General features: G+C 60.4%; 40 protein-coding genes (1 of these 40 running past the window's edge). 20 read left to right on the plus strand and 20 right to left on the minus strand.

The window, feature by feature from the left end; translation table 11 throughout:
* Nucleotides 1–348: 348 nt before the first annotated feature.
* The gene (locus FYJ85_RS06400; RefSeq protein ID WP_154417375.1) at nucleotides 349–1,062 is read left to right on the plus strand and encodes a DUF1559 family PulG-like putative transporter; all 714 of its coding nucleotides are present in this window, start codon (nucleotides 349–351) and stop codon (nucleotides 1,060–1,062) included.
* Between the two features lie 70 nt (nucleotides 1,063–1,132).
* On the plus strand, nucleotides 1,133–3,433 hold the full coding sequence (locus FYJ85_RS24270; RefSeq protein WP_206213000.1) for a right-handed parallel beta-helix repeat-containing protein: 2,301 nt from the start codon (nucleotides 1,133–1,135) through the stop codon (nucleotides 3,431–3,433).
* Here FYJ85_RS24270 and FYJ85_RS06410 read toward each other — a convergent pair.
* On the minus strand, nucleotides 3,423–3,707 hold the full coding sequence (locus tag FYJ85_RS06410; protein ID WP_154417379.1) for a hypothetical protein: 285 nt from the start codon (nucleotides 3,705–3,707) through the stop codon (nucleotides 3,423–3,425). The genes FYJ85_RS24270 and FYJ85_RS06410 overlap by 11 nt on opposite strands.
* A gap of 467 nt (nucleotides 3,708–4,174) precedes the next feature.
* On the opposite strand from FYJ85_RS06410, the gene FYJ85_RS22985 reads away from it, so the two are divergent.
* The 3 genes from FYJ85_RS22985 to FYJ85_RS06425 are packed head-to-tail and all read left to right on the plus strand — an operon-like array spanning nucleotide 4,175 to nucleotide 9,457.
* A complete protein-coding gene (locus tag FYJ85_RS22985) occupies nucleotides 4,175–4,972 on the plus strand; it encodes a type II secretion system protein (RefSeq protein WP_268878725.1) in 798 nt (265 codons plus the stop codon).
* Nucleotides 4,973–4,987: 15 nt separating this feature from the next.
* Nucleotides 4,988–6,160, plus strand: coding sequence for a LacI family DNA-binding transcriptional regulator (locus FYJ85_RS06420; RefSeq protein ID WP_154417381.1), 1,173 nt, complete (start codon nucleotides 4,988–4,990; stop codon nucleotides 6,158–6,160).
* A 45-nt stretch (nucleotides 6,161–6,205) separates the two neighbouring features.
* Nucleotides 6,206–9,457 (plus strand): glycoside hydrolase family 5 protein, encoded by a 3,252-nt coding sequence (locus tag FYJ85_RS06425; RefSeq protein ID WP_154417383.1) that lies wholly within the window; start codon nucleotides 6,206–6,208, stop codon nucleotides 9,455–9,457.
* 49 nt (nucleotides 9,458–9,506) lie between these two features.
* Here FYJ85_RS06425 and FYJ85_RS06430 read toward each other — a convergent pair whose 3' ends face one another.
* The 4 genes from FYJ85_RS06430 to FYJ85_RS06450 all read right to left on the minus strand — a co-directional run bounded on the left by FYJ85_RS06430 (nucleotide 9,507) and on the right by FYJ85_RS06450 (nucleotide 15,646).
* Nucleotides 9,507–12,947, minus strand: a complete 3,441-nt coding sequence (locus FYJ85_RS06430) for a sugar-binding protein (protein ID WP_177995187.1) — start codon at nucleotides 12,945–12,947, stop codon at nucleotides 9,507–9,509.
* A 10-nt stretch (nucleotides 12,948–12,957) separates the two neighbouring features.
* Nucleotides 12,958–13,620: a prepilin-type N-terminal cleavage/methylation domain-containing protein gene (locus FYJ85_RS06435; protein WP_154417387.1), complete on the minus strand. Its 663-nt coding sequence runs from the start codon at nucleotides 13,618–13,620 to the stop codon at nucleotides 12,958–12,960.
* Nucleotides 13,617–14,477, minus strand: coding sequence for a substrate-binding domain-containing protein (locus tag FYJ85_RS06440; RefSeq protein WP_154417389.1), 861 nt, complete (start codon nucleotides 14,475–14,477; stop codon nucleotides 13,617–13,619). Before FYJ85_RS06440 ends, FYJ85_RS06435 begins: the two co-directional genes overlap by 4 nt.
* A 335-nt stretch (nucleotides 14,478–14,812) precedes the next feature.
* Complete coding sequence (locus tag FYJ85_RS06450; protein ID WP_106052592.1) at nucleotides 14,813–15,646, minus strand: helix-turn-helix transcriptional regulator; 834 nt, start codon at nucleotides 15,644–15,646, stop codon at nucleotides 14,813–14,815.
* Between the two features lie 177 nt (nucleotides 15,647–15,823).
* Here FYJ85_RS06450 and FYJ85_RS22990 point away from each other — a divergent pair, with 177 nt between their 5' ends.
* The gene (locus FYJ85_RS22990; RefSeq protein WP_177995185.1) at nucleotides 15,824–16,528 is read left to right on the plus strand and encodes a type II secretion system protein; all 705 of its coding nucleotides are present in this window, start codon (nucleotides 15,824–15,826) and stop codon (nucleotides 16,526–16,528) included.
* Nucleotides 16,529–16,542: 14 nt separating this feature from the next.
* Nucleotides 16,543–18,936, plus strand: a complete 2,394-nt coding sequence (locus FYJ85_RS06460) for a beta-galactosidase (protein ID WP_154417391.1) — start codon at nucleotides 16,543–16,545, stop codon at nucleotides 18,934–18,936.
* On the opposite strand, the gene FYJ85_RS06465 is transcribed toward FYJ85_RS06460, so the two are convergent.
* Complete coding sequence (locus FYJ85_RS06465) at nucleotides 18,930–19,487, minus strand: helix-turn-helix domain-containing protein (protein WP_106052589.1); 558 nt, start codon at nucleotides 19,485–19,487, stop codon at nucleotides 18,930–18,932. The genes FYJ85_RS06460 and FYJ85_RS06465 overlap by 7 nt on opposite strands.
* 157 nt (nucleotides 19,488–19,644) lie before the next feature.
* Between FYJ85_RS06465 and FYJ85_RS06470 the strand changes: the two genes are divergently transcribed.
* Nucleotides 19,645–20,934: a 3-isopropylmalate dehydratase large subunit gene (locus FYJ85_RS06470; protein WP_154417393.1), complete on the plus strand. Its 1,290-nt coding sequence runs from the start codon at nucleotides 19,645–19,647 to the stop codon at nucleotides 20,932–20,934.
* Nucleotides 20,935–20,950: 16 nt separating this feature from the next.
* Nucleotides 20,951–21,475, plus strand: coding sequence for a 3-isopropylmalate dehydratase small subunit (locus tag FYJ85_RS06475; protein WP_106052587.1), 525 nt, complete (start codon nucleotides 20,951–20,953; stop codon nucleotides 21,473–21,475).
* A 141-nt stretch (nucleotides 21,476–21,616) separates the two neighbouring features.
* On the opposite strand, the gene FYJ85_RS06480 is transcribed toward FYJ85_RS06475, so the two are convergent.
* From FYJ85_RS06480 to FYJ85_RS06495, 4 genes are all read right to left on the minus strand, one after another.
* The gene (locus tag FYJ85_RS06480; protein ID WP_154417395.1) at nucleotides 21,617–22,327 is read right to left on the minus strand and encodes a DUF1559 family PulG-like putative transporter; all 711 of its coding nucleotides are present in this window, start codon (nucleotides 22,325–22,327) and stop codon (nucleotides 21,617–21,619) included.
* A 21-nt stretch (nucleotides 22,328–22,348) separates the two neighbouring features.
* Nucleotides 22,349–25,345 carry a DOMON domain-containing protein gene (locus tag FYJ85_RS06485; protein ID WP_154417397.1) on the minus strand — a complete coding sequence of 999 codons (2,997 nt, stop codon included), beginning with the start codon at nucleotides 25,343–25,345 and terminating at the stop codon, nucleotides 22,349–22,351.
* Complete coding sequence (locus tag FYJ85_RS06490) at nucleotides 25,342–26,349, minus strand: LacI family DNA-binding transcriptional regulator (protein WP_154417399.1); 1,008 nt, start codon at nucleotides 26,347–26,349, stop codon at nucleotides 25,342–25,344. The genes FYJ85_RS06485 and FYJ85_RS06490 overlap by 4 nt, the downstream gene beginning before the upstream one ends.
* Before the next feature lie 689 nt (nucleotides 26,350–27,038).
* Nucleotides 27,039–27,920: a helix-turn-helix domain-containing protein gene (locus FYJ85_RS06495; RefSeq protein ID WP_106052586.1), complete on the minus strand. Its 882-nt coding sequence runs from the start codon at nucleotides 27,918–27,920 to the stop codon at nucleotides 27,039–27,041.
* Nucleotides 27,921–28,233: 313 nt separating this feature from the next.
* On the opposite strand from FYJ85_RS06495, the gene FYJ85_RS06500 reads away from it, so the two are divergent.
* The 3 genes from FYJ85_RS06500 (at nucleotide 28,234) to FYJ85_RS06510 (ending at nucleotide 33,293) form a co-directional block, all read left to right on the plus strand.
* Entirely contained in the window at nucleotides 28,234–28,920 is a 687-nt protein-coding gene (locus FYJ85_RS06500) for a prepilin-type N-terminal cleavage/methylation domain-containing protein (RefSeq protein ID WP_154417401.1), read from the plus strand.
* Between the two features lie 32 nt (nucleotides 28,921–28,952).
* Nucleotides 28,953–31,166, plus strand: a complete 2,214-nt coding sequence (locus FYJ85_RS06505; RefSeq protein ID WP_154417403.1) for a DUF6259 domain-containing protein — start codon at nucleotides 28,953–28,955, stop codon at nucleotides 31,164–31,166.
* Between the two features lie 90 nt (nucleotides 31,167–31,256).
* Nucleotides 31,257–33,293, plus strand: a complete 2,037-nt coding sequence (locus FYJ85_RS06510) for a sodium:solute symporter family protein (RefSeq protein ID WP_154417405.1) — start codon at nucleotides 31,257–31,259, stop codon at nucleotides 33,291–33,293.
* 212 nt (nucleotides 33,294–33,505) lie between these two features.
* Here FYJ85_RS06510 and FYJ85_RS06515 read toward each other — a convergent pair whose 3' ends face one another.
* The 4 genes from FYJ85_RS06515 to FYJ85_RS06530 form a co-directional block, all read right to left on the minus strand.
* Nucleotides 33,506–34,270, minus strand: a complete 765-nt coding sequence (locus tag FYJ85_RS06515; RefSeq protein ID WP_154417407.1) for a type II secretion system protein — start codon at nucleotides 34,268–34,270, stop codon at nucleotides 33,506–33,508.
* Between the two features lie 50 nt (nucleotides 34,271–34,320).
* A complete protein-coding gene (locus tag FYJ85_RS06520; protein WP_154417409.1) occupies nucleotides 34,321–36,471 on the minus strand; it encodes a cellulase family glycosylhydrolase in 2,151 nt (716 codons plus the stop codon).
* 267 nt (nucleotides 36,472–36,738) lie between these two features.
* Entirely contained in the window at nucleotides 36,739–37,725 is a 987-nt protein-coding gene (locus tag FYJ85_RS06525; RefSeq protein ID WP_154417411.1) for a formylglycine-generating enzyme family protein, read from the minus strand.
* A 415-nt stretch (nucleotides 37,726–38,140) separates the two neighbouring features.
* Nucleotides 38,141–39,028, minus strand: coding sequence for a DMT family transporter (locus FYJ85_RS06530; RefSeq protein WP_420856454.1), 888 nt, complete (start codon nucleotides 39,026–39,028; stop codon nucleotides 38,141–38,143).
* Between the two features lie 298 nt (nucleotides 39,029–39,326).
* On the opposite strand from FYJ85_RS06530, the gene FYJ85_RS06535 reads away from it, so the two are divergent.
* From FYJ85_RS06535 to FYJ85_RS06565, 7 genes are all read left to right on the plus strand, one after another.
* Nucleotides 39,327–39,740 carry a hypothetical protein gene (locus FYJ85_RS06535; protein ID WP_106052578.1) on the plus strand — a complete coding sequence of 138 codons (414 nt, stop codon included), beginning with the start codon at nucleotides 39,327–39,329 and terminating at the stop codon, nucleotides 39,738–39,740.
* Nucleotides 39,741–39,952: 212 nt separating this feature from the next.
* The gene (locus FYJ85_RS06540; RefSeq protein WP_154417413.1) at nucleotides 39,953–41,773 is read left to right on the plus strand and encodes a biotin/lipoyl-containing protein; all 1,821 of its coding nucleotides are present in this window, start codon (nucleotides 39,953–39,955) and stop codon (nucleotides 41,771–41,773) included.
* A 13-nt stretch (nucleotides 41,774–41,786) separates the two neighbouring features.
* Complete coding sequence (locus FYJ85_RS06545) at nucleotides 41,787–43,028, plus strand: sodium ion-translocating decarboxylase subunit beta (protein WP_106052576.1); 1,242 nt, start codon at nucleotides 41,787–41,789, stop codon at nucleotides 43,026–43,028.
* Between the two features lie 13 nt (nucleotides 43,029–43,041).
* The gene (locus FYJ85_RS06550) at nucleotides 43,042–43,281 is read left to right on the plus strand and encodes a hypothetical protein (RefSeq protein WP_154417415.1); all 240 of its coding nucleotides are present in this window, start codon (nucleotides 43,042–43,044) and stop codon (nucleotides 43,279–43,281) included.
* A 5-nt stretch (nucleotides 43,282–43,286) separates the two neighbouring features.
* Nucleotides 43,287–45,821 carry a protein translocase subunit SecD gene (secD, locus tag FYJ85_RS06555; RefSeq protein ID WP_154417417.1) on the plus strand — a complete coding sequence of 845 codons (2,535 nt, stop codon included), beginning with the start codon at nucleotides 43,287–43,289 and terminating at the stop codon, nucleotides 45,819–45,821.
* The gene (locus FYJ85_RS06560; RefSeq protein ID WP_154417419.1) at nucleotides 45,818–48,229 is read left to right on the plus strand and encodes a Na/Pi symporter; all 2,412 of its coding nucleotides are present in this window, start codon (nucleotides 45,818–45,820) and stop codon (nucleotides 48,227–48,229) included. The genes secD and FYJ85_RS06560 overlap by 4 nt, the downstream gene beginning before the upstream one ends.
* A 192-nt stretch (nucleotides 48,230–48,421) precedes the next feature.
* Nucleotides 48,422–50,428 (plus strand): sialate O-acetylesterase, encoded by a 2,007-nt coding sequence (locus tag FYJ85_RS06565; protein ID WP_206213002.1) that lies wholly within the window; start codon nucleotides 48,422–48,424, stop codon nucleotides 50,426–50,428.
* A gap of 121 nt (nucleotides 50,429–50,549) precedes the next feature.
* Here FYJ85_RS06565 and FYJ85_RS06570 read toward each other — a convergent pair whose 3' ends face one another.
* The 6 genes from FYJ85_RS06570 to FYJ85_RS06595 all read right to left on the minus strand — a co-directional run bounded on the left by FYJ85_RS06570 (nucleotide 50,550) and on the right by FYJ85_RS06595 (nucleotide 56,285).
* A complete protein-coding gene (locus tag FYJ85_RS06570; protein ID WP_106055674.1) occupies nucleotides 50,550–51,146 on the minus strand; it encodes a sugar O-acetyltransferase in 597 nt (198 codons plus the stop codon).
* 278 nt (nucleotides 51,147–51,424) lie between these two features.
* The gene (locus FYJ85_RS06575; RefSeq protein WP_106052571.1) at nucleotides 51,425–52,843 is read right to left on the minus strand and encodes an MATE family efflux transporter; all 1,419 of its coding nucleotides are present in this window, start codon (nucleotides 52,841–52,843) and stop codon (nucleotides 51,425–51,427) included.
* Nucleotides 52,844–52,865: 22 nt separating this feature from the next.
* On the minus strand, nucleotides 52,866–53,162 hold the full coding sequence (locus FYJ85_RS06580) for a glycogen-binding domain-containing protein (RefSeq protein WP_106052570.1): 297 nt from the start codon (nucleotides 53,160–53,162) through the stop codon (nucleotides 52,866–52,868).
* 253 nt (nucleotides 53,163–53,415) lie between these two features.
* Nucleotides 53,416–54,951 (minus strand): hydroxylamine reductase, encoded by a 1,536-nt coding sequence (hcp, locus tag FYJ85_RS06585; protein WP_106055673.1) that lies wholly within the window; start codon nucleotides 54,949–54,951, stop codon nucleotides 53,416–53,418.
* A 92-nt stretch (nucleotides 54,952–55,043) separates the two neighbouring features.
* On the minus strand, nucleotides 55,044–55,334 hold the full coding sequence (locus FYJ85_RS06590; protein ID WP_154417424.1) for a hypothetical protein: 291 nt from the start codon (nucleotides 55,332–55,334) through the stop codon (nucleotides 55,044–55,046).
* Nucleotides 55,335–55,847: 513 nt separating this feature from the next.
* Nucleotides 55,848–56,285 (minus strand): RrF2 family transcriptional regulator, encoded by a 438-nt coding sequence (locus FYJ85_RS06595; protein ID WP_158703804.1) that lies wholly within the window; start codon nucleotides 56,283–56,285, stop codon nucleotides 55,848–55,850.
* Nucleotides 56,286–56,940: 655 nt separating this feature from the next.
* Between FYJ85_RS06595 and FYJ85_RS06600 the strand changes: the two genes are divergently transcribed.
* On the plus strand, nucleotides 56,941–57,671 hold the start of the coding sequence (locus tag FYJ85_RS06600) for a hypothetical protein (protein WP_154417426.1). It continues 1,489 nt past the right edge of the window; 731 of the gene's 2,220 nt are visible here — the first part of the coding sequence; its start codon is at nucleotides 56,941–56,943; its stop codon lies beyond the right edge, outside the window.

Genomic DNA, 57,671 nt, shown 5'->3' on the forward strand with positions numbered 1-57,671 from the left:
GCATTTGACTGTTCGGATTAGCAGGAAATTGTTGGCACATTCCATCAATTGCTGTATCAATCAGAAATATGGGAATCCGCTTCTACAATTTGAACGGATTTTTTGTTAAAAAACTTGCACACGGCGTGAAATAGAAACAATGGACGAACACGACATGCAGTGTCGGGCACGATCTCTCAGAGAGCGGAGCGGGGGGCTCCGAAAAGTACCCGAAGTTTTACCCCGGAAGGCCCGAGATTCGTGGCCGGAGATAAAGCAACTTTTCAGGGAACATGGGAGGGCGCGGTAGATTTTATCGAATTTATGGATTCAGTGCAGATTTTCAACAATAGGAAGAGGTTGATCATTATGAAAAAACGGGGTTTCACACTTATAGAGCTTCTGGTCGTCATCGCGATCATCGCGATTCTTGCCGCCATGTTGTTGCCGGCGCTTCAAAAGGCGCGCTCTTCTGCAACGAAGACTGCCTGCGTCAATAATTTAAAACAGATCGGCGCCGCGCTTGCCATGTATGCGGGTGACCAGCAAAATTTCCCGCCTGGCGATCAGCAGGAGATGGAGGCGTATAACCTGCAGCGCTGGTATCACCGCATTCGTCCCTATCTCGGCAGCAGCGAGGTGGTGACCGATTGGGTGCGGGCGACCGAAACGGGCAGGGAGGGAGCGCTTTTCTGCAAGGCTACCGAAGTGGTTTTCGGCAATGACGGGCTTTCCAATACAGTCTCTTACGCGATGAACTCTTTTTCCACGCTTTCGCGAGATTTCGGCTTCCGTCCGTCGCGGCTCGCGTACGATCCTTCGCAATGGTGGGAGAATTACATGGTGCGGCCTGAATCCCGTTCGCCGCGCATTGCAAACAGCAAAATCATCTTTGTCAGCGAACTCGGCCATCTGAGCGACGGTTATACGCATCCGTCGATCCGCACCCGGGACAACTATTTCGGGCTCGACGGCAGCACCTCGGCCGATCTGCGTCACGGCGGCAAGAATGCACTGATGTTCGACCTGCATGTCGAATTCGTCACTCCGCCGAAAGTGGCGGAGGGGCTTTATCTGTACTGATCGTGAAAGTAGTTTCGTCATGCATTTGATTTCTCCTGCTCTGAAGGTTCTCCTGTATGGGAAACGGGCCGTGGCCGGACAGATCGTCACCGCCCTGATCGCCGGTTCCGCGCTGTTCGCAGCCGCCGGCGAACCGGTCGTCCTGAAGAATTTCACCGACTCCGCGCGCTGCACGCTGAAGAAGCCGTTCGCTTCCCTGTCGGCGGACGGCGTGACGCTGCGGATCGACACGACGGCAAGCGAAAACGAGTGGAATCCGGTTTTCCTGACCAATCCCGGCGTGCTGAAACCGTCCACCGCCTACGTCGCGACCTTCCGCTGCCGGGTGGAAGAGCCCGATATGAATGCGAAGTGCCTGTGTTTTCTCTGCCGTCCTGTTTCCGCCGAGGGTTCTGCGCTTGATACGATGTGGGAACAAGGCGGCGGCAGCGCCTCTTTCCGGCCGGTCAGGATCAAATTTCGCACCGGGAACGCCGCGGACTATGCGTTCCAGATCCATACCCACCGGAAGCTGAAGGGGGAAATCACCGATTTCCGGCTGGTCGAAGGGCTCGGCGAAGATTACTACCCTGCGACGCCGGACGCCGCCCCCTGCACGGATTCGCCGGGACCGCTGCCGACCGGGGCGAAGGAGTTTTCGGTCCATCCGCCGTCGAATCCGGGCGGCGCCGTCGTCGAAGCGGCCGCCTTCGGCCTCTCCGCCGACGCGGCCGACAACGTCGATGCGCTGAACCGCGCTCTCGAACACTGCCGGGAAACCGGGGCGGCGAAACTGGCCGTCGCTCCCGGAACTTACCGGATGACCGCCGACCGGCCGGTCAGGCTCGAACGGATGCGGGATTTCATCTTCGATGGCGGCGGCGCGACATTCGTCTGGCACAAGAAACGCGAAGCGAATTTCCGGCTCGACGGCTGCGAGCGGGTCGTCATGCGCAATTTCAAAATGGACTGGGAGTGGGAGAAGGACCCGCTGGCCAGCCTGGTCGAAGTCGTCGACGCCTCCGACAGTCGCGTCGACTTCCGCTTCTGCGAATATGAGACGTTTCCGCGCCGCGATGTGCGGGTCATCGTCGTTTCCAGCTACGACCCGGCCACGAAATCGGTCGGAATCGAAGGAGGCTTCGACTGCTTTGCAGAACAGAAAGGTGTCGAAACGGAGTGGCTTTCGGAGAATGTGCTTCGGATGCACGGTAAAAACTTGCCGCTTTTCCGCAAGGGGCAACTTTTCCGCATGCAGCACTACTACTACGACATGGACGGTTTCGTCATGAGCGACAACCGCCACCTGACGCTTGAAGATATCGATGTTTACTCCTGCGCCGGAAGTGCTTTTGTGATCAGCGGCCTCCAGCAGTACTGGGAATTCCGGAGAGTCAACATCGCCGCGCCGGCCGGAGTGCCGCGCCGGCTCATCACCTGTGCGGGCGATCACTGTCACATCAGGCGTTCGCGCGGATTCTTCAAGATGGAGGATTGCGAATTCAGCCTCGGCGCGGACGACTGCCTGAATGCGCACGATACCTCCGGTTACGCCGAAAAATCCGGCACGCACTCGGTTACGACGCGGAACGTCACATCCATCGACACCTTCCGCCCCGGCGCGCCGGTTGAACTCCGTCACGGCGACTACTCCCCGACCGGCTTCCGTTCCGCGGTCAAATCGGTCCGCCCCGTCGATGCGGAAAAGGGGATGCACGAGATCACCTTCGAAGACCCGGTTCCGGAGCCGGTCGATTGCGGCTTCATCCTGTTCAACTGGACCTACGACACACGGAACATCATCGTGCGGAACTGCTTCTTCCACGACAACCGTGCGCGCGGCATCCTGCTGCTCGGACGCGACATCACGCTCGAAAACAACCATTTCCGGCACAACGACATGGGAGCGGTCAAAATCGAAACCGGTTATACCTTCAATCTGTGGAGCGAAGGGTACGGCGCGGACAACATCGTCGTGCGGAACAACCGCTTCGACAGCGTGAATCCGCGCGGCGCCGGCAGCGGCGGCAAGGCGCGCGACATCTACATGGGCGTCTACATGGAAACCGATCCGTCGATGCGGCGGACCGACTACCCGATCCTGTCGAACATCCTGTTCGAAAATAACACGTTCAAGGACAGCTACGGGCTCGTCGCCTTCATCAGTTCGGCCGGGAACGTGACCTTCCGGAACAACACCTTCACGAATCCGACCCCGCGCCGGGACCCGCTGCCCTACCGCGCCGCGTTTTACGTGACCAACGCAACCGGAGTCAGGATCGTGAACAACCGCTACATCGCTTCGCCGAACGTGCCGAATCCCGGCGTCTACGCCGACCCCGATTCCGTAAAGGGACTCGTCGCCGCCGGAAACACGGTCGTCAGCGAATAGTCCGGGCATTGTCCGCCGCCGGGACCTCCGGCCGCAGCAGCGGCCGGAACGTCCCGAGGCCGCTTTGCACGAGAAGCGCGATCACGGCGTCGACATTGCCGGAGTCGACCGGCAGCAGCGGTGCGATCTCCTCTCCCCGGCGGTTCTCCCCGTCGTCCCCCACCCTTTTCAGCTCTTCCGGCAGCAGGGAGGCGAGATCGAGGTGCGGCAGCTTCAGCGCCTCGATTCCGGCGCCGGCGAGGCGGCCGTCGCGGAGCGAATACAAGCGGCTCATCACCGCGCGGTCGCCGGGCTGTCGCTGCGGCTGCCCGGCGATTACCGGATCTATGCGCTCCGGCCGGACGGCAGCCGCGGCGCCGAATTGAAACCGGAACGCTCCGGCGGAGAGCTCCGGCTTTCGCTCGACAACTTCAGGGACGGGAATGCGCTTGCGTATGAACTGGTCCGGAACAGGTGAAATGCGGCGGATCCCGTCGGAAATCCGCTCTTTTTTGTATTGATTTTATATGAAATAATAAAAAAACTGTATTTCCCTGTTGACATTGGTTTCGACTTCGATCATAATATTAACACTGGAGGACATTGACAGATCATCCGGGCAGGCGGGCCGCGTTCCGGGGCAGGCATGGAGAATCAGGCGCGAAACGGGTGGAAGGAGATCAGTCTTATAATCACAATTATGTTTATCATCCTCAAGGATAAAGTCGCTTATTCGCAACAGAGCAACAACGGAGGCAGATCATGAAGAGCAGTCTATTTCATCAAATTGATAAACATAATTGTGATTATAGGTATATTAAGGATGCGGGAAGGGGCCGCTTTACTTTGATCGAACTTCTGGTCGTCATCGCCATCATCGCGATTCTGGCCTCTATGCTGCTGCCGGCGCTGAACCAGGCGCGGTCGCGGGCGAAGGATATTCAGTGTACCGGCAATCAGAAGCAGCTCGGCAGCTATCTGATGATGTATATCGACCAGAATCGCGGCATCGTTCCGGCGGTCAACGGCAATTACGGCGGGACCAGCGGCAAGTGGCTCGATGTCTGCGTTGTGCTGGCGACCGGCCGGGCTCCCGGAGATAACCTGCACCTGACGAAAAAGGGCACGCTGTATTACGCCAACGGTGTTTTCGGCTGCCCTTCGATGCCGGGCATCTCCGGAGGCGTGAATTATGCGTACAGCCGCCATTACGGCATCAACAACTGGTTCGCCTCCGACGGCGGCGGCGACAATAACAACGTCGGCTGGAAGCGGCAGCGCAACTACCGGATCATCCGGACTCCTTCGCGCCGGGCCGCGTTCTTCGACATCGACCGCTGCAGCGACGGCAGCTGGATCAATCCGTTTGCCTCGGACCGCAATCAGATGGTCCAGAAGCCCGCGACCGGCGGCGCCTGGCGTCATTACGGCGGCAAGGGGGCGAATGTATCTTTTGCCGACGGCCATGTCGAAGCGCGCCGCGTGGATGAGATCCCGCAGACGCAGACGGTTGACGGCGGCTATTTCTGGAAAGGCACCGGCGGCGAGGCCGAATACTGAGTGAAGGACAAGAATATGATCTGGAATAAATTCAAACTTGATACGGCGAAGAATCTGCCGCTCTACCGGCTGCTGGCGGACCGCCTCCGGCAGATGATCGTCGTCGGCAGCCTCGCCCCGGGCGAAAAGCTCCCGAGTTCGCGGGAACTGCAGAAGCTGCTCTGCGTCAGTGCGATCACCATAGAAAGCGGACTCAACGCGCTGGTGGAGGAAGGCTTTCTCTGCCGCCGTCCGCGCTGCGGCACGTTCGTCGCCGAGACGCTGCCGGGAGCCGGCGTGAAAATCGATCCGCCGAAGTGCATCTATGCGATTTTTTCGAATATGAGCGTGGTTTCCGGCTACTGGTTTCTCGTTCTCGGCGAGCTTGAGCGGCAGTTCCGGGCGGCCGGTTATCAGGTGTGCTTCCGTCAACAGGAGGCGGGAGCTCCGGTTCCGGTGGAGATTTCGCTGTACCGCGACTGCGCCGGGATTGTGCTCTGCGGCTACAATTCGCTGGCTTATACCTGCGAAATTCAGAAGCGGAACATGCCGGTGGTGCTGATCGGCAGCCTCGATACCGAGAGCGACAGCGAGGAAAACCTCGATATGGTGGTTCACAACGACCGCGAGCGCGCGATGATTTCGACCGCGCATCTGCTCGATCTCGGTCACCGGCGGATCGCCTGCGTGACCGGCCCGGCCCACAGCAAATTCGCCGCGAAGCAGAAAGCCGGATTCCTGGATGCGATGCGCGATTACGACCTCGTTCCGGACGCGGCGGACTATTTCGACATTCCGGACCTCGAGTACGAAGACGGCGTGAAGGTCGGTTACGAGATCTTCTGCCGCCGCAACCGCCCCACCGCGATTTTCGCCGGAAACGACCGGGTGGCGATCGGAATCATCGCCACGGCCGAGAAGCTCGGATTCCCGGTTCCCGAGGAGTTTTCGATCATCGGCTGCGGCGGCCTGATACTCGGCGGAGTTCCGCACACGCCGGCGCTGACCACGACGGTCAGTCTGCCGGAGGAGAGTGCCCGGATTGCCGCCGAAAAGCTGTTCCGGCAGATCCGCGATCCGGAAGCGCCGCGCGGAACGACGGTCGTCCGCGTCAGCACAATCAGTTTCGGTGAGACCACCATGGTCTGCAGGAGCGGAATTCCGGGCGGCATCGTGCCGGCGGAACCGGTCCGCCTTGCTTCGGTCTGACCGATCTCATTCAACACGGAACAAACGGAGAACAGGAAGATGTCCATGTCTGCACGCAGCGTATTGATTCTTGCGGCGGCTGCCGCGCTGCCGCTTACGGCGGCGGAACTGCCGCAGGGCGTCAGATTCGACCGGAACGGGTCGTTCCGGGTCGGCGACGCCGAGTTTTACATCCAGAACTACTCGCCGAGCTGGACTCCGGCCGCCAACGGCAGCTGGAAGGAGCTCAAAACGAAACTCGACAAAAGCGGCCTGTCGCTCTCCGCCGTCATGCGGGTCGGCACCCAATCGGCCGCCGTGACCGAGGCGGTCACGCCGACCGGGGAGAACGCGTTCCGGCTCAAGTTCGACGCGAAGTTCGCCGAGAAGGCGACCGTGAACGCGCTGCACGGCGTGTTCGTGATTCCGGCAGGCGAAATGACCGTCACGGTCGACGGAAAACCGGTCGTGCTTCCGGCCGAATACAGAGAGATGACCGTTTACGGCAACAGCAAGGCGAAGGAACTGCGTTTCACGGCCGCCGGCGGCGCCGGAATCACGGTCTCCGGCGACCCGCTGAAGCTGACCATTCAGGACAATCGCAAGTTCGGCAACGAAACCTTCGCGCTCCGATTCGGCGCCACGCCGAACGCGGGGCAGATGACCGAGGCGTCGTTGACGCTCGATTTCAAAATCGATCCGGTCAGGACCCGGAAGGTCGATCTCGCGCCGGCGGCCAACGCCGGTTTTGCCGACGAGGTCGTGTATGACGGCAAAGGCGGCTGGACCGACCAGGGGCCGGACAACGACCTGCGGATGATCCGGCCCGGTACGGTCGAGGTCGACAGCCTCGCGTTCGATATCATCGACCCTGCGAAGAACGGGGGCCGGGGCGCTCTTGTGCTGAGCGGGAAGAACCGTAAATTCACCGGTTCCGCCGCTTCGCTCGCGCTGCCGGAGAACGAGGCCGGAGCGGTCAATCTGCTGCATGCCTCGGCCTGGACGCCGAAGGCCGGGGAACCGCTCGGTTCGATTGTCGCGGAGTATGCGGACGGCTCCTCCGAACGGATTCCGGTTCGCGCCCGGACCGACTGCGGCAACTGGTGGAATCCGTCGGCGGGCGGGAATGCCGTGGTCGGCTGGAGCGCCGAGAACCCGGAGTCGCTGGTCGGGCTTTACGCTTCGAGCTTCGCTCTGAAAAAAACGGGGCCGGTTTCGCTCCGTTTCGAGGCCGCATCTCCGGATGCGGTCTGGATGATCGCCGCGGTGACGCTCTCCGACCGCCCGGTCCGTTTTCTCGCCGTCAGCGACAAGCCATTGGAGATCAAAGCGAATTATCAGTGGAAGCCGTTGAACTACAAGCGGGTGATCCGCAAAGGCAGTGCGCTTGACTTTTCATTCCTCGCCGATGCGCCGGCCGGGAAATACGGCTTCATCCGGCCGACGGCGGCCGGCACGCTGACCTTCGAGAAGGCTCCCGGCAAGCGCATCCGCCTCTACGGGCCGAACCTCTGCTTCACGGCGAGCTATCTGACGAAGGAGGCGGTCGATCAGCTGGCCGACTATTTCGTCTACTGCGGCTACAACACGGTGCGGATTCATCACCACGATACGCTGCTGCTGGACCCGAAGGCCCCGGATACGCTGACCTTGAGCGCCGAACAGCTCGACAAACTCGACTACCTGTTCTTCCGGATGAAGGAGAAGGGGCTCTACATCACGACCGACCTCTATACGAACCGCACCTTCAAGCCCGGCGACAACATTCCGGAGTGCGATTTCTACGACCAGCGCCAGATGAAGATGCTGATCCCGGTCAGCCGTGCCGCAATGGCGAGCTGGAAGGAGTTTGCGAAACGCTGGATGACCCACCGGAATCCGTACACCGGGCTCACCTGGGCCGAGGACCCGGCGCTCTACTGCATCAACCTGATCAACGAAGAGACGCTGACCAATAACTGGAGCCGTACGCCGTCGAGCGTGAAACTTTACGAAGAGGCATTCAGAAAGTATTGCGCGGAGAAGAAGCTGCCCGGGAGCAGCGCGTCGAACGGCAACCCGGTTTTCCGCCGTTTCCTGCATGAGCTTCAGGAGGCGGTCCTTGCCGAGCAGATCCGGTTCGTGAAGGACGAACTCAAGATGAAGTCGCTGGTCACGAGTTTGAATTACATCAGCGATATTCCGCTGACGCTGCTGCGCAGGCGTTTCGACGTGGTCGACAATCACTCGTATTTCGATCATCCCGGATTCCCCGAGAAGCAGTGGAGTCTGCCTTACAGCTACGGACAGGCGTCGGCGATCAGCCGCATGGCGGTCGTGCCGCGCGGCATGATGGCGAGCCGTCTGCCCGGCAAGCCGTTTCTGGTGACTGAGTTCAACTATTGCAACCCGAATATCTACCGCGCCGAGGGCGGCCCGCTGATCGGCGGATACGCCGCGCTCCAGGACTGGGATGCGCTCTACCGTTTCGCGTGGAGCCACGGTTCGGGCAGCATTTACAAGGTCGGCGGAGCTTACGGCTTCGACGCGGCGAACGACCCGATGGCGCAGCTTTCGGACCGCATTGCGATCGCGATGTTCCGGCGCGGCGACGTCGAAGCGGCGAAGGTCACCTACGCCTACACGGTTCCGCAAGACTGCTTCGAGCAGAATCTCACCGCCGACTTTCCGAATCTTTTCACGAATCTCGGGCTGATTGCCGCGATCGGCTCGGTGCCGCAGGGCGACCGGGAAATTCCGCCCGGTGTGATCGAGCTCTCTCCCGCCGATTCGACGAAACCGGCGCTGCTGAAGGATGCGAAGACCGCCGCGCTCTGGGAGCAGGCGAACAAGGAGAAGCTCGCCGTGAGCGCGACCGGCCAGCTCCGGCTCGACGGCAGGGCGAACAGCTTCACGGTCACCACGCCGCGGACTGAATCGGTCACGCTGAAGTCCGGCAGCCTCGCCGCCGGGACGCTGAGAATCCGGAATGCGAGCTGCTTCCAGACCGTCGCCGCGATCTCGCTCGACGGCAAGGCGCTGGCGGAGAGCGATTCGGTTTTGGTCGTCCAGCTCACGAACCTGTCGAATACCGGAATCCTGTTCGGGAATGAGTCGAAGCGGCTGGTGAAGAAAACCGGAGCGCTGCCGCTGCTGATTCTCAAGGGGAGCGCCACGGTCGAGCTCGCCTCCGCGAAGCCGTACAGAGTGACCGCGCTCGACTGCGACGGAACTCCCTACGGCACGGTGGAGGGAAGCTTCTCGAACGGCGTTTACAGTTTCAAGGCCGACACCACGCTCTTCCCCGGCGGCGTCATGGCCTATCACCTGACCCGCTGATTCCGGCGGGAGAACAGGCCCGGCATTTTGCGATGCCGGGCTTTTTGCGTCATTCCGTCAGGCGGATGCGGCGGAATAGCGACGGATTCTTGAAGGGAGAGAGTCCCGGCGACAGGGCCGCAAAGTAGTTCGCCACACCGTCGTCGCGGTCGTGAAAGACCGCGTTGAACCCGGCGATTCCGCCGGGACGCGGTCCGAGCGGCGCAAGCTCGCTCCACGGAATCCGGACCCGGTAAAGGATTTTCCCGTCCTCGCGGGTCACGGCCGTTTCGAGCCGTCCGGCCACGTCGCCGCTTTCGAGTCCGGCGACGGCCTGCCAGCACCACGGGGAGCGGCCGAAGGCGGCGCCGAATTCGCAGTCGTTGCCGTCGTAACCGCTGCGCGGACGCGCGTCGTTGCCGCAGTCGAAAGCGAACTGCATCGAATCTCCGCGCCAGATTTCGGCGCCGGAGAACGGCTGTTCGAATTGGTCGTCTTTCACTTCGGCCAGCAGATAGAGCCCGTTCCGGTCCCAGGCGAGGAACAGCCGGGCGGAGAGGTCCTCCGGTCCCCGCCAGCTGATGAACGGGTCGGGAGGCTGGATCTGGTTGCGTTCGTCGAGGACGATTTGCGGCGAAAGCCGGTCGAACGGAACGGTTTTCCAGTCCAGCCCGCCGAGCGGCCTGATGTCCAGCATCGGCGGCGCCGTGATCCGGGTCCGGGTTTCGCTTCCGGCAGAGGGACGGAATACGAGTTCGAGCTCCCGCCCGGCAGCCGGCAGGGGAGCCGCGAGCGGCAGCTTCAGCTCGCGCAGCTCGCGCGGCCTGAGGGTCAGCTGCACGGTCGGGCCGCCGTCCGCCTGGAGTGTGCCGGTCCAGTTTTCGGCAAGGTTGTTGCGGATCGACAGCGCCAGCGTCCGGTCGTCGGCCGGGTGGCCCTGGACAGTGAGCGGCTTTTGCCGGGCAAGCTGCCGCAGGATCTCCTGCCGCTGTTCCGGCGAGGTGATCTCAAGATAATACGGCGCTTCGCCGGGGACGAAGCCGCCCTTATGGCGGCTGCCGTACAGATTGCGGACCCCGGCTCCGCGCGGATCGACCGGCTGCGCATCCGGTTCCGGCTCCGGCGACCAGACGGCGAGGTATTCGCGGCTGCCGTTTTTCCAGCCGGCCGCCTTGATTTCACCGTCGAGCAGAAGCTCGCTTTTTTCCGCGCCGTCGAGGATCGAACCGAGCGCCGCGAAGGCGGCGACGGCCGGGAGGGGGCGCAGGCCGTTGTCGTTCCGCCAGATGCCGTATTCGTAGCGTCCGCCTTCGAGACAGCCCGCTCCGGTGAACCAGATGATGTGCCGGAGCTCCGGCAGCGTGCGGCAGAGCAGAAAGCTCCGCGCCAGATATGCGGCCTGCCGTTCGGCCCAGACGGAATCCGGTTCTGCCGTGTAATCGAGCCCCCAGCCGAGTTCGCCTACCCAGAGTTCGCGGCACCCGCCGTATTGCCGGAGCAGTTCGGCCGCCTCCTCAAGCTGGCCGAGCACCTTGCCGTCTTCGGGGCCGGAGCAGTAACCGGCCTGCGGGCCGAGGTAGCGCGGAAACGTGTAAGGGTGGGAAGCCAGCCCGTCGATCGAGTCTGCGGCGAGGCGGAACATTTCGCGGGCGAAGCCGATTCCTTCGCCGGAGACGTTCAGCAGCAGCGGTTTGCCGGTCCGGGCGATTTCCGGATGGAACACCCTGTAGAGCGCGGCCAGGTTCGCGGCCGCTTCCCCGCGGCTGACGCCGGAGGGCTTCAGCATGGTCAGGTCCGGTTCGTTCTGCAGCTCGAAAGCGCCGGCGCGCGGCCCGTAGTGCTCCGCCGTCCAGCGCGCGAAGGCGCGGGCGGATTCGGGATCGGCGGCGAGGCCGTTCTTCTTCTCCACCCACCCCGGCAGCCGGACCATGTCGGTGATGGTGAAGAGCTGGTTCAGCCGGGAGCGGGAGCGGTTGTCGGAGGCGGCAAGTTCGCCGCGGCGCGGCTCGGCGGAGAGCCACGAAGCGGAGTTGCCGCGCGCCCAGGTCGAGCCGGCCCGCCGCATTGCGTCCTGCGGAACATAGTTGATCGCAATACCGAAAAGCCCGTCCTTTTTTCCGGGCTCGACCGGCGGGACCACCGCAAACGGCGCATGCTGTCGGGCGAGCTGTCTGCCGCGGTCGTCGCGGACCGTGATGCGAACCGGATAATAGCCGGGCTCGCGGGCAAATTCGCACGGTACGGCCACCGTTGCGGTCTTCTCCGGGACAAGGACGGTTTCGCGCAGCAGCGGGGCGTGCCCGCCGCCGGGGTCGAGCGTGATTCCGGCGCGGATTTCGCGGGCGGTGGTGTTCCGCAGCCGGATTTCGAGCACGGGCGTCGTTCCGGCGGTGACGACTTCTCCGCTGTGGCCGGTGGTTGCGTAAAGTTCCACATCGGAGCCGGCCCGGTAAGGGCCCGGCTCCGTGCCGCGTTCGAGCTGGATCGCATCGATGCGGACGTTGCCGCCCGCATTGCGCGGAACTTCAAAGGAGAGGAAGGTTTTCCGGTTTTCCCGGACCGCCGGAATTTTCAGATCGTGGCGCTTCCACTCCGGAGTCAGTTGGAATTCTTTCGAGGCCAGATTGTTCCAGTTGAGGTCGATGAGGCGCGCCGTGAGCTTCCGGCCCGGAGCTGCTTTGGCGTAAAAGCTGAGCGTGTAGTCGTTTCCGGCCCGGATCGCGTCATGCATCAGGTAGTTGCTGACCCAGGAGACGGCTTTATCCCCGCCCTTGATTTCAAGGCAGTTCGTGCCGAATGCCGCATCGGTGCGGCAGACGTCGAGCTGTTCTGGCGCATAGTAGCAGATCCAGCCGCCGATTCCGGTTTCGAAGCTTGTGTCGCCCGGAATCAGATTGACTCCGGCAGGCTGTTCCGGACGGGGGGCGGCCTGCCGGAGTTCAGCCGCGCTCCAGCGCAGGTCGTCGAGCCGGAACACGCCGCGCGGCTGACGGTAGCCGATCAGGATCAGGTCGAAGGTTTTCGTCCGGTCCGGCCGCAGATTTTTCTCCGTCCGCGCCGGACCGCCCTTGGTGTAGGCATAGGTGAATTTTTCCAGCGGAATCGTGACCTTGCGCCAGCTTCCGGCGGCGGGCGCGGGGAGAGTGCTCCGGAAGACGTCGCGCGGCTCCCCGGCCGGGGCGGCGGTCTCCAGCAGCAGCGTGCCGGGCATGGCGCCGTCGACGAGCTTGACCCGGAACTCAAGCGCCGTTGCGCCGGGAGGGATCGTGATCCGGTTCCGGGTCACGCCGCCATGGGTGACGGAACCGGGGAACGTGAATTCGAGCGAACGTTTTCCCGCCGCCGCATCCTCGCTCAGCCGGAAGGCGGGCGCTTCGGATTGCGCGTCGCACCATCCGCCCCAGCCTCGCACGCCGGTTTCGAAATCGTCGATCACCGCTGCCGCGGAGAGGAGTCCGCAGGAAAGCAGGGCCGAAAGCAGGAGCTGCCGCTTCATGTTCCTCATTTTCATTCGCGGCTCCTTACTCTTCCCAGTACCAGATGATGCGGTCCGGAACCCGCAGCAGCCCGAAGGTTTCGACATGTCCGTCGAGCATCAGGAAGTTCGCGCGGTTGTCGTGGCCGTAGCGGAGACGGGAGGTCGGATTGTCGCTGCCCTCGTTGGCCGTGTTGATTCCGAAGAAGGCGACGCCGCTGTTGGTCGTGTCGGCCAGCAGCGCGAGCGTGGTGTGGCGCCGGGTGAAGCCGCTTTTGCGGAATTTCCGGAAGGTTTCGCCGTTCATTCCGTAATGGGTCTGTGCGCCGTCCCAGTCGTTTTTGGCCGGGGCTCCCTCGGGACAGCGCCACATGCCGGCCGGAACCGTGCCCTTGCGCGCCATGGTCGGCGCGGGCTGCGTGTTGTTGAGCCCGATGCCGGTGGTGACCAGCCCGGCCCGCAGCAGCGCGACCGGCCAGCGCGGAAAGGCCGGGTCCTCCGGCCAGGAGTCCGAGACCGGATAATAGCCGTTGTAAGCGTCGGTGTAGAGCGCGAAGACCGAACCGGCCTGCTTCAGGTTGCTGACGCAGCTTGTGCTGCGCGCTTTGGCGCGCGCCTTGTTGAGCGCCGGCAGCAGCATCGACGCCAGAATCGCAATGATTGCGATCACGACCAGAAGTTCGATGAGGGTGAACAGATTGCGTCTCATATCGTTTCTCCTTTGTCTGAGGGGTTGACCAGGGTCATCGGAATCCGGATGTGGTGGGGCGGGTCGTCGGGGTCGTCGAGGATTTCAAGCATGCGGCGGGCGGCCTTGCGCCCGAGGGTGCGCGGGTCCTGAAGCAGAGCCGGGATTTCATCCTGCGAAGTGGAGTGCGAATAGGTGAAAAGCAGGATGTCCTCCGGCACCCGGATGCCGCTGAAGGCGAGGATCGAGCGGACCGCCGCCGCCGCGTCGTAGAAATCCACGATCAAAGCCGGCGGCCGCCGGCCGGAGCGGATCAGCCGGTGGGTCGCGTCGATGAAGTGGGCGATGTCGGTCGACGGAACGATGTGGATGTCCTCCTCCGGAATCGGCGGAAGGCTGCGCCGCCGGAGCTCCTGCTGATAACCGTCGATCCGGTAGGCGTTGTGGACGGAGATCATCACGCCGAAGCCGGGGCGTCGGGCCAGCAGGTATTCGCAGCCGATCCGGCAGGTTTCCGCCTCGTCCGGCCCGACCGTGTCGCAGACGATGCCGCCCGGAATGCCGGCCCCGGTGTTGACGACGAACGGGATCTTCTTCTCTTTGAGTGAATTCAGCAGTCCGACCGACGGCGCATTCAGCAAGATCACGCCGGAGAGTTCCTGCAGCCTGGACGGCGTCAGCCCGAGCGAAGCAGCTCCGGCTGCGAGGTTGATGACCGTGCTTTCGGCCTCGGCCTCCTGCAGACAGGCCTCCTGAGCCGCGATCTGGTTGCCGAAGAATTCGAGCGCCATCATATTCTTCTGTTCCGGCAGCGGGCAGATGACGATGCCGACCCGGCGTTTGACGTTCCGGTTCGCGTAATAGCCGAGTTCGCGCATGGCCGAGTTCGCGCATGGCCGCGAGCACCGATTCGCGCTTGACGCGGTTGATGCCGCGATAGTTGTTGATGACGCGCGAAACCGTGCTCTGCGACACCCCGGCCCATTTGGCGATGCTGGTGGTTGTGACGTTTTTCGCCATGAAATCCTCCCATTGATTCAACAGCTTCCGCTATCAATTATGGGCCGGATTTCATGAATATGCAATACTTTATTCAAAAAAAGTGAATATTAACTTGAATAAATTCTTTTATTTTATTCAAGCGGCGGGGCTGCGGCGGCAAAGCGGATGAAAGAGCGGTTTCGCAATAGGGCTTTCGCGACGCGCCGGCGTTTTACCGGCAGTTGCGGAATGCTCCGGGCGTACTGCCGTAGCGGGCACGGAACAGGCGGATGAAATAGGCCGGGTACGAAAAACCGCATCGGCGCGATATTTCTTCGACCGGCAGTTCGTCCCGCAGCAGTTTCGCCGCGTAGTCGAGCCGGATCGAATTCAGGTATTCGCGGACGCTCATCCCGGTCCGCGCCCGCATCAGCCGCGAGAGCTTGGCCGGGTGGATTCGCAGCGCCGCCGCGATGTCGTCGCGCGCGATATCATGGTAGAACCTCAGCTGGAGCCATTCGTCGAGGCGGCTCCAGATTCGGTCGTCTTCGGTGAACAACCGGTCGTCCTCCTCCGCGAGAAAGTCGACGCAAAGCGTCAGCAGCGCGCGGAAGGCGCATCCGGCCGCCCGTGCGCCCGGCGCCATGTGAGACATCGCGGCGACCGCCCCGAGAATCGCGGCGGAAGGCGGACGCAGCGTGTGGAAATAGACGTCCGGTCCGTTGCGCGGCGAGTCGTCGAGCTGCTCGATATACAGATAGCGGATGAACTTTTCGTAGAAGACGACCGAAATCATGCGGTGGTGCAGCTCGAAATGTTCGTCGATCCACGCGCCGGGGCGGCCGAACACAGCGTCTCCGGGTTCCAGCACGGCTTCGACCTCCCGCCCCTGCGAGCCGAAGGTGATTTTCTTGCGGCTTTCGAGCGGGATGATGAAGCGGGCGAACGGATGCAGAAACGTTCCCGATTTCGGCAGCGGCCGCGGGTCCGCGATATGGACGCTCCCGGTCAGCAGCTCCTCCGCCCGGCGCATATGGCCGGTGATTTCGGCACAGCTGGAATACATTGGCGCTCCTCCTTGTTTCCATAGTGTACTGCGGTTTTCGGATTTTTCAATGCGGGTGTTAAAAAACTATTATTGTTTTTCGTTTTTTGTCATTGCTTCTGCAGGGGCGGTTTGGTATAATTATGATAACGAAGGAAATCAAATCATGCCGGAAACGGCGCCGACGGAGGAAATCCCATGGGTAAAAAAATGTTCACACTGATCGAACTTCTGGTCGTGATCGCAATCATCGCGATCCTCGCTTCGATGCTGCTGCCCGCCTTGAACCAGGCCCGCGAACGCGCGAAGCAGGGGAGCTGCACGAACAATCTGAAGCAGATCGGCCTGGCCATGGCCATGTATGCGGCCGATTATCAGGATTACACACCGCCGGTGACCGCATTCGGAGGCGTCGGCGGGAACGGCATCCACTGGTACGCGGCCGAGGCGGACCACCCGACCTGGAGCTACATTTATCTGTCGCAGGCCCGCGGCAAAGATGCGAACGACAGCCGGGCCAAGGTGCTGCTCTGCCCGTCGGCCGGTCCGGTCCGCACCGGTACGGCGCTCCACTTCAACCACAATTACTGTTACTCCTACGAGGTCGGCGGACGCGACGACGGCGGGAACAATTATACGCGCCGCAAAGCGGTGACTGTGCCGTCTCCTTCGACCGCCTACTGCTTTTTCGACACCGCGATCGAACCGTTTACGGATGAACGCCGCTTTGCGACCTCCGAGTTCTATGCGCGCGATCTCGGCCGCACGAATCTCGACTACCGTCACGCCGGGAAGGTGAATACGCTTCTGCTCGACGGACATGTCCGGGCCAACCGTCCGCATGAGGTCAAATATTCGACCACCACGTCTCTGTGGCGGAACTACTGGCCGCGCCAGTTCTGAACGGAGGTTTCCCGATGAAATACGTTCTCCTTCCGGTACTCTGCCTGTTTGTGAACCTGCTTCCGGCCGCGACGCTCGAGATGACCGGCGAAAGCTTCGCCCCGATGATCTACGCGCACCGCAACGGCAGAGGCAGGGTGCTTGAGATGTCCGACAGTTCCGAAATCCTGAGCCGGGAACGGCGGTCGGCCGGATTCGCGCTGCTCGCTTCGGACCGCGAAGGCGACCGGGAGGTCGGCCTGACGCTGAAGCTCGTCTGGCCGGACGGCTCGGAGAGCGCCGTCGGAGAATTTCCGCCTCTCCGGCTGCGGAAGGACCGGATGCTGGTCCGGCAGTTCCGCCTGACGCTCGACGACGCCGATCTTGAAAAGCTCGCATCCTGCGATGGAACGTACAATCTTCTGCTCCTCCGGCTTGAAGCGGAATTTGCCGGCCCGGACGGGAAACCTCTTCCGGCCCTGAACGGCACGGCCGCCGTCGGATTCGACCGCGGAATGCGCCCCGGCTTTCCGAAGGCGGAAGTCGTGCGGCGCAACGGGGTTCCGACGCTGTCGGTCAACGGCGTGTTCCATCCCGGCATCTTCGGCTATGTCGGCTGGAACTGGCTCACGGCCCGGCAGAGCATCCGCGACTTCGGCAAAGCCGGTTTCCATCTGTACGAGATCGTATTCCAGCCGTGGTCGCTCTGGAAGAACGGCAAACTTGACGTCGGCGAGCTCGAACGCAAGCTGAACAGCCAGATCGTCTCGGTCGCGGCGCAGGACCCCGAGGCGATGTTTTTCCTCCGCTACTGGCTCTATGTGCCGCGCGACTGGTCGAAATTTCATCCCGGCGAGGTCATCCGCTACGACGACGGTTCGAGTGAAATTCCGCTGCTCGGCGGCCCGTGGGCGCATGCGTCCTATGCGTCGGTGCTCTGGCGCGAGGAGTACAAACGGGTGCTTCGGGAGCTGATCGCACGTCTGGAAAAGGGACCGTATGCCGATCGGGTTTTCATGGTGCGGGCCGGATACGGCAACTGCGGCGAGTGGAACGGCTTCGGCTACCACCAGAATAAATTTCCGGATTATTCGCCGCAGATGCAGGCCGCCTACCGTATGTGGCTCAAGCGGCGTTACGGCACGCTCGACGAGCTGAACCGGAGCTGGAAGAGTTCGTTCGCGGATTGGAGCCTCATCGATATCCCGTCCCGCGCCGAACGGCTGGCGGGGGAGGGGACGCTTCTGCGGACCTCGTCCGGCTCCGGCAACTGCGGCGACTACTACCGGTTTTTCAGCGATTACACCGTCGAACTGATCGGCGACTTCGGGCGGACGGTCAAGGAGGCGTCGGGCGGGAAACTGCTTTTCGGCGTCTTTTACGGCTACTTCCTGCATCATCTGACCGGAGTTCCGTACCATTCGCTTGATTCCGGCCACTATGCGATGGGGAAGCTTCTGCGTCTTCCGGAAGTCGATACCGTCTGCAGCCCGTACAATTATCACCGCCGCGAGCGGGCGATTTCGATCGGCATGCCGCTTGAGTCGATCAAGCATCACGGCAAGCTGTTCCTGGCGGAAATGGATCTGCCGACCCACCTGGCTGACGCGGAAAAGTACCACGGCACGGCGGGCGAAAGCTTTTCCTGCGACAGGGCCGAGGCGGACACCATGACGCTCTACCGTCGTGACTTCGGGCGGGTTCTGACCTGGGGCGCCGGCGGTTACTGGTACGATTTCGCGCACGGCTGGTACGAGTTCGACGCATTCCGGAAATTCATCACCGATGCGGCGCGGATCGGCCGGGCGGCGGTGAACGGCGATATGCGTTCAATAGCGGAGGTTGCGGTCATCCTCGATGAGGAGAGCGTCTTTTCCATTTCACTCCACTCCGGCGAATGGGCGAAGCAGCTGCGCGAAACGCTCGGCTGTACGCTTGAGAGCGCCGGTGCTCCGGTTGATTTCTGGCTGGCGTCGGATCTCGGCGCGGCCGTGAAGCGGGGCTACCGGCTGCTCGTCTTTGCGAACCGCTTCCGGGCGGACCCGGAGACGGACCGGATTCTGGCCGGTTTCCGGGGGACGCTTCTGCTGCTCGGCCCGGAAGAGGCGCTGCCGGAACATGCGTGTCCGCCGGGCCGCTGCCTGCACGCTCCGGCCGGGCTTTCCGCCGGCGCGGTGCGCGGCGTGCTGGACAAAGCGGGGGTTCACCGTTACGGCGGCGCGGAGAATTTCTTCGTCTACGCGAATGCATCGTACCTCGGCATCTGGCAGCCGGAGGGGAGCCGGGAGGCATGCGTCGTCACGCTGCCGGCTCCGGCGCGGCTGACCGACGCCGGGAGCGGCGAAGCGGTTTCCTTGAACGGCAGGAGTTTCCGGCTGCCTCCGTCGGAACGGCCCTGTTTCCGGCTGTACCGCGTGGAGAATCAGTAGTTGCTGCGGCTCTTGATGAAGAGCACGCGGACGAGTTTCCCGCTCCGGTTGCGCAGCTTGTGCTTGCGCGACGGCAGGATGCGCACCGCGTCGCCGGGCTCGAGGCGGAACTCCTCCTCCTCGAAAACGAGGTCCGCCTCTCCTTCGAGCAGGAATGCGATCTCCTCCTCGAAGTGCTGCGAAAAGCCGTGGTTGGTCTCCCGGTTCGGGCCGAGCACCATCATCAGCAGTTCCACGTTGGATTTCAGCGGTCCCGGCGTCAGGTTGAAGTAGACCGCGTTTTTTTCGTTCGGGTTGTGGATTCTTTCGTGCTCGGCCCGGCGGCGGATCAGCGAAGCGTTGTCGATTTCCTCGATGAACAGCGCCGAAAGCGGAATTCCGAGTGTCTTGCAGATTAATTTTAATACCGACAAACTCGGGTTGCCGATGCCGCGCTCGAGTTGGCTGACCAGCGCCGTGCTGATTCCGGAAAGCTCTGCGAACTCCCTGATGGTCAGCGAGTTTTCCTTGCGGTAATGGTGAATCCTCCTGCCGATCCGGTTTTCGATCATGCCGTGCCTCCTGCTCTTTGCTTTCCGATACTATAGCACCATTTCTGTTAAATATAATTAAATTTTGCAAAAATATTGAATTTTTCTCGGCGGGATGGTATTTTATACGGTGAAGCGGAAAGCTATAACCCCAAACGGAACTCAAAGGAGCTGTAAAATGGGAAAGACATTGGCACAGAAGATTTTCGACGCCCATACCGTCGATACGCCCGCCCCCGGCGTCCGGGTGCTGTCGCTCGACCGGGTGTTCTGCCATGAGATCACGACGCCGATCGCGATCAACGACCTTGTGGCGATCGGCAAGGACCGCGTGTTCGACCCGACGAAGATCAAGGCGGTCATCGACCACGTGACCCCGGCGAAGGATTCGAAGACCGCCGAGCAGGGCAAGACGATGCGCGAGTGGGCGAAGCGTCAGGGGATCAAAGACTTCTTCGATATCGGAGAAAACGGCGTCTGCCATGCGATTTTCCCGGAGAAGGGCTTTGTCCGCCCCGGTTTCACGGTCATCATGGGCGATTCGCACACCTGCACGCACGGCGCGTTCGGCGCATTCGCGGCCGGCGTCGGCACGACCGACCTCGAGGTCGGCATCCTGAAGGGCGTCTGCACGATGCGCGAACCGGCCACGATCAAGGTCGTGCTGAACGGCAAGCTGCGTTCCGGCGTGTTTGCGAAGGATGTGATTCTCGCGGTCATCAGGCTCCTGACCGTGAACGGCGCGACCGACAAGGTCATCGAATTCACCGGTCCCGCCGTCGATGCGATGGGGATGGATTCCCGCATGACGCTCTGCAATATGGCGATCGAGGCCGGCGGCACCTGCGGCGTCTGCTACCCCGACATGGTCACGGTCGATTTTCTCTGGCCGTTCATCAAGGACGACTTTGCGAGCAAAGAAGCGGCGCTGGCCGAGTATTCGAAATGGCTGCCGGATGCCGATGCCGTCTACGACAAGGTTGTCACCATGGACGTTTCGGAGCTCGAGCCGATGGTCACTTTCGGCTACAAGCCCGACCAGGTCAAGACCGTCCGCGAGATGGAGGGAACTCCGGTCAATCAGATCTATATCGGCAGCTGCACGAACGGCCGTCTCGAGGACCTGCGCATTGCGGCCGGAATCCTGAAAGGGAAGAAGATCAGTGAAAACGTCCGCGCGATCGTCTCTCCGGCCACGCCGAAGATCTATCGCGAGGCGTTGAAGGAAGGGCTCATCGAGATTTTCATGGAGGCCGGCTTCTGCGTGACGAATCCGACCTGCGGCGCCTGCCTCGGCATGAGCAACGGCGTGCTGGCCAACGGGGAGTCCTGCGCTTCGACCACGAACCGCAATTTCAACGGGCGCATGGGCAAGGGCGGCATGGTCCACCTCATGAGCCCGGCAACCGCCGCCGCGACCGCGATTGCCGGAGTCATCACGAATTCGCCGCTCTTCACCGGCAAATAAGCAAGGGATCAGGAAAATGAAAAACTTCAACGGAAAAATTCTGTTTCTGGACCGTTCCGACATCAACACCGACGAGATCATCCCGGCCAAATACCTGACCGAGCTGACCAAGGCGGCCCTGAAGCCGTACTGCCTCGAGGATCTTTCGCTGGCCGGATTCGACCCGAAGAAGGACATCGCCGGCAAGAGCGCGGTGGTGACCCGGGCGAATTTCGGCTGCGGCTCCTCGCGCGAGCATGCGCCGTGGGTGCTCGAATGCAACGGCATCAACATCGTGATCGCCGAGAATTTCGCGCGTATTTTCCGGCAGAACATGTTCAACTGCGGACTCATGGCGATTTCGCTCGACCGCGCCGCGATCGACGAAATTTTCAAGACTTTCGCCGGGACCGACGCGGAGCTGACCACCGACATCGAAAACCGGACCTTCACGATTTCGAACGGAGCGGTCACGAAGGTTTATCCGTTCACCGTCGGCGAATTCGACCTTGAACTCGTCAAGGCGGGCGGCTGGGTCAACTACGCCGACAGCAAATACTGACCGGCGATCCAACGCTTATGGCGACACCGCCTCCCGGAGCTATTCCGGGGGGCGGTTTCATGTTGTCCGGCTTTGCGTCGGCTGGTGAATGTGGAAAAAGCGGGCCTGCGCTTTTGCTCCGCCCGCTCTTGAGATGCCGGTTCAATCATTCCACGCATCCTGAAATGCCGGGAAATTGGTGCAGTGATAAAGGCCGAGCCCCTTCAGGTAGCCCATGTCCATTCGTTCGACATGCCCGTCGACGATGACTCCGTGGGCACGGGTGAAGCCGCTGTGGCGCAGGTGGATTACCTTGTTGGCGTTGCTGCCCGTGTTCAGGTCGCCGGTTCCGGAATGGATGTTGTAGGTTTGCGGCCAGGCGCCTCCCTGCCGGACGCTGTCGGCGCAGATGATGTCTTTCGGGTTCATGCGGTTGAGCGCCCGGTAGTAACTGCCGGCCGTTCCCGCCGGTCCCAGGGACGAGTTGCCGTCCGGAACGCCGTAGCTGCTTTGCTCGACACTCTTTGCTACCGGTTGGGTCGGACAATTCCAGAATCCGTGTTTGTTGAACTCCGCGGCGGGATCCCACGCTGTTTTGCCGTTGGAAGTGATTCCGGACAGATATCCCCATGCGTAAAAATAACTATTCCAGCGCTGAGGATAATTGACGGGAGCTGCCGCCAGCAGGAGATCCTTATTGTCGGCCGCGTAAAAAAGATGGATTGCGCCGATCTGTTTGAGGTTGTTGATGCAGGAGGTTTCCCGCGCTTTCTCCCGCGCCCTGTTCAGGGCGGGCAGCAGCAGCGCCGCCAGGATGGTGATGATCGCGATCACGACCAGAAGCTCGATCAATGTAAATTTTCCATGTCTCATTTCATCCTCCGTTTCGGTTATTTATTGAAAGCAGATCACCGGGTACAGTGCATCGTTTTTTGAGGTGTTCAGAGAGGGGGCCACACTGATGCAGCTCTCCCGCTTGGGACCGTCGTTGTCGTTGACCATCAGGTTGAACCGGAAGCCTTCCGCCGCGTCGGCCGGAGTGAGGCCGATTGCATCGAAGGGAATGTTCAGGCGGTATCGGGTCAATTTCGCCCCTTCGTCGCGGCTGACCGCCAGGTCAAGTTCGGCCGCTGCTGCGGCCCAGTCGAAAGCGCCGGAACCGCGGCTGTCGCAGGTCACCTGCGGCTTGCCGTCCGGCAGCATGGCCAGAATAAAATGCCAGGCGCGCGGCTGACTCGACAGTTTCAGGCCGATCTGTATACTGTCGCCGTTCCACACGGTGCTGCCGGTATAGGGCTGAATGTGAATGTCGTCGGTCACCTCGACCTGTATTTCGAATGTCCTGTCTTTTACCGCCAGGCGGACTTCGGCGCTCAGGTCTTCCGGTCCCCTCCATATCAGATCCTGCTCCGGGCCGGAAATCGCGTAAGAGTAGATCTGGTCGGCGCGGTCGAGGACGAATTGCGGCGCGCCTTCGTCTGCTCCCCGGGTAAGCATGATTTTGCCGATGACCGGATAAACGAAGCTGATCGGAGCCGAATCTCCCAGCGCCAGTGAGATGCGGACTCCCGTCGGATTCTGCGGCAGGGAAATGAATCCGGGAGCCGCCGCGATCGGAATGGATACGCCTGTTTCGGCCTTCGGTGCGAGCACGACGCTCCGGGTGGCGGGACCGGTGAGATGCTCCGGGTAAGCGAATGCCAGACTCGCCGTCAGTTTCCGGTTGAACGGATTTTTCAATTTGAATTTCAGGCTGCCGTTTTTTCCGGCCGAAATCGATGCCATGTCGCCGGTCAGCGGCGTGTGGAATCCCGGAGTTTCGGATTGTGACGGAAAACGCAGGAAACAGGGCTCGCAGGTCACGACGAACGTACAGACGCCCTCTTGCACTGCCAGCGGGGTGATGTTGCCGAAAAGATCGATCTTTTCGGCCGCGCCGGTGACTCCGGTAAAGATGACCGGGCGCCCGGGCTGGTTGCCGTCGTCGTTCCAGCAGGAGACGATATAGCCGCCTGCGTTGCGGGTGTAGCCGCAGGCGAAGAGGCCGCCTTCCGCGAAGATCCGGTCCGGCCGGGTCGCCTGAAGGTGACGGATCACGTTCGCATAAACCGGAAAGACCGTGTTCGGCTGGCCGTCAGGTTCGAGGGCTCCGTATTTTTCCGGATGGTCTTCCGGCCAATTCTGCAGGTCCCACAATACCCACAGCGTGTAGCCGCGTGCGCCGAGCGCTTTGGCGATGGAAACCTTCTCATGAATGATCTCCGCCTGCTTTTTCCGAATGGTGATCGGATTGATCGGCTTCCCGGGTTCCAGCACCCCCGCGGAATCGCGCAAACTGACGCCGGTCTCCCCGGAGTACCACGGGAATTTGTTGAGGATTCCCTCTTTGCGCATCTCATCCAGACAGCTCCAGTAGTTATGAATCGGGCCGTGGCCGTGATAGTTGAAAATATCGATGTTGCCCTCTTTCAGGATACGGCGCATGATTGTCGGGTGAAGACGGCGGTTTTCCGGAGCCGCCTTGGGCGTCTGGGAATAAAGGCTGGAGATTCCGCCGTTCATCACCAGCGCATCCGGGTCGGCGGCTTTGATGGTTCTGTAGGAGATTTCCAGCATTTTAAGGTATTCCTCTTCGGAGAAATTCCAGAATCCGACCAGATCCGGTTCGTTGCCGATCACATAGAATTCCACTTTCCCTTTGTAACGTGTTGCAAAGCGTTGCAGAAAGGTACGCAGCGCATTCCGCTCCGGCAGCAGTTGATTCACTTTCATCTGAGGGTTGAAAATCTTGGAATCCGAATCTTTGTCAGCCAGCCATGCCGGCGGGGGAGTGAGGATGTAGAGCGACGCAAAACCGGCGGCATTGCGGTCGGCGAATGTCCGGTCATGGCCCTCCCAGCTCCAGATGCCTTCCCGGGGCTGAATGTGATTCCAGCCGGGATTGACTCGGAGCCCGTTGACGCCGAGCGCCAGATGCGGTTTCCAGCCGAGCGGACCGGTTCCGCCGGCGACGCCGAAGATGAAGCTCTGTTCCGCCGGTTTCCCGGCATTGGGCATTTTGGCGAAGGAGAGCCTTCCGTTGAGTTTCAGCCCATTGCGGGTGGCGAGGTCATAATCTGCATACCAAATTCCCCAGCGGTCGAACGGTCCGGCGAGCGGAACGGCCAGGCTGCCGCCGGGGGGAATTTCGCCTTTGAGCTCCTGTGCCGCGACCGGATTGGAGTCGGCGTCGAAAACACGGATGCCGCCGGAAATGAAAGAGGGTTCCGTTCCGCCGTTTTCCAGGCGCAGTTGCGGCGTGTCACCGATGGAGTGCAGCAGGTTCATCGGAGTGTCGGAGACGAAGCACACTTTGGGTAATTCTCCCTTTACCCGGTACTCCAGCGACTCCAGGAATATTTTCCCGTCTCCGGCGGTTTTGTCGCATGCCAGGTAAATGCTGCTGAACGAGACCGGCGTATTGACTGGGCTGCCGATCCGCTTGCTCCAGCCAGGGATGGAAACGATGAATTTCCGTTCGAATTCTCCCGATTCCGGCAATGGAGCCGTCCAGGACTGAATCAGCTCCCCCTTGGCATCTTTGAGCCGCAGCACCGGATTTCTGACGCCGTGATTGGCTGTGAGAAAACCTTTGAGCGTGAATTCCAGCTCGTCGGCCACCGGCAGTTTCGGCCTTTGTTCCGTCCAGACTTCAATGGAGTCGCAGCCGGGGCGGCGCTGAAGCTCAAGGCCACTCCGCTCCGTCCCCGGAATTTTTCCGTCGACCGCCGTGCCGGTATCGGCGGGACGGAAACTGATTCCGGCGCGATGAGTAGTGAACTCAAACAGCGGCGCACAGAATGTTTGTGCCGTGCAGAAGCACAACACCCAAAATACGGCGATGAATCTCATCTCTTCTCCTTATCTTGTTTCATGCTGAAACGCATCGGCACGATGATGTGATGGGGCTTCCGTTCGGGCTGCCCGATCTTGCGCAGCAGCCGTTCCATGGCGAGGCGGCCCATTTCGACGGAATCGAAACGCATGGTGATGTAATTGGGATTGTCTTCTCCCTCTTCGTCGGTGAAGGCGACGAGCCGGATATCCTCCGGCACACGGATCTTTTTCATTCGGAACATTTCCGTGCAGAAGTCGGCGGCGGCGTAGGAGGCGACGACCAGAGCCTCCGGCAGATTTCCTTCCTCCAGCATCCGGTGAACTGGGGCCACATAGTGCGAAAGATCGGTATTTTTCGTCAGATGAATGTCGGAATCGGCGATGGGCAGGCCGTGCCGCGCCATCCCGCAGCGGAATCCCTCGCAGTAGATCAGGTCGATCCGGGGAAGCAGCAGTCCGAGTCGGCGGATGCCGATTCCGGCCAGGTAGCCGCAGAGACGAAGGCTCTCGCCGAATTTATCGACCGAGACCAGGTCTTCGCTGTAAGTCCCGGTGTTATTGGAAAGAATCACGAACGGAATCTTCGCCTCATTCAAATATCGGCGTAAATCTTCGGAAGGGGTCTCGAGCAGCAGGACGCCCGCGGTATTTTCGCTTTTGGGAAGCGTTTCCGCTTCGCCCGTGAAAATCGTCATCTTCAGGTTGATTTTCGATGAGTCGGTCGCCTGGCGGATTCCTTTGAGCATTGCGCCGTAATAGTTTAATTCCATCGGATTTTTTTGTTCCGCCAGGGGGCAGATGAGGATATCGATCCTTGTCCGGCTGTCCCGGACCGGCGCGACGGAACCGGTCGCCTCCGGGTTGTAGCCGATGGCGCGCAGTGCTTCCAGAACGATGGCGCGGGTCGCTTCGCTGATTCCCGGCTGGTTGTTCAGCACCCGGGAAACGGTTGATGCGGAGGTCCCCGCGTAGCGGGCGACGTCGGCGAGTTTGATTCCGGCAGTTGCTTTTTCTTTCATGGCAGTAAACCTGTTGATGTCGTATTTACAATGTTTGTATTTTAATTATACCTGAAAAAAAATAAAAAGCAATAGCTGTTTGCAATAAAATTGCATTAATTTGCATAATTTTCTGATGATGCAAAAATGTTGCCGCTTGTATTCGCCTGCTCCCCATGATGCATTCCATCAGCTTATGAAGCCGATTTCAGAAGTTTTGCCGACAACTCTTATTTTATGTGATATCGCTTTCAGATATAGGGATATTCGAGGGAGCTGCGCAATCGGCCCAACAGCAGAATCTGAATCATGCACCGTGTGTCCGCCGGTTCGGCGACATTGTAAATGTTCGCCGGACCAAGCCCCGGAAAGGGAGCGGTTTTGCAATTGAATTTTGCATGGATTGCATTATGTTCCGAATTCAAAAAAATGAATTTCGCTGCCGCCGGCGCGACGCATCGCCACTTGATTATGAAGTGTGCCGGTGAAGGGGGATAAGGCACGGCAACGGAGCTTGAATATATTCCGGCGGTTCCTCCGAAGCAGAATCGAAAAGAACCAGGGGAGCATGACTGAGCTGTCCGGGAACGCCGATTTGCCGGAAAAACCGCCGTTTTTTCATGCCGGTTTTCGGAGTGCAAAACCATTTTCAAAACGAAACCGCTCGGACCGATGCCCGATGTGCCGCTCCTGGTGCGCTTTCGGCGTGGTTATTCGGATTCCGGCGGGGTGGCCGCCTGCTTCTCCCGCACTTTGCGCCGGAAGTGATCCGGAGCAAGGCCGGTCAGATTTTTGAAGCGGCGGCTGAAATGGAATTTATCCGTATACCCCAGATTGCGGCTGATGTGTTCAATGGTCCAGTCGAATGTTTCGAGCCAATGCCTGGCCAGGTCAATCTTGAAGTTGTCCACATAGGCTTTGGGCAGGGACCCGGTGTGGGCGCGAAAGGCGTTGCGGAACCTTTCGCGGTCAAGCTGGCAGAATTGCGCCATCTCTTCCACTGTCCACCAGTGGCTCGGATTCTGCCAGATTCCATACAGCAATCGTTCGATCGGGGAGCGCCGTTCGATTTGCTGCGGCGAACCGTGTTCGGCGGCAAGACCCAGAAGCAGCGCCTGAAAGTCAAGCACTCCGTGCAGCTGTTCCAGAAGATCGCCGGAATTCAGCCGAGAGTGGACCGGCTCCAGAATCCGGGTTGTCCCCTGCGAAAAAATCCGGCTCTGCAAGTAGCCGTTGGCAAACAGAAAATCCGGCAATTCCCCGAAAAAGCAGATGTTGTCTTCTTCAAAACCCGCCTTGTCATGACAGGGGCCGTAATAATGCAGGAAACCGGGCGCAATTAGAATCGCATCGCCGGCGTGCAGTTCGATCGGCTTGCCCCCCGGAATCAGAAAAATTCCGGAGCCGCGATACAAATGGGCAAGGCTGTAATATTCGAAAAAACGCAGCTGCTCCGATTGCTGCCGGGTATTGCGCCCGATATTGGAATAAAGAATGTTCAAACCGCAGCTGAAGGTCTTGTGCCTTGCCAGCCCGGAGGCGGTCATTTCGTGATAGCGGCAATTCTGATAATTGTGCAGGTGCTGTCTCATGGATGACTGTGAAACCGGCAGAATTTTATGTTCGTTCAAAGTCAAAGGTAAACCGGAGGCAGAATAAAATTAGCATGGGTTTGCCGCTTTGTCCATCGTAAAACGGTTTTTTCTGCGAAATCCAGAGAAAAAATACATCGTTTTTCCTTTTTTTATCCATTCTTTCTGAACAAAAAAATGGGTATAATATTCATTGTTCCGAAAAAAAAATCAGGGAACCGGCTTTTTTAAACGATTCAAGTCAGGAGGAAAAGGAATATCGGTCATGACAGTCAGAGAGATTCATATTGCCCGTTTCAAGGAAGGAATCAAAATGAGAACACGCGGTTTTACATTGATTGAACTTTTAGTGGTTATTGCGATCATCGCAATCCTGGCTTCCATGCTCATGCCGGCTCTGAACTCGGCCCGTGCCCGTGCCTATAACGTGAGCTGCATCAACCATCTTAAACAACTCGGTTCTGCCGTCTTTCTGTATGCCGATGACAATAAGGGCTTTACTGTCCCGGGCGGTAAAAATACGGATGGCAGCAACCTGAGCGACAGTTACGGCTACCGGCAGCCGCTGGCCGTAAAATTGCTGCGCAGCTATGCCGGCAAGGCGGAAAACATTGAACCCGGCGAAATGGTCGGCAGGAATCCCAAAATCTATTATTGTCCGGTGACGCTCAAGAGCTGGAATGTCGGGGTGGAGTCGGCTGACAATGAAATGTTCGGTTATTACTATTTCGGCTGGAAGGAGGTCTATCCGCCCTACGACCGGAAGCCGCTGCTGATCGGGCGCGATAATGAATCCTTCTGGGGAGCGGTTCGGGGAAGCTGGTTCGGGAAAGATACTCCGAAAGATGTGGTGTTCTGCGATGTTTTCTATGGACAGGGCAGTGTCAGGAATGTGATCCAGAGCCATGTGGAAGGCCGTGACGGCACTGCGGCAAAAGGCACCAATGCGGTACTTCTGGACGGTTCCTGCACGGTCTTTCCCCCCTATGCCGGAATGTGATTGGCTGCACACAGAGAAAAGGGCATGATTTCATGAAAAAAATCATTTGTTCACTCGCAATGGCGGTGCTGAATATGACTGTCGTTGTCCGGCCTGCGGCGGCGGAGCTGCAATTCGGCAACCCGGAGCTGCTGCTGCGCTTTCAGGACGCCGCCGGCGGCTTCGGCCTGCTGGAGATGACCAACAAGCGCGACGGCGGCAGCTTTGTTTCGCAGAATCCGGCACATGCGGCGCTGTGGCTCGTGCGCCTCTCCCGGGCGGGCCGGGTGGACGATCAGACCGCCAGTTTCTATACCGATACCGGGGTGCTCGTTACCGAGCGTGTCAATCCGCTTGCCGGAATGGTGTCGATCGACAGCAATGCTCCGGCGCGCAGAAGCTTTCGCCGCTATAACCGGGAAGATGGCGCCGCCGTGCTGGAATTGATATGGGATGATATTGCCGTTGACGGTGAAAAATCCGCGCTGAAAGCAGTTGCCTCTTTTGAAACGGGTCCGGCCGGAGGTTCGGTTCTGGGGCGCCTGCGGGTTGAGGTCAAGTCGCGGAAATATGCTTTGGAGAGTTCCGCGTTTCCCCATATCGGGCCGATGAGCGAAGCCGGGACCTATCATCTGCTGCTGCCGCGCCTGACTTACGGCGGGCAGTTTTTCCGGAATAACAAACAGGATTTCTCCCTGCTCTATCCGTCGATCATCGCACAGGAAAGCTGTATGGCGATGCTGCGCCCGGATGCCGGCGGCATCTACTGGGCGTTCCACGATGCCGGAGCCGCCGCCAAGGGGATTACCGTTGGAGCAGCGCTTTCCGCGACGGTGGAAGCTGCCGCTGCGAATTCCGGCGTGACCGGCAGGAGCCGGACCATCGACTATTGCTGGGAAATTTCACCGATCCGCGACGAGTGGGGAGCGGCGGAACTCTACTTGAACAGGGCGCAGCATCAGCCGTGGCTGCAAAAGGGGCTGTTGCGGGACCGGACCGATTTGCCGGAGCATTACCGTGATATCGAATTGTGGGTCAATATTTCCGGCTCGCCGGCGGAGATGAAGGCGGCTTATGACCGGGTCAGGGAAGAGGTCGGTGATGCACGTGTGGCCGTGCATTGGTACAATTGGAATATTTATCCCTTCGATACCAATTATCCGGAATATTTTCCGGCTCTGGAGGGGAGCGAAAAGGTGATCCGCGAAATCACTGCCAACGGCGATTTCGTGGTGCCGTACATCAACGGCCATTGCTGGGACCCTCAATTGCCGAGCTATCGGACCGAGGGCATTCGGGCGGCGGTCAAAAAGCGTTCCGGCGAAATAGCGCTGGAGAAATACGGCCCCGTTAATTTGCTCGCTCCGGTTTGTCCGACTTCACCGGAATTTCAGCGCCGGATTCAGGAGACCTGCCGGAAACTCGTCGCAATGGGGGTCAACGGCATATACCTGGACCAGATCGGCCAGCTCTCGCCGATGTCCTGCTTTGACGCAACGCATGGACATGAGCTCGGCAATGGGGATTACTGGACCGGGGGATATCGCAGCATGCTCGGCAAAATCATGGAAGAACATGCCGGCAAGATCTTTCTGGCCACGGAAAACGCCGCCGAACCCTATATTGATACAATATCGAGCTTTCTGGTATGGACGGAAATTACCGGCGATGACTTCCCGCTGCTGCCGCAAATTTACAACCGGTATGCTTTCTACTACGGAGCGCTTTCGTTCCCGGAGGATTCCATGCAGAGTTTTGCCGCGGCCCAGAAGCGCTGTTTGCTCTGGGGCTATCAGCCGGGGTGGATGGGGTGGCTGCACGGTCAGGCTCCGGATAAGCGGAGTCCCGGTCATGCGGAGAAGATCGCCTATCTGAATCAGGTAATTGCGCTGCGCCGCGAAATCAAAGCCTGTCTGCTCGACGGGGCGCTGGTGCATGATGTGAAAATTCTGTCGGAAAACCCGGCGGTACAGATCAAATGGTTCCGCATGAATGGCGAAGAGCATGACGAACCGGTGCTTTCCGGTGCGGTCTGGCGCAATGAGAAACGTGACGGAGCCGTAGTGGTTCTCGCGAATCTCGACACGCATGAGCGCATCGGCAGCATCGAAATCGATCCGCAGCTCTATGGCCTGAAGGTGATGCCGAGCGTCTATCGCCAGCTCAGGGGAAATTTACACGGCGCCTTGAACAAAAACGGCAAAAGTGTGATCGAAGTGCCGGTGCCGGCCCTGGGCTTTGCGCTGCTGGAACTCTCGGCGAAGTAGTCGCAAACGTTTTCGGCCGCAGTTCGAAGACGCCCGGAGGCGCCGCTTCCGGGCTCGCCGTGCGGGCGTACAGGAAAGAACAAAGCAAGAATGAATTTTACGGCTCTGGATTACTCCTTTCTGGCGATCGTTTTAATGGTCCTGCTGGGAATTACGGTTTACAGCAGGCGCTACGTGCGTGGCGTGACCGATTTTCTGGCCGCCGACCGGCTGGCGGGGCGTTATCTGCTGACCGTGGCCGGCGGCTTCTATGGAACGGTCGGGCTCGTGGCGAACTGGGAGATGATCTATGCGACCGGCTTGCCGCCGCAATGGTGGGGGATGATGAATCTGCCGATCGGATTGTTTCTGGCCCTGACCGGATTTATCGTGTACCGGTTCCGGCAGACACGGGCGTTGACGCTGGCGCAGTTCTTTGAAGAACGCTACAGCCGCAGGTTCCGCTGCTATGCCGGAATTCTCTGCTGGGCTTCCGGAATACTCAACTTCGGCGTGTTTCCGTTTGTCACCGGGAATCTGATTGTTTTCTTTTTAGGCCTGCCGCCGGAATTCGTATTTCTGGGCGTCACGCTTAAGACCTTCTGGGTGACGATGTTCTGTTATCTGGCCTTCGCCACGTACATCGCCTGCGCCGGCGGGCAGATCACAATCATGATTACCGATTTTCTGCAGGGCGCAATGCTGATGCTGATCTTTGCGGTGCTGGTAATCTACCTGTTGGGAATTTACAGTTGGGAAGAGATTGTCTCCGGGCTGATGCTGGGCGGGGCCGATGGCGAATCCTCGATGATCAACCCCTTTGCCGGGAGTTCAAATAAGGATTTTGACATCTGGTATTTCCTGATCGGCCTGTTCGGCGCGATTTACAACACCAGGAGCTGGCAGGGCAATTCCGGGTACAATGCCGCGGCCAGGACTCCGCACGAAGCGGTGGTCGCCGGAGTGATCGGCAATTGGCGGATGATCGTTTCGACGATCTGCATTATCCTGATTCCGCTGGCGGCCTTCGCGGTGCTGCATCTTCCTGAATATGCGGCGACAGCGGAACCGATTCGGAATGCGATCGACAATCTCGGGGATCCGGTGCTGAAAACGCAGATGACGGTGCCCCTGTTTCTCAAATATACGCTGCCAAGCGGTCTGCTCGGCCTGTTTGCCGCAGTGATTTTCGGCTGTGCGATTTCGTGTGATGACACTTACGTGCATGCGTGGGGATCGATTTTCATTCAGGATGTGGTGCTGCCGATTCGCAAAAGGCCGTTCAAAACTCCCGGAAACCATCTTCTGGCTTTACGCCTGTCGATTGTCGGGGTGGCGCTGTTCGGATTCATCTTCAGCATTCTGTTTCCGATGAAGGGTTATATCTTCATGTTCTTCGCGCTGACCGGGGCGATTTATCTCGGCGGCGCCGGAGCGGTGATTATTGGCGGACTCTATTGGAAGCGCGGTACGACGGCGGCGGCGTGGTGCGCGTTGTCGGTGGGCACGGCGATCGGTTTTGGCGGAATCTGTATTCAGCAGGCGTGGCCCGCGCTGCTGGGAAGCCTGATGCGGAGCTGGCCGGATTGGGAGATATTGCAGAGTTTCCCGGAAGAGTTTCCGGTCAATGGCCAATGGATCTATTTTTATGCGATGATTGCTTCGACGGTCTGCTATATCGCAGTGTCGCTGCTGGGACCGCGCCGGGTATTCAATCTGGATCGTCTGCTGCACCGGGGGCAATATGTCGTTGCCGCGGATCAGGTCGGCGGCGCCGGTGGAAACCGTCAGGATGTCAGGGGAGACAAAGAACGCTTTTCCCTGAAACGATTTCTGGGCATCACTTCTGAATTCACACGCTTCGAACGGTTTATCTTTTACGGAACCTTTGCCTGGCTGATGGGCTGGTGGCTGGTCTTTGTCGCCGGGGTTGCCGTCAATTTCATACAGCCGCTGAGCGATCGTTTCTGGAGCGGTTTCTGGTATGTGTATATTCTGCTTTCGGTCGGTTTGGGCATTCTCTGCACGATATGGATTTTTGCCGGCGGTCTGCGCGATGCCCTTCAGCTGTTCCGGGATCTGCGGACCAGCCGGAACGATTGCCGGGACGACGGCTTTGTGCGGCAGAATGAGGAATCGGCGGAATAAACGCCGTCGATGAAAAAGTCAATGAATCACCATCCGTGCCCATGTCCGCGGAGTCGTCAGCGACGGGCATGCCGAACGCACGGACATGGGCTGTCTGAAGAGGCTCGGCCTTTACCGCCGCACTGACCGGAGTGGATCGGTATCCTCAGGAGCGGGCGGCGCAAAAGCGCAGTCCCGCTCTTGAGATACTCTCCTGCCGGATTTCCGTCGCGTCACTGATAGGTGAGGTCCCAGTGGCGTTTGGCCGGGAGATAGTCGGAGGAGTAGTTCCAGTAACCGATGATCTCATAGGTTTTGAAATTGCGGACGCTGCCGTCGACCATGCAGACATTCGTGCTGTCGCCGCTGTGGCCGTTGTAATAGATGCCGGCATTGTGCCGTCCGAACGGCGCGAAATGGGCGGTCTGGTAATCGAAGCAGTCGCCGCTGTTGGAGAAACCGACCGCCGGACCCTCGACGCCGGGGCTCTTTTCGGAGTAGCGTTCGCAGGCCTTGTTGATGCAGATGAACAGGAACTTGGAAGAGGCATTGCGGATGGAGCCGTATTTCTTGCCGGAAGGGGAGGTGGCCGGATAACGCAATCCCGTTTCCTGAGGATCTTTGGCGTGGGCGGGTGCATTGATCGCGTAGGAGAGCGGATGGGTGTCGCGCCGGAAGCTGTTGGCGTACCGGTCGAGCTTGCAGTGGAATACCTTGATGCTGTTTGTGTATCGGTAGAGCTGCCAGGACCATGTCGCGCTCTTCTCGTCGAGCTGGTTCATGATTCCGGCGGCGCTTCGCGCTTCGACGATGAAGTCATTGTTGTCGCCGGAGTAGAGGGACGAGGCCTGGCCGATCGACTTGAGGCTGCCGACGCATTGCGACCCGTAGGCCGCTTCGCGCGCCCTGTGGAGCGCCGGCAGCAGGAGCGAGGCGAGGATTGCGATGATTGCAATTACGACCAGCAATTCGATCAGGGTGAAGAGACTTCTTTTCATTTTGCGGGGTCTCCTGTGAAATATTTAGGGACGGTGCATCATGGCATGTTTCATTCGAGGTTTTTCCGCAGCCCGGCGCGGATGATTCGGGAGCGCCGGGTCTCTTCCTTTGCCGGCGTGAGGTCGCCGTAGGTTTCCGTGTGGAGCAGACTCCAGCCGTGATAGTCCCGCAGCCCGTGATAGCACCAGGACCAGCCGAACTCCTCGAAGAGCTCCACCAGATCGGCAAGGTAGCGTTCGGCGTCCTCCTTCGGAGCCCAGCGGACCACGCTGAATTCGCCGACCAGGATCGGCACCCGGTACTTCTGCTCGAAGTCGCGGACGGATTGCAGGTGTTTCCGGATCTTCTCCCGGTCCCATCCGCAGCGGACATTGGTTTTCGCCTGAACTTCTTTGAGGTCGGTGCCGGTGATGTTGTGGATTCCCTGATGGGTGAAGTCGTGAGGCGAATAGTAGTGCACGCTGTAAATGACTTTTTCGTCGGGCAGCGGTTTCAGCCCCTGAAAACCGTCATGCAGTCCGCCCGGGCCGGGTTCGTACATGATCCACGTGTCGGGGTCCACGGAACGGATTGCCCGGGTCGCGGCGATGGCGGTCGGACGCCACTCCTTCGGCGGGAAGGGCATCTGGTCCCAGTCCAGCGGTTCGTTGCAGAGGTCGTAGGCGTAAATCACGTCCCGGTACGGGGTCAGGGCGGCAGCGATCCTTTTCCAAAGAGCGGCGGCCCGATCGGCCAGTCCGGGATCGCTCCAGAAAGCGTTATGCGACACATCGGCCTTGGAATTGCCCGAAAACGCGGCCGCATCGACGGCCAGAATGACCTTGAGCCGGTGTTTGCGCGCTTCGGCGAGGTACTCCCCGATCTCCGTCATCCGCTGTTTGAACACGGCGTCGGCGGTGAGATCCGGGGCCGGAATCCATTTGCGGACCACATTGGCATTCCATTCGTTGCGGGCCTCTTCGAGCCCGTCCCTGTTCTGGAGCGTGAAGCCGCGGACGACGGCGGGGGAGGGGCGGCGGGAACCGAGCACTTCCGGCGTCGGCAGTCCCGCTTCGTCAGTGGAGGCGCTTTCCGGCGTCAGAATGACGGATTTCAGCTCGGCGATGTTGGTTTTGGAGTCTGCACTCGACGAAAAGACCGACAGCATCAGCTTCTCCTCCTTCTCCAGCTTGAGCGGGCGCGAGTCGGACCGCCACTTTTCAAGATTGCCGTTGCTCAGCTGCAGCAGGAAAAAGGGAGTCTCCCAGCCGCGCGACAGCGCCACGGTCAGGTTGCTGCCGCGACCGCAGCCGGAGACCCGGTACTCGCCGGCGGGCAGCGTGATTGCCCGGTAGATTTTCGCGTCTCCGCCCCGTCCCAGCAGCCGGACGAAGCCCGGACGGAGTTCCGTGGCGAGCTCCGGGGTATGGGACCAGCCCTTCAGCGCTTCGGGATTGTCGAACGTGAAAATTGCGGGTTTGCCCGGAGTCTTCCGGTAAGCGTCGAACAGCGCGTCAGCATAGCCTTTCATCCCGGCGTCGTTCGGATGCCATTTGACGCCGCCGGAGCTCCCGGTCCCGGAACAGGCCGGATTCTGGGCGTACCGGGCGATCGAGACGAAAGGGACGCCGAGCTCGGTACAGACTTCCCGCTGCGCTTCTTCGACCTTCGCCTCTCCGGAGCCGGGGGCATATTCGGCCTGCCCGGAGCCGGTCGGACTCCAGACGCCGACGGCGATCACGCGGGGCGTTGGCTTGAGCGCCAGACAGGATTCGAGCATCGTCCGGTAACCGGCACGCCATTTTTCGAATTCGTCGGCGCTGAGGCTGCCGGCGCCTTCTCCGGCCTGCAGGATCACCAGATCCGGGAGCAGGGCGGCCGTTTTGCGGTCCGCTTCTGCCCGTCCCTCCGCGGTTTTGCAGGCGTTGCTGCTGTTGTAGCAGATTTCAATCCGCTCTCCGGGCCGGGTTTCGGCGACACGGGCGGCGAAGAGGTGGACGTGGTCGTTTTCGAGCTTTGACGCGGCCATGCCGCACTGCCGGTCCCAGCCGAGGTCCCGGATGGTCCCCTCGTTGAAGCCGTGCATCGTGATGCTGTTGCCGGTGAACATGATCCGGTAGACGCCGGGCTGCGGGGAGTGTCGCGGCGTCTCGTCGGTGACCGTGGCGGCGGAGAGCGCCGCTCCGGCGAAGACGGCGGCGGCGAAACTTCTGAGCTTCATGGAACGATCCTTTCCTGGTTTAAGAAATGCGGCGGCACAAACTGCCAAATCGAAAGCTCAAGGAAATTTAAAACAACATGTTGTTTCTTTCTGTATTAATTATACCAAAACAACATGTTGTTGTCAACAGAAGCGGGCAAGAAAATCGAAAGTTTTCCGGTTCTGCTTTTTCCTGCATCGATGGAAACAGTGATTTCCCGCCGCGGTGTTTTCCGCATATGCCCGGAGGCGGCAGTTCCGCTTCTCCGCACGGCAGCGGTTTCCGGGTTAATTCACGCGGATGATCCGGAAGCCGACGTCGTCGGAAACCGCAGAAGACTCCCTGCCTTCGCCTTTTTGTTCTGTGCGGCAGCTTGTCCGGGACGACTTCCAGGAACCGCCTTTCACCGCCATGACGGTTTTACCGCGTTCCGTATTCCCGGGAAGGGAGACTGAAGTGGAAGTCCACTCCCAGCAGTTTCCCCACATGTCGATCGCGCCGCAGGCCGCCAGGGTTTTCGGATATGCGTCAACCGGTGTCGTTCCGTTTTTTTCTCCGCAGTTGAAATCCGCATCCTTCGGCATATGTCCGGCGGCATACTCCCATTCCTCTTCGGTCGGCAGGCGGTAAACGGCTTTTCCGTCTCCGGCGGAAAGCCAAGTGCAATATGCGACGGCATCGTCATAGGAGACATTCACCACGGGATGCCGTTCGCGGCCGGCCGGCATGACTCCGTTCCTCCACTCTTTCGGGGGTTTTCTTCCCGTCGCTTTCACGAACTCGGAATAATCCTCGCAGGTTACCGGCGTGCGGGCGATCGACACGTTCCGGGCGGCCCCGAGCACCGGCAGATATCCGTCGTTTGTATTGCGTGAACCGGGCCGGAGGCGCGGATCGGTGAAGCGGCGCATGCTTTGTTCGATGCGCTTTTCCCGGTTCAGGAGCATCTCGTCCACAATCTCCTGCATCTCCTGTACCTTGGATGCGTGCCGGGCGGTTCTCTTCAACTCCTCAAGCTTCGCTTTTTTGCGTGCGACGACCTTGTCGTAATTGACGGCAATCTGTTTTCGCAGTGCCGCCCGGTTCGTTTCGGACGGATCGCGGCGGCAGGCGGATATCAGCCGTTTCGTCTCTTCATCCAGTTGCGGACGTTCTTTTTCAATGGTGGTGCTGTATTTATGCAGCTTTGCCTCTCCGTCCGGAGCGGCGGAACCGGCACTGACAGCGGCGGCCATGCATACGGCAATTATGATTTCGGGCAGATGGATGTTCATGATTGTTCTCCCTGCTGTTTGACGAGTGATAATGTCATCGAATATCAGAGCGCTCTGTTATTAAGAACGCGGTCTGCCCTGAAAAAATTTTATCACCCATTATGAAAAAGTGTTTTTACTTTGAAAAATCAATCGCGGAACCGGACTGCCGGCTCTTTGCCGGCGTCGGATGACACCTCGGACGATACATTGTTGTCGGCGGGATCATCCGGTGCGACGAGAAGAAGGGCGCACTCCGCTTTGTGGCGGAGTTTCCGCCGGGAACGAGCGGTCGAATGAAAGCGCCGCCCGGACGACAGCCGTTGCTTTTTCCTCCGGTTCAGGGAAGGAGCAGACTTTTTTGCTGCTTCGGCCGGGAAATCGAACCGGCATTGTGCCGGTTACGGGTCTCTCCGGCAGGCGTCTATGCGGGCGGTCATCGTGTTCTCCGGCGGGTTTCGGAGAGGATGAGGCCGGCTAGGGCGAGCGCCATGCCGCATGACGCCGGGAGCGTAATCCGTTCATGCAGAATCAGCACGGCAGTGATGACGGTCACAACCGGGACCAGGTAGATGTAGACGCTGGTCCTGACCGCGCCGAGGATTTTGACGGCCCGGTTCCAGGTCGCGAAGCAGAGCGCCGACGCGCCGAGCCCGAGATAGAGGAAATTGCACAAATTGACCGGTTTTCGCAACGCTCCCCACGCCGGGGAGAAATCGAGAAAGAAGAGCGCCGGCAGCATGAAGGCGAGCCCGTAAAGGAAAGTCCGGCGCGTACAGGCCGCCATCGGATGCCCGAGCTGCCCGATCTTTTTCATCAGCACCGAGTAGACCGCCCACACAAAAGCGGCGAGCAGTGCGAGGATGTCGCCGGCCGGATTCAGTTTCAGCGTCATGCTGCCGGAGAACATGATGAGCGTGACTCCGGCGAGCGCAAGAACGAAACCGGCGTAGAAACGCAGATCGGGCCGCTCCCCGCGCAGGTAGAAACAGGAGAGCAGGGCCGTGAAGAACGGAGCGACCGTGACCAGCACACCGACGTTCGAGGCGAGCGTATAGGTCAGCGCGATGTTTTCGAACAGAAAATAGAGCGTTACGCCGGTCAGCCCCGCGCCGGCGTAGAGCCGCTCCTCCTTCCAGCTCCGGAACGGCAGTTTGCCGCGGACCAGATGCAGGGCCGCAAAACCGAGCAGAAAGCGCAGGAACAGGATTTCGATCGGCGAAAACTCCCGCAGCAGCACTTTGGTGGAGATGAAGGTGGTTCCCCAGATCAGGATCGTGGCCAGCGCCGTCAGATGGGCAGCGGTTTCGGATTTCAGTTTCAGCATGATGCTCTCCGGTAAATTTCATAATATACCGCCGCCGCGCGGAAAAGCCACTCCGGAACCGGGGCGGAAGGTGCGGAATCCGGAGAAAAATCTCTTCGATCCGGGAACGGCCCGGTCCGGGTGATTGTTCCGGATAAGCGGAATATGGCCAGGAGGGTGGACGGGGCATGAAAATCAGGCTCCGGAAGGCGGTCCGGTTGAAAAAACAGCCCGCATTTTTGGCTTCCGCGATTGAAAAATCGCATTTGTCGTATATATTATATGCAATTCTAATCCGGGAGCATTTCATAACATCGTGAAAAAGTTCGTTTTACTCTCGCTTCTGCTGCTCTTTGCGGTGCTGGGCATTACAGCCGCCGCGGCAGTCTCTTCGGGGAATGCCGTGGTCTCCGCTGCTGTCTTGAGCCGGTGCGCGGCTGAAGCGGGGGCGGACCGCACCCTGGCTCCGGCTGCGCCGCAGCAGCAGTCGGACGATGCGTTTTTCCTGCGCTGCGGCGGCGATACGGTGAACGGACTGATCTGCCGGCTGAACGAAACGGCACGGCCGTTGTCGGCTCGTCTGGTGCTCTCCTGTTTCGAAATCGCGCGAATTCTCGCGGAGGAGACTCCCCGCGGCAGGGAATTCGCTCCGGTTACGGATTCTCATCCACAAATCCTGATCTGGCTCGCTTCGTACCTTGAAGTCCGGGCCGGCCCCGCCCTTGCTTGAGCCATTCTGTCGCTTGAGCGTGCCGGCGGTAGCTTTCTGTTGCCTTTTTCCGGTATGACCATTTTCGTTCCCGTTTTCCGGTAGTTCCGGCGGCGGGTACTGAGGAAATACCTCTGTACTGTGTTCGTGCCTTTCCGGGCGCGGAACGGTCCGGCGTACTCATGCGGCATTGTCACAATTTTCCCAACAACAACCAGCAGTGAGTACAAGGTATGAAAAAAGTAGATTTCATGTTGACGGCGTTCCGCGACGGCTTTCAGTCGGTGTTCGGAGCGCGGGTGTTCAGTTCGGATTTCCTTCCGGTGGTCGAAGAGGCCGCCGCGGCGGGAATCACCCACTTTGAAGCGGGCGGCGGCGCGCTGTTCCAGGCCGCCTATTTTTACAGCAATGAGGATGCGTTCCGGGTCATGGACGACTTTCGGCGCATCGCCGGGAACAATGCGAATCTTCAGACACTGGCGCGCGGCATCAACGTGGTCGGTCTCGACAGCCAGCCGCGCGACATCATCAAGCTGCACGCGCAGCTCATGAAGAAGCACGGCATTACGACCATCCGCAACTTCGACGCGCTGAACGACGTGAACAACCTTCTTTACAGCGGACACTGCATCGCCGAGGCGGGCCTCAGGCATGAGATCACCGTCACGATGATGGAGCTCCCGCCGGGATGTGTCGGCCATACGGTCGAATTCTATGAATCCGTGCTGCGGCGCATCCTCGACTCCGGCATTCCATATGATTCCCTCTGCTTCAAGGATGCATCGGGCACCTCGACGCCCCACAAGGTCTACGAGACGATCAGGATGGCGCGGAAACTCGTCGGCGGGGATACGCGGATCGTCTTCCACTCCCACGAGACGGCCGGCTGCAGCGTGCTGGCGTATCACGCCGCGCTCGAAGGCGGCGCGGACCAGCTCGACCTTTCGATCGCGCCGCTCTCGGGCGGCACCTGCCAGCCGGATATCCTGACCATGTGGCACGCGCTGCGCGGAACCCAGTACGATCTCGGCGTCGACGTGAAGAAGATCATCAAGCTCGAAGAGAGCCTCAAGGAGGCGATGAAGGATTACTTCATGCCGCCGGAAGCCACCCAGGTCAATCCGCTTATCCCGTTCTTCCCGATGCCGGGCGGCGCGCTGACCGCGAATACGCAGATGCTGCGCGACAACGGGCTTATGGACAAGTATCAGGAAGTCATCGCCGCGATGGGCGAAGCGGTTGCGAAGGGCGGCTTCGGCACGTCGGTCACGCCGGTCAGCCAGTTCTATTTCCAGCAGGCGTTCAACAACGTCATGTTCGGACCGTGGAAGAAGATCGCCGAGGGGTACGGCAAAATGGTGCTCGGCTACTTCGGCCGCACTCCGGCGGAGCCGGATCCGGAGATCGTGAAGATCGCTTCCGAGCAGTTGAAGCTCGAGCCGACCACCCGCAGCCCGCTCGACATCAACGACGAGAATCCGGCCAAGGGGCGCAAGGCCGCGGTCGCGATGCTCGAGGCGAACAAGCTGCCGGTCACCGACGAGAACATCTTCATCGCCGCGAGCTGCAGCGAGAAGGGCATCCGCTTCCTGAAAGGGGAGGGGACGATCGGCGTGCGCAAGATCGACCGGAAGAAGGAGTCCGCCGAGAAGAACGCCGCCGGAACCGCGCCGAAATCCGATGCGATGACGGTCACGGTCAACGGCAGGAGCTACGCCGTGAAGTTTTCCGGCAATTCCGCCACGGTCAACGGCAGGCAGTATGACTTCTCGGTCGCCGACGGAATCACGGCCGAACAGCCGGTCCGCCAGGCCGCGATGGGCGGGACCGGCGGAGAGTTCACCGAGGTTCACTCGACGCTTCCCGGCGCGGTGATCCGCATCCTTGCGAAGCCGGGCGACCAGGTTCAGGCCGGGCAGCTCCTGCTCGTGCTCGAAGCCATGAAGATGGAGACGCCGGTCAACGCGCCGGCGACCGGCGTTCTGGCGAAACTCGAAGTCACCGAAGGTCAGCAGGTTCAGTCCGGCGCTCTCCTTGCCGTGATCAAAGGCTGAGAGGGGGTCTGTGATGAGTAATTTCCTCGATCTTTTTCAGGGATTCGGCGTGATGGCCGCCTCGGACCCGGTGGTGGTGGCCGTCCGGATCGCACTGGTGATTCTCGGCTTCGTCCTGGTCTGGCTCGGGCGCAAGGGGGTGCTCGAACCGCTGCTGATGATTCCGATGGGCCTCGGCATGGCCACGATCAACGTCTCTTCCATGTTCTTCGACCCGATCAACATGGCGAACAAGACCCCCGTGGACCATACCGCGATCAACAACCTGTTTCTCGACTCGACGATCAGCAACAACGATCACCTGATGACGCTCATGCAGATCGACTGGCTGCAGCCGGTCTACACGCTGACCTTCAGCAACGGCCTTATCGCCTGCCTGATCTTCATCGGCATCGGTTCGCTGCTTGACGTCGGCTTCGTCATGAAGCGGCCGTACGTCTCGGCGATCATCGCGCTCTTTGCGGAGCTCGGCACGCTGATCACGCTGCCGCTGGCCGCCGCCTGGGGCTACAACCTGAAGGACGCGGCGTCGATCGCGCTGGTCGGCGGCGCCGACGGCCCGATGGTGCTCTTCGCGTCGCTGAAGCTTTCGCCGCATCTCTTCGTGCCGATCACGGTTGTCGCCTACATGTATCTCGGGCTGGCCTACGGCGGGTTCCCGTATCTCGTGAAGTTCCTGATTCCGAAAAAGCTGCAGTCGATCGAAATGCCGCCGGACGATCCGAAACTGAAGATCACCAGCGGTCAGAAGCTGACCTTCGCGGTGGTGGCATGCGTGCTGCTGTCGTTCCTGTTCCCGGTCGCGTCGCCGCTCTTCTTTTCGCTGTTCCTCGGAATCGCGATCCGCGAATCGGGGCTGGACAAGTTCCAGTATCTGGTCAGCGAGATCGTGCTGTATGCGTCGACCCTGACGCTCGGACTGCTGCTCGGCGTCCTCTGTGAAGCCAAGACGATCATGGACCCGAAAGTGCTGCCGCTGCTGATCTTCGGCATGGCGGCGCTCGGGCTCTCCGGCGTCGGCGGCATCATCGGCGGGTATTTCATGTATTTCGTCACCGGCGGCAAGTTCAATCCGGTGATCGGCATCGCGGGCGTGAGCTGCGTGCCGTCCACCGCGAAGGTCGCGCAGAAATGCGTAACCAAGGCGAACCCGAATGCGATCATCATGCACTATGCGCTCGGGGTCAATATCTTCGGCGTAATCACGACGGCGATCATCGCGGCGATTTACATCAGTTTGCTGCAGAATTACTGAGGAGGAGTTTGTTATGGCACAGGCATGGATGGTTATGGGGGAGACCTATCTCCTCACGATCGTGGTTTCGCTGTTCGTGGCGTTCCTGATCCACATGATGACGCTGCTGATCCGCCGGTTCGGAGCGGCGGCGAAGCCGCTGCCGGCTTCGGCCGAACAGGTCGAGGTTTCAGCGGCGCCGGACGATCCGGATGAACTTGCCGCGCTCGCCATCGCGGTCGCGGTCAGACGCAATAACGGCGAAGGGAGGTAGTCACCATGGGCGGAAAGCACCTGAAGCTGCGCACGATCGTGATTGTCGCGATCATTGCGGTATTTGCCTTCTCGATTTACCCGCTCGCACCGCGGGACTTTTACGAGACGTTCTTCAAGGCGTTGAAGGTCAAGGACGATGCGGTCGCAGCCGAGCTGGTTTCGGATGCAAAACAACTTCAGGCCGGCCGCCCTGACCTGAACCAGGCGGCGGCGCTCCTCGAGGCCGCCGAAGCGAAAAAGGTCGATCTCGTGCCGCTCGTCTCCGGGCGGAACCTCGCCGGCAACGCCGACGTGATCGCAATGGTCCGCAAGGAGGCGTCGGGCTCGATCCGGCTCGGACTCGACCTGAACGGCGGTGTCGAGTTCATTCTCGAGCTGATTCCCGACAAGGAGCTGCTCGCCAGATTCGCGGAGGGCGGCACCGCCGCCGACCGCGAGAAGATGGAAAAGCAGATCACCACGGAATTCAACCGCTACCGCGAACAGGCGATCGAGACCCTGCGCAAGCGGCTCGAATCGCAGAATATCTTCGAGTCGGACATCACGCCGTTCGGAGCGCGTTCGGTGTCGCTGAAGGCGCCGATCACTTCGCGCGACGAGAAGGATAAGCTTCTGTCGCTCATCAAGATGAGCTGCAAGTTGAACTTCCGCCTCGTCCACCCGGAGAGCGCGCGGCTGCTGGCGAACTACGACCCGGCCACCTATCTGCCGCCTCCCGGCTACGAGGTGCTCGAGGAAGGCGGCAGAACCCGCGCCCGCTACCTGGTCGCGCGCCGTCCGGAGATGACCGGGCAGTCCGTCTCGAAGGCGATGCCGGTCCGCGACCAGTTCGGCCAGATCAAAATCGCGCTCGAATTCAATTCGAAGGGGGCGGCGGATTTTGCGCGGGTCACCGGGGAGAATCTGCACCGCCAGCTCGCCATCGTGCTGGACGACAAGCTTTACTGCGCTCCGGTGATCCAGTCGGTCATCACCGGCGGACATGCTGAAATTTCCGGCTCGTTCTCAAACGAAGAGGCGCAGCAGATCGCGGACGCACTCAGCGCCGGCAGCTTCCCGTTCCAGATCGATGTGACCGCGGTTTACGACACCGCGCCGTCGATGGGGGCCGACAACGTCCGGAACGGCATTTACGCCGGCATTCTCGCCGCGGTGCTGCTGACGCTCTTCATGTGCATCTACTACTTCCGGGCCGGGGCGATCGCCTGCATCGCTCTCGGCGCGAATGTCGTGCTGATCCTCGGCGCGATGGCTGCGTTCGGGGCGACGATGACCATGCCCGGCATCGCCGGCGTGATTCTGACGCTCGGCATGGCGGTCGATGCGAACGTACTGGTCTTCGAACGCATGCGCGAGGAACTGAACGCCGGAAAGAGCCTGGCCACCGCGGTCGATCTCGGTTACGAGAAGGCATTTTCGGCCGTCTTTGACGGCAACCTCACCACGCTGATCTGTGCGCTGATCCTGATGTATTTCGGCAGCGGCCCCGTGAAGGGCTTCGCGGTCAGCCTCTCCATCGGCATCGTGTCGAGCATGTTCACCGCGCTCTGCCTGACCCGGCTGATCTTCGACTACGCGCTGAAGTACGGCCACTGGAAAACGCTGAAGATGTGCCGCTTCTTCAAGAATCCGCATTTCGATTTCCTCGGCAGGCGCAAGTGGGCCTTTTTCGGCTCGGGGCTGCTGATCCTGGCGAGCTTGATCATACTGGAGTATAAGGGTACGAAGATGCTCGGCGTCGATTTTACCGGCGGCACGCGCATCAGCTACACCTACTCCGAACAGGTTCCCGTCGCGGAGCTTGAGAAGCTCCTGCAGCCGATCGACCCGAATGTGCGGATCAGCTACAAGTCGAACCCGTTCGCCCGCGACAACCGCAAGCTCGAAATCCTGATCCGCGACCGCAGCGGGACGGCGGAGAGCGGAGCGTTTTCGCTGAACGACCGGGTCACGAAGCTGCTGAATGAGAAATTCCCGGCCCTGAAAGCCGCGGACGGGCAGGAAACCACCGTCGGCGGACTGGTCGGCGCGGAGACCGGCAAGGCGTCGGTTCTGGCGATTCTGCTCGCGCTGCTCGGCATGTGCATCTACATCTCGATCCGCTTTGAGCTGTCGTTCGCGGTGGCGGGCATGCTTGCGCTGCTGCACGACGTGATCATCGCGATCGGGCTCTATGTCGCCATGGGCCGTGAGCTTTCGCTGCCGGTCGTGGCTGCGGTGCTGACCGTCATCGGTTATTCGATCAACGACACGATCGTGATCTTCGACCGCATCCGCGAGGATTCGCGGCTCATGCCGGAGAAGAGCTTCCGTGAAATCATCAACATCGCGATCAACAGCACCCTGAGCCGGACGATCCTGACCAGCGTCACGACCTTCCTGGTGGTGGTGGTCATGTTCTGCTTCGGCGGCATCGTCATCAACGACTTCGTGTTGGTCATGATGCTCGGCATCGTGATCGGGACCTATTCGTCGATCTTCATCGCGAGTCCGCTCGCGGCGATGTGGCACCGCAGGATCGGAGCGGCGAAGCAATGAAGAAACGAGGCATTTTCGCATCCGTCCTTCTGCTGGCCGCGCTTTTCCTGCTGCTGCCGGGTTGTTCGCGCGAGGCGGAGGGGCGGCAGGTCGATTCGATCAAAGTCCTGCAGGGCGACGGACAGGTCGGTCTGCCGGGCCGGCCGTTCGGTTCCGAGCTCGTGCTTGAGCTGCTGGATGTGGACGGCGTACCGGTTCCGGGTGCGGAAGTCCGGGTGCAGGCCGCCCGGAATTCCGATCTTCCGGTTCCGGCGGAGCGTTTCAGGGCGGACGCCGGAGGTGTCGTGCGGATTCCGGTCTCCGCCGGGAAGGTGCTCGGCGACAACTATCTGGAAATCATTCCCGTCGGAGCGGAGAACCGGTCGCGGAGCTGCCGTTTCGTCACCGGCCTCGAGATCGACGGCGGCCGGCAGCAGGGAGCCGCCGGCAGTACGCTCGACCGGCCGATCTCGGTCCGCGTCGTTGATGCGGACGGTGTTCCGGTTGCGGGGCAGCCGGTCTACTTCGGCATCGTGAACGCTCCGGAGGGGGGGGCGGCGCGGTTGTCGGACGAAGTTGCGGCGACCGATTCCTCCGGTGTGGCCCGGACCCGGGTCACGCTCGGCAGCGGCACCGGCGGATATGAGGTCGAGGTCAAGCCGACCGGCCCGGACGGGCGGCTGCTGACCCGCGGCGTGACCGTTGAGGTCATGGGCCTCAACCTCCCGAACCTTCTGATCAGCGCGTTTGCCGGGTTGGCGATTTTCATCTTCGGCATGCACCTGATGAGCGACGGCCTCCAGAAGACCGCCGGGGAGAAGATGAAAACGATCATCCGGCTCTTCGCCCGGAACCGTTTCGTCGGGCTGCTGGCCGGGGCGGGCGTCACCGCCGTGATCCAGTCCTCCAGCGCGACGACGGTCATGGTGATCGGCTTCATCAACGCGGGGCTGCTGAACCTCGCCCAGTCGATCGGCATCATTTTCGGCACGAACATCGGCACGACCGTCACGGCGCAGATCGTTTCGTTCAACGTCTCGACGCTTGCAATGCCGGCGATCATCGCCGGGCTGCTGCTCTTCTTCATCCCGTACCGGAACTGCCGCGGCATCGGGGAAACCGTGCTCGGCTTCGGTTTCCTCTTCTACGGCATGGTGCTGATGAGCGACGAACTGACCCGTATCGCGGATTTCCCGACGGTCACGCGGCTCTTCTCGCACTTCGACTGCACGCCGCTTGACGGCGTCATGCCGTTCGGAGCGGTCATCGGAGCGCTCTGCATCGGGCTGGTGGTCACGATGATCATCCAGTCGAGCTCGGCTTCGACCGGCATCATCATCGCGCTCGGCGCGGGCGGACTCATCAACCTCTATACCGCGATGCCGCTCGTGCTCGGCGCGAACATCGGCACGACCGTGACGGCGCAGCTCGCGGCGATTCCGGCCAACCGGGTCGCGAAGCAGGCGGCGCTCGCGCATACGCTCTTCAACGTGGCCGGCACGCTGATCATGCTTGTGTTTTTCTACGTTCCGTGGGGAGCGACCGAGGTGCCGGTCTTCTTCCACATCGTGGATGCGATCACGCCCGGAGACGCGTTCTCGGCGATTCCGCAGAACGTTCCGCGCCACATTGCGAACGCCCACACGCTGTTCAACGTGTTCACGGCCGTGATTTTGCTGCCGTTCGTCATGCCGCTCGCCCATGTCTGCGAGCGGCTGATTCCCGCGAAGCGGAAGATCAAGTATACGAGCCTCGACCCGTATCTGCTTGAAAATCCGCCGATCGCGCTGCACCAGACCGTCACCCGGCTGCGCACCATGACCCGCAGCGCCTGGAGCGTTTTCGAGAAAACCATGCGCGACACCGTGCTGAACGGCGGCTACGACGCCGAAAAGCGCGAGGAGTACCGCAAGCGCGAAAGCAAGATCGACCGCATGCAGGAGGAGATTACCGCCTACCTTGTCCAGCTCGCCCAGCGCGAGCTGACGCTGCCCCAGTCGCGGATGATTCCGGTGCTGACCCACTGCGCGAACGACGCGGAACGTCTGGCCGATTACGCGGAGCTGGTTCTGAAGGAGGCGGCCCGGCTGGCCGAACGGCGCGAGAAGTTTTCGAAAAAGTCCGAGAAGGAGCTCAGAACCCTGTTCGACCTGACCGGCCGCATGGCTTCGAAGGTCCTTGCCGCCCTTGAAAAAGGGGACGAGGAGCCGGCCGGAGAGGCCCGGGAGCTCGGGCGTGAAATCCGCCAGCAGGTCAGCCGCATGGTGAACGCCTATCCCGGCAATCTCCGCAAAGGCTCCTTCAATGTCGAAAGCGGTATCATCTTTCTCTCGCTGGCCGGAATTTTCCGCCAGGCGGCCGAACGGCTGGACAACATCGCCGTCCGTGCCTCCTCGCTCACCCGTTATGAGTGGGAGGAGCGCAAATAGGCGTTCTTTCAGGTACGGCAGCGCCTGCGGGAGTGAGAAAAGGCGCCTCCTCTTCCCGCAGGCGTTCCGGTTCCGGGAGCGGAAAATCCGGAAAAAATGCATAAATGCGGCCTCTCCTTCTCGAAAAAGCGGGGACTTGGTGTTATATTTTCACCTCTTTATTCAGGAAGATGTCAGGAAAGGGACAGGTTCATGAAGCTCTCCGAGAAATTCGCATTGTACCGGGTATTCACTTCGCACATGGTTCTTCAGCGGGAACGGCCGATCGTCATTTCCGGCACCGCGGAGCCGGGAAAAGCGGTCGAAGTCGCCTTTGCAGGCCGGAGCCGGAATGCCGTCGCCGGGCCGGACGGCGAATGGAGCGCCGAATTCCCCGCGATGGAGGCCGGCGGTCCGCACATGTTGACCGTGAGCGGGGCGGCGGGGAGCGCGCCGGTCGTTCTGGAGGATATCCTGATCGGCGAAGTCTGGATGTGCACCGGCCAGTCCAATATGGAGATGCCGGTTTTTTCGGAGAATCCTTTTTTCCGGACCCTGAATGCCGAAGAGGAGCTCAGGCATGCGGATTATCCGCGGATCCGGCTTTACAACTCCATGCTGACCCGCCGGCTGGCGCCGGAGGGGCCGCTGACGGACGAGGCCGGTTTCGGCTGGCAGGTCTGCAATGCGGAGACGGCGGCGGACTTTTCGGCCTGCGGCTACTTTTTCGGCCGGCAGCTGCTGAAGGACCTCGATGTTCCGATCGGCCTGATCGCCACGGCCTGGGGCGGCACCGACATCGCCGCATGGATCTCCCGGGAGAAATTCGAGGCGGTGCGCTGGCAGCCGTTTTACGACTCTCCGGACGAGCAGGAGCGCATCTGGAATACGTTGAAAACGGCTGACAATTTCAAAGCGCTGCTCAGCTGGCTCGAGCGTTTTGACGCCTGCGGAAAAGCCGCTCCGGAGTGCCTGGCTCCGGAGTTCGACGACTCCGGCTGGAAACCGTGTCCCGGGGCGACCGCGGTTCTTCCCCGGCCCGGTCGTTATGTCTGCCGCCTGAGTTTCGAGCTGCCGGCGGAGTTTGCCGGCCGGGAGCTTGAGCTGAAGCTCGGCATCATCAACGATGTCGATGCGACCTTCTTCAACGAGGAGGCGGTCGGTTCGACCGGGGTGGAGACTCCGGCTTACTGGAGTGCCGAGCGGAAATACACGGTTCCGGGCCGCTGTGTGCGGGCCGGCCGGAACTGCATCGCCGTGGTGGCGGACGATCATTACGGCGCCGGGCTGGTCAACGTTCAGGAGCTGGAATTCACCGCGCCCGGACTGGCCTTCAAAGTTCGGCCGGAGTGCCGGATCGACACGGTGTTCACTCTCCCGGCCGATTTCCCGGCGCGCCCGGATGTGCCGTCCGTCGGCGCCAACCGCTGTCCGGGCGGACCGAACTACCCGTCCACGCTGTTCAACGCGATGCTGAACCCGTGGTTCCGTTATGCCGTCCGGGGTACGATCTGGTATCAGGGGTGCCACAACAACGGCGAATTCACCTATTATCCGCTGCACAAGATGCTGATCGACGATCTGCGCGAGCACTGGCACGATCCCGAAATGCCGTTTCTGCTGGTCCAGCTGGCGGCGTTCCTGGAGCATTCGCCGGAGAACCGCCGGGAGGACGCCGAGGCTGAAGCGGTGCCGTTTGCCGAATTTTCTCCATATGCTCTCACCCGCGAAATTCAGGCGGAGATGCCGCGCGCCCGGAAACAGGTCGGCATGATCGTCTCATTCGACCGGGGCGACCATTCGGATATCCATCCGCGCGACAAGCAGACGCTCGGGTTCCGGCTGGCCAGGAAGGCGGAGCATATGGTTTACGGTCGGGAGACGGTCTGCGACGGCCCGGAATTCGCCGGTTTCCGGCAGGAGGGCAGGCAGCTCCGGGTCTTCTTCCGCAACGTCGGCTCCGGCCTGGCGACGAGCGATGGGAAGGCGCCGGCCGGCTTTGTTCTGGGCGACCGCTCCGGCTTTCTGGCGCCGGCGGAGGCCGCGATCGACGGCGACACGGTTGTGCTGAGCAGCGACGGAATCCCGGAGCCGCAGCGGGTGCGCTATGCGTTCACCGGCTACTGCCGGGTAAATCTCATGAACAAAGAGGGGTTCCCGGCTGTGCCGTTCCGTTCCGACAAGCTCGATTACAGCGGGATGTTCGCCGATCTGCCGTAAGTGCCGGGCTGACGGGGCCGGCCGTCTGCATGCCTCTGCCCGTTTCAGGACGCGCAGGGGCGGCGGATCGCTTCGGGCGCCGTTGCGGGAAGAGCGGTTACACGCTCTTCCCGCTGTCCGATCAATTTCCGTTGTAAAGGGGATACCGGTATTTGTCCTCTTCGCTGATTTCCCGCATCACCCGGCAGGGGACGCCGACGGCGACGACATTGCCCGGAATGGACCTCGAAACCACGCTGCCCGCTCCGATGACGGAGTTGTCCCCGATGGTCACGCCGGCCAGGACGGTCGTTCCGGCTCCGATCCATACGTTGCTGCCGACGGTGATCGGCCTGGCGATTTCCAGCCCGGCCTTGCGCTGCTCCGGATCGACCGGGTGCTCGGCGGTCGTGAAGCAGCAGTTCGGCGCGATGAAAACGTGATCGCCGAAGGAAACCTTCACCCCGTCGTTGATGATCAGATTGTGGTTGGAGTAGAAATAATCCCCGACAAAAATATTATACCCGTAATCGCACCAGAAGGGAGGGGTGAAGATCACATTTTCTCCCATTCCCCCCAGCAGGCCGGCCAGGATTCGCAGCTGGCTCTCGCGGTCGTTTGGATTCAACTGGTTGTACTCGTGGCACTTGTCTTTGCATTTGCGTATTTCCGCTTCGAACTCGGGATTGTAACACCCCTGGAACAGGCAGTTGACCGGGACTGTCGGTTTGGCTTGCATCATCTTCGCTCCTGTATTGATTTGAAGTAGTATAATGGCGAATAATGCTTTTTGCAAATCCCGGTCCGGACTGAGATGCGTAATTCGGGCAGACGCGCGCTTTCCGGGGAAGGATGGCGGAGGATGACATTTCTCCTCCGGTTTCCGTGATGAAGCAAGCCGGATTGGGCTGCACGGATATTGCATGAAGATCGTTCAAGTCAGGGGAGTCTATTGAACATAAGGAAATTACAGAATCGTGGCTCGATGTCTTTTGGCGTTTTCATGCGATGTCCGGGCTAAAGCTCCGCACTTTCGTTCACTGCCTCGGCCTGGAATTCCGCAGGGGTCTCCTGCGGTTTGCCGAACGGCTCTTCCGGCAGATTGCGGGTCATGCGCCTTGCCGCATAGCAGGCGATGCCGCCGGCCAGCAGGTCGGCCGCCAGCCGGGCCCAGAACACCAGCACGAGGCTGCCGGCCCAGAGCGCAAGCAGCGAAAACGGAACGAGAAAAACGACTACCCGCAGCGCATTCAGAAACGCCGCCGCGGCCGGCCGGCCGCAGCCGGTGAAGAAGAAACCCGAAAAACGGTGAATCTCCACGGCGGCAAAGCCGAACGAAACGATCCGCAGATACAGGATCATGATCCGCTGCACCTCGGGGTCCTTGGAGAACCACCCGACGACATACGGCGCGGCAAAGAAGTAGATCACCGCCATGGTCAGCAGAAAACCGCCCGCGAACCGCATGGCGAACCGGCGGCATTGATTGATGCGGTCGAACCGGCGGGCGCCGTAATTCTGCGCGACCATCGGCATCAGGGCAATGCCGAGGGCCATCGGGAAGATGAACGCCACGACTTCCAGCCGCGAAGCCGCCGCTGTGGCTGCGACCGCCGCATCCCCGAACGAAGCGACGATCCGGGTGATGACCGCCGAACCGATCGGCATCAGCAGCATGCCGAGCGTGGCCGGAACTGCGAACCGGATTATGGTCTTCCAGGCTTTCCCGAGCGTGTCGCGCGGAATGCGCGGCGAAGCGATGAGCCGATGCCGGGAATACAGCAGACGAAGTGCGACAATGCCGCACACCGCCTGCGAAATCACTGTTGCCAGCGCCGCGCCGGCGATTCCCATGACCGGGAAACCGCACCAGCCGAAAATAAACAGCGGGTCGAGCAGTACATTCAGACCGAGTCCGAACAGCATGAGCATGCTGGCCGTGAAAGAGTCCCCGGCCGCGATCAGCAAATCGTTGCCGGCCATGCCGAGCGTGCCGGTGAAGCTGCCGAAATACCAGATCAGCATATATTGAACGATATAGGTCATGACGTTCGAGCCGGCGCCGCAGAGGCGGAAGGTCGGTTCGATCGTAAGAGCGCCCGCCGTGCCGATCGCCAGAGAAGCGAGCATCATCAGCATGAGCCCGGAAGTGACCAGCCGGGCCGCTTCGGGGCGGCGGCCGCCGCCGAGCGAGTGGGCCGTCGGCGTCATGACTCCGACGCAAAGCCCTCGGTAAACGCAGCCGATCAGCATGATGACCGGGAAGGTGAATCCCATTGCGGCGAGCTGGTCGGTGCCGAGCGAGGAGACGAACCAGGTATCGGCGATGTTGTAGCCGGAAATCGCCAGCGTTCCCGCCAGCATCGAACAGGCGGTGCGGAGCATGGTCGATCCGATCGGCCCGTCGATGTAGGAGGATGTGAAGCGGTTTCTCATAAACCGGGCGAAATCTGAAAGTTCAACCGACAGACAACACGCTGTTCAGCGTACCGAAATCATTGGGGGCGAAATTCGGATTTTCCTCATCGAGAATCCATTCGTCGTCAACGACGAACTTGTACTCGTAGGAACCGGCCTGCAAACTGACGGTGCAGCGGTAGCAGCCGGAACCGTCGGCGTCCTTCATCGGCGCCGTGTCCGGATCCCAGTCGTTGAAGGAACCGGCAAGGGCGACGGAATGTCCCGGCCCGGCCGTCAGAGTGAATTCATAGATCCACCCCGCGGCATCTTTTGCTGCGCCAACCTGACTGACCATTCTTCCTCCTCCGTTCGCTCAAAACTCACCGGCCCGCGGCATTCCGGAGCGCAACGTCTGTTCCGAACGCTCCAGCCCGACAATGATATAATATACCACCGCCATGCTGTTTCCGCAACCCGATTAGTTAAGAAATTGGAATTATTTTATTCCGCACGTCCGGTCCGGCCTTCCGTGCCGCACTCCTTCTCCCGCAATAACATATCCCGGAACGGCCGTCGGCCGTTCCGGGCTTCTCCGCGAGACGCCCGCCTCATTTCAGGGCGGCCGCCAGATCCTCTTCCGGCGTGGAAACCGGCGCAATATCGAATTTCTCGACCAGCAGCCGCAGCAGGCCCGGGGAGACGAAGGCCGGCAGCGACGGGCCGAGCTTCATCTTCCGGATGCCGAGCGAAAGCAGCGTCAGCAGCACGGCGACCGCCTTCTGTTCATACCACGAAAGGATGATCGAAAGCGGCAGGTCGTTGATGCCGCATTGAAATGCGCCGGCCAGAAGCTGCGCGATGCGCACCGCCGAATATGCATCGTTGCACTGTCCGACGTCAAGCAGCCGCGGAATTCCGCCGATATCGCCGAATTCGAGTTTGTTGAAGCGGTATTTGCCGCAGGCGAGCGTCAGGATCACGCAGTCGGCCGGAATCTGTTCCGCCAGTTGCGTATAGTAGTTGCGTCCGGGCTTGGCGCCGTCGCAGCCGCCGATCAGGAAGAAGTGACGGATCTTTCCGGATTTGACCGCATCGACGATTGCGCCGCCTGCCGCCGCGACCGCGTCATGGCCGAACCCGACGGTAATGTTCTTCTCCGGCTCCGTTTCCGGAAATCCCGGCGCACGCTTCGCCGCTTCGATCACTGTGCTGAAATCACCGTTCTTCACATGCACGACGCCGGGGAATTCGACGAGACCCGTCGTGAAAATCCGTTCGATGTAGGTCGGACGCGGCTTCTGGATGCAGTTCGTGGTCATCAGGATCGCTCCCGGGAACGCATCGAATTCACGCCACTGGTTCTGCCATGCGCCGCCGTAGTTGCCGACCAGATGCCTGTATTTCTTCAGCCCCGGATAACCGTGAGCCGGGAGCATTTCGCCGTGCGTATAGACGTTGACGCCGCTCCCCTCGGTCTGCTTGAGCAGCTGCTCGAGGTCGTCGAGATCGTGACCCGAAACCAGAATCGCCTTGCCGGCGACCGGCGTAATCCGGACGGCGGCGGGTTCCGGCTTGCCGAAACGCGCGATATGTCCTTCGTTCAGGATCTCCATCGCCCGCAGGTTCTGCCTGCCGCACTCAAGCGCGAGGGAGATCAGTTCGTCCTTCGGCGTGTCCGGCTTCGCCAGGGCGGAGAGAGCACGGACCAGGAACGCGTCGCAGGCCGCATCGGTCCTGCCGAGCCGCCGGGCATGATGCAGATAAGCGGACATCCCCTTGAGTCCGTAAAGCAGCAGTTCCTGGGAATCCGCCACCTCTTCTCCGAGCTTTTCGCGGCGGGGCGGGAATGCGTACTTTCCGGCAAGCTTTTCGAGTCCGGCCATATCCGGCGGCAGCTTGCGCGGGATGGCGGCGGCGACCCGGCGGGCGGCTTCCGCCACCTTTTCCGGATCGAAATTCACATTGGTGACGGTTGTGAAAAGGCCGTCGGCCAGCAGCGCCGGGTCTGCCCCTTTCGCGGCAGCCTCCTTCAGCAGCCCGAGAAGCAGGTCCTGAAGTCCCGCGCAATCGGGCTGTTTCCCGCAGACGCCGCGCTCTGTGCAGCCGGTGCCGAACGCCGTCTGTTCACACTGAAAACAGAACATTTTGTCCATTGTCACATCTCCTCTCTCCCCGGAAAAACGGGGTAAAAAATGGACTGAATGCAACCGGCCCATGCAGCACGGATCGCCTGTATTCAGTCCAATACTCCCGCCGGCGCCTCCCGGCAGCGGCGGCTTCCGATCGGAACGACCGGTCCGATGCGGCAAAGCGCCACCATACAGATCGTAAGTCCGTTTCCGACACGGCTGCGGTAAACGGCTCCCGCCATCTGCCGCAATTCCGGTCCGGCGCTCCTCTCCATCGCCGGACCGTTCTCCTCTTCCGGCATCGCGCTCCTCCACGCGAAACCGTACTCCGGGGGGGCGGCCCGGCACTCCCCAATGCCGGGCCGCCCTTCTCCTTTTTCCGGTCCGGCGCTCCTCAACGCCGAACCTCGCTTCTCCTCTTCGCGGCCCGATGCTCCTCAACGCCGAGCTGCACTCCTCCGGTCCGGCGCTCCTCAACGCCGAGCCGCACTCCTCCGGTCCGGCGCTCCTCAACGCCGAACCTCGCTTCTCCTCTTCGCGGCCCGGCACTCCTCAACGCCGAACCTCGCTTCTCCTCTTCACGGCCCGGCGCTCCTCAACGCCGAGCCGCACTCCTCCGGCCCGGCACTCCTCAACGCCGAACCTCGCTTCTCCTCTTCGCGGCCCGGCGCTCCTCAACGCCGAGCCGTACTCCTCCGGCTGTCCGTCTGAAGAATTATCTGCCCTCTTCGCAAATAATTCCGCACATCGCACCGCCGCATGCAACGCGTTCGCGAGACCTCTCCCCCAATTCGCCGGCCGGGAAAGCTTCCGGCTGCCATTTCCCGGCGTCGATGGTTGCGAATGCGCGTTCCCGACGGCTGCCGGAGCAATGGCCGCAACCGTCATATTTCCTCTTCCTTATCGCCATCTTACAGATTGACTTCACTTACGACATCCTCCATCCTCACGGCCAGCTCCTCGAGAGAGAGCCGGCCGAAAAATTCTCTCGCCTGCCGGTTCACCAGACTCGTGATTTCTCCGAACAGGGCGCAGCGTCCTTCACATTTGCTGTTCAGGAACAGGCAGTACCGATCCTCCACCTTGCCTTCCAGCGCTTCGAACACCTCCAGCGCCCGGATCATCCCCGGTTCCTTCATGAGCAGGAAACCTCCGGCCGGACCGCGCACGCTTTTCAATATCTTCGCCTGCCGCAGCCGGTGCAGCACCCGAACCGTGTGATCGTACGAGACCCCGAGCCTCGAAGCGATCTGACGCGCGCTCAGCGGTTTTTCCGGCTCCATCGCAATCAATGCACAGCTGTGAATTCCGATTGCCGCAGCTTCCGACATGTGAAAAAAATTTGCCATTTTCGTGCACTTTCCATCGTATATGTTATATATGTACATAATTACATATATTGCCGACATCCAAAAAAGAAACTGAACCGCTTCTGCTGTTTTCAACCAACCATGTTGTTTCTTTTGCTTACCTGTACACTAATGCAGCTAAATAGAAAGTCAAGCCGGAATTTGAGTTTTTTTCATGTTTTTTTTAATAAAAGCCGATTTTTCATGTTTTTTTACCTGTTTTCTTGTCGCTTGGCACGGATGAATCCGGATTGCGGCCAACTCTTTCGCAAAAAATCTTCCACTGTTCAAAATCGGCCATTGAGCTCTCCGGACGCAAAGATCGCTTCCCCGGGCGGCCGGAATTCCCCCTGTTATCGAATTCCCGTCAAGCCGGACCGCCGTTTTTTACTGCAATTCTCCATACACTCGATCATATAGCATATATTTATTGCCCGGCGATTCTCCATTCCGCCTGCCGGCGGCTGGAGAACCGGCGCCCCTCCTGCCGCGGAATCGGAACCGCAAACGGAAATGCCGCTTGCATTCCCCCGGAAATACCAGTATAGTAGAAAACGGAAGAACCATGCATCGGATTCTTTTATTGATTCACAACATTGATATGCAACAATCGGCAGGATATGCGATGGACGCCGGACAAAATAAAAATCAACGTATGGAATTCCGCAGAATCGGCGGTTCCTACCAGCAGGTGATCAGAACCGCCGCAGACCTGCGGCTGCTGCTGTCGCTCGATGAGGCGCATTGGGCGCTCAACAGCGTCAGTGTGGACTCCGTCCGCAGCGACGAACAGTTTCTGGCCTTTCTCGATGACGATATGAACCGGCAGATCCGGACCGACGAGGTCAAGCGCGCCGTCGGCTGGTTTCTCGGCATGATGAACGATTTTTCCGGTTTCGAGGCGGAAAGCGATGTGCTTGAACTCTCCGCTATCGACGCCGCCAGTCCGGAAGGCGCGCGGCTGCTCGACGCGGCGAAGCTCGTTCTCTCGAACATCGGCCGCGAAACCGACGGCAGGCTGTCGCTCGCCCAGATCCGCAACGACAAGGAGATCATCGCCTGCGCCCGTCAGAACGGCGACGGCATCATTCCGCCCGGAGCCGCCGACACGCCCGAAACGGCCGAGCTGGTCAATTCCGCGATGAAACTTTTCGGCAGCATCAAGGACATCTGCGGAGCGGAAGGCATCGACAGTGCCATTCTCGACCAATTCACGGCGGCGGCCACCGCGTATGTGAACTGGGTCGATGCACCGGCCGCGAATCCGGCCGCCCTGAAGCCGTTCGGAGACGATACAGCCGCCAGCTATGGAAAATTTTCCGCTTTGGAAAAAGAGCTCGACGACTATTTCATCGCCTGTGAGGCGCGCGTTTTCAGCCGTGAGGC

This window comes from Victivallis lenta (genome assembly GCF_009695545.1).
In the GTDB taxonomy this organism is placed as follows: Bacteria; Verrucomicrobiota; Lentisphaeria; order Victivallales; family Victivallaceae; genus Victivallis; species Victivallis lenta.

What these genes read in the sequence shown, in the direction of transcription:
- FYJ85_RS06550 (WP_154417415.1), top strand. Translation starts at nt 43,042, where the DNA reads ATGGCACAGGCATGGATGGTTATGGGGGAGACCTATCTCCTCACGATC.
- FYJ85_RS06495 (WP_106052586.1), bottom strand. Translation starts at nt 27,920, where the DNA reads ATGAGACAGCACCTGCACAATTATCAGAATTGCCGCTATCACGAAATG.
- FYJ85_RS06545 (WP_106052576.1), top strand. Translation starts at nt 41,787, where the DNA reads ATGAGTAATTTCCTCGATCTTTTTCAGGGATTCGGCGTGATGGCCGCC.
- FYJ85_RS06440 (WP_154417389.1), bottom strand. Translation starts at nt 14,477, where the DNA reads ATGCGCGAACTCGGCTATTACGCGAACCGGAACGTCAAACGCCGGGTC.
- FYJ85_RS06595 (WP_158703804.1), bottom strand. Translation starts at nt 56,285, where the DNA reads ATGGCAAATTTTTTTCACATGTCGGAAGCTGCGGCAATCGGAATTCAC.
- FYJ85_RS06560 (WP_154417419.1), top strand. Translation starts at nt 45,818, where the DNA reads ATGAAGAAACGAGGCATTTTCGCATCCGTCCTTCTGCTGGCCGCGCTT.
- FYJ85_RS06565 (WP_206213002.1), top strand. Translation starts at nt 48,422, where the DNA reads ATGAAGCTCTCCGAGAAATTCGCATTGTACCGGGTATTCACTTCGCAC.
- FYJ85_RS06450 (WP_106052592.1), bottom strand. Translation starts at nt 15,646, where the DNA reads ATGTATTCCAGCTGTGCCGAAATCACCGGCCATATGCGCCGGGCGGAG.
- FYJ85_RS06465 (WP_106052589.1), bottom strand. Translation starts at nt 19,487, where the DNA reads ATGATCGAAAACCGGATCGGCAGGAGGATTCACCATTACCGCAAGGAA.
- FYJ85_RS06520 (WP_154417409.1), bottom strand. Translation starts at nt 36,471, where the DNA reads ATGAAGCTCAGAAGTTTCGCCGCCGCCGTCTTCGCCGGAGCGGCGCTC.
- FYJ85_RS06525 (WP_154417411.1), bottom strand. Translation starts at nt 37,725, where the DNA reads ATGAACATCCATCTGCCCGAAATCATAATTGCCGTATGCATGGCCGCC.
- FYJ85_RS06475 (WP_106052587.1), top strand. Translation starts at nt 20,951, where the DNA reads ATGAAAAACTTCAACGGAAAAATTCTGTTTCTGGACCGTTCCGACATC.
- FYJ85_RS22985 (WP_268878725.1), top strand. Translation starts at nt 4,175, where the DNA reads ATGAAGAGCAGTCTATTTCATCAAATTGATAAACATAATTGTGATTAT.
- FYJ85_RS06460 (WP_154417391.1), top strand. Translation starts at nt 16,543, where the DNA reads ATGAAATACGTTCTCCTTCCGGTACTCTGCCTGTTTGTGAACCTGCTT.
- FYJ85_RS06505 (WP_154417403.1), top strand. Translation starts at nt 28,953, where the DNA reads ATGAAAAAAATCATTTGTTCACTCGCAATGGCGGTGCTGAATATGACT.
- FYJ85_RS06570 (WP_106055674.1), bottom strand. Translation starts at nt 51,146, where the DNA reads ATGCAAGCCAAACCGACAGTCCCGGTCAACTGCCTGTTCCAGGGGTGT.
- secD (WP_154417417.1), top strand. Translation starts at nt 43,287, where the DNA reads ATGGGCGGAAAGCACCTGAAGCTGCGCACGATCGTGATTGTCGCGATC.
- FYJ85_RS06425 (WP_154417383.1), top strand. Translation starts at nt 6,206, where the DNA reads ATGTCTGCACGCAGCGTATTGATTCTTGCGGCGGCTGCCGCGCTGCCG.
- FYJ85_RS06485 (WP_154417397.1), bottom strand. Translation starts at nt 25,345, where the DNA reads ATGAGATTCATCGCCGTATTTTGGGTGTTGTGCTTCTGCACGGCACAA.
- FYJ85_RS06540 (WP_154417413.1), top strand. Translation starts at nt 39,953, where the DNA reads ATGAAAAAAGTAGATTTCATGTTGACGGCGTTCCGCGACGGCTTTCAG.
- hcp (WP_106055673.1), bottom strand. Translation starts at nt 54,951, where the DNA reads ATGTTCTGTTTTCAGTGTGAACAGACGGCGTTCGGCACCGGCTGCACA.
- FYJ85_RS06480 (WP_154417395.1), bottom strand. Translation starts at nt 22,327, where the DNA reads ATGAGACATGGAAAATTTACATTGATCGAGCTTCTGGTCGTGATCGCG.
- FYJ85_RS06500 (WP_154417401.1), top strand. Translation starts at nt 28,234, where the DNA reads ATGAGAACACGCGGTTTTACATTGATTGAACTTTTAGTGGTTATTGCG.
- FYJ85_RS22990 (WP_177995185.1), top strand. Translation starts at nt 15,824, where the DNA reads ATGGGTAAAAAAATGTTCACACTGATCGAACTTCTGGTCGTGATCGCA.
- FYJ85_RS06400 (WP_154417375.1), top strand. Translation starts at nt 349, where the DNA reads ATGAAAAAACGGGGTTTCACACTTATAGAGCTTCTGGTCGTCATCGCG.
- FYJ85_RS06410 (WP_154417379.1), bottom strand. Translation starts at nt 3,707, where the DNA reads ATGAGCCGCTTGTATTCGCTCCGCGACGGCCGCCTCGCCGGCGCCGGA.
- FYJ85_RS06420 (WP_154417381.1), top strand. Translation starts at nt 4,988, where the DNA reads ATGATCTGGAATAAATTCAAACTTGATACGGCGAAGAATCTGCCGCTC.
- FYJ85_RS06510 (WP_154417405.1), top strand. Translation starts at nt 31,257, where the DNA reads ATGAATTTTACGGCTCTGGATTACTCCTTTCTGGCGATCGTTTTAATG.
- FYJ85_RS06435 (WP_154417387.1), bottom strand. Translation starts at nt 13,620, where the DNA reads ATGAGACGCAATCTGTTCACCCTCATCGAACTTCTGGTCGTGATCGCA.
- FYJ85_RS06515 (WP_154417407.1), bottom strand. Translation starts at nt 34,270, where the DNA reads ATGAAAAGAAGTCTCTTCACCCTGATCGAATTGCTGGTCGTAATTGCA.
- FYJ85_RS06580 (WP_106052570.1), bottom strand. Translation starts at nt 53,162, where the DNA reads ATGGTCAGTCAGGTTGGCGCAGCAAAAGATGCCGCGGGGTGGATCTAT.
- FYJ85_RS06490 (WP_154417399.1), bottom strand. Translation starts at nt 26,349, where the DNA reads ATGAAAGAAAAAGCAACTGCCGGAATCAAACTCGCCGACGTCGCCCGC.
- FYJ85_RS06575 (WP_106052571.1), bottom strand. Translation starts at nt 52,843, where the DNA reads ATGAGAAACCGCTTCACATCCTCCTACATCGACGGGCCGATCGGATCG.
- FYJ85_RS06470 (WP_154417393.1), top strand. Translation starts at nt 19,645, where the DNA reads ATGGGAAAGACATTGGCACAGAAGATTTTCGACGCCCATACCGTCGAT.
- FYJ85_RS06430 (WP_177995187.1), bottom strand. Translation starts at nt 12,947, where the DNA reads ATGAAAATGAGGAACATGAAGCGGCAGCTCCTGCTTTCGGCCCTGCTT.